This window comes from Bradyrhizobium iriomotense, from assembly GCF_030160715.1.
Classification (GTDB): domain Bacteria; phylum Pseudomonadota; class Alphaproteobacteria; order Rhizobiales; family Xanthobacteraceae; genus Bradyrhizobium; species Bradyrhizobium iriomotense.
In genome coordinates, this window is the sequence record NZ_BSOW01000004.1 from 1 (window position 1) to 57,671 (window position 57,671).

The 57,671-nt window shown below is 61.7% G+C and carries 51 protein-coding genes and 2 pseudogenes (1 of these 53 running past the window's edge); 31 read left to right on the plus strand and 22 right to left on the minus strand.

The annotated features are described in order from the left end of the window. Window positions 1-206, plus strand: a 206-nt coding sequence (locus tag QQL28_RS06545; RefSeq protein ID WP_284262526.1) for a transposase, incomplete at its 5' end; no start/stop codon positions are given. A 12-nt stretch (window positions 207-218) separates the two neighbouring features. Here QQL28_RS06545 and QQL28_RS06550 read toward each other — a convergent pair. From QQL28_RS06550 to QQL28_RS06570, 5 genes are read right to left on the minus strand one after another with little or no spacing between them, the layout of a single operon-like run. Beyond that, on the minus strand, window positions 219-1,307 hold the full coding sequence (locus QQL28_RS06550; protein WP_284262529.1) for an aromatic ring-hydroxylating dioxygenase subunit alpha: 1,089 nt from the start codon (window positions 1,305-1,307) through the stop codon (window positions 219-221). Between the two features lie 18 nt (window positions 1,308-1,325). Then, window positions 1,326-2,684 carry an amidohydrolase family protein gene (locus QQL28_RS06555; protein ID WP_284262535.1) on the minus strand — a complete coding sequence of 453 codons (1,359 nt, stop codon included), beginning with the start codon at window positions 2,682-2,684 and terminating at the stop codon, window positions 1,326-1,328. Beyond that, entirely contained in the window at window positions 2,681-3,481 is an 801-nt protein-coding gene (locus tag QQL28_RS06560; RefSeq protein ID WP_284262538.1) for an ABC transporter permease, read from the minus strand. Before QQL28_RS06560 ends, QQL28_RS06555 begins: the two co-directional genes overlap by 4 nt. Further along, window positions 3,478-4,326 carry an ABC transporter ATP-binding protein gene (locus tag QQL28_RS06565; RefSeq protein ID WP_284262540.1) on the minus strand — a complete coding sequence of 283 codons (849 nt, stop codon included), beginning with the start codon at window positions 4,324-4,326 and terminating at the stop codon, window positions 3,478-3,480. Before QQL28_RS06565 ends, QQL28_RS06560 begins: the two co-directional genes overlap by 4 nt. A gap of 56 nt (window positions 4,327-4,382) precedes the next feature. Next, window positions 4,383-5,369 carry an ABC transporter substrate-binding protein gene (locus tag QQL28_RS06570; RefSeq protein ID WP_284262541.1) on the minus strand — a complete coding sequence of 329 codons (987 nt, stop codon included), beginning with the start codon at window positions 5,367-5,369 and terminating at the stop codon, window positions 4,383-4,385. 268 nt (window positions 5,370-5,637) lie between these two features. On the opposite strand from QQL28_RS06570, the gene QQL28_RS06575 reads away from it, so the two are divergent. Then, a complete protein-coding gene (locus QQL28_RS06575; protein WP_284262543.1) occupies window positions 5,638-6,432 on the plus strand; it encodes a creatininase family protein in 795 nt (264 codons plus the stop codon). Here QQL28_RS06575 and QQL28_RS06580 read toward each other — a convergent pair whose 3' ends face one another. The 4 genes from QQL28_RS06580 to QQL28_RS06595 are packed head-to-tail and all read right to left on the minus strand — an operon-like array spanning window position 6,433 to window position 10,019. Further along, window positions 6,433-7,278, minus strand: coding sequence for an alpha/beta hydrolase (locus QQL28_RS06580; protein WP_284262545.1), 846 nt, complete (start codon window positions 7,276-7,278; stop codon window positions 6,433-6,435). Window positions 7,279-7,291: 13 nt separating this feature from the next. Further along, a complete protein-coding gene (locus QQL28_RS06585; RefSeq protein WP_284262547.1) occupies window positions 7,292-8,674 on the minus strand; it encodes an FAD-binding oxidoreductase in 1,383 nt (460 codons plus the stop codon). Beyond that, window positions 8,671-9,498: a cysteine hydrolase family protein gene (locus tag QQL28_RS06590; protein ID WP_284262549.1), complete on the minus strand. Its 828-nt coding sequence runs from the start codon at window positions 9,496-9,498 to the stop codon at window positions 8,671-8,673. Before QQL28_RS06590 ends, QQL28_RS06585 begins: the two co-directional genes overlap by 4 nt. Then, complete coding sequence (locus QQL28_RS06595) at window positions 9,495-10,019, minus strand: cupin domain-containing protein (RefSeq protein WP_284262551.1); 525 nt, start codon at window positions 10,017-10,019, stop codon at window positions 9,495-9,497. The genes QQL28_RS06590 and QQL28_RS06595 overlap by 4 nt, the downstream gene beginning before the upstream one ends. A gap of 109 nt (window positions 10,020-10,128) precedes the next feature. Between QQL28_RS06595 and QQL28_RS06600 the strand changes: the two genes are divergently transcribed. Next, window positions 10,129-11,013, plus strand: a complete 885-nt coding sequence (locus tag QQL28_RS06600; protein ID WP_284262553.1) for a LysR family transcriptional regulator — start codon at window positions 10,129-10,131, stop codon at window positions 11,011-11,013. Between the two features lie 57 nt (window positions 11,014-11,070). Here the strand turns inward: QQL28_RS06600 and QQL28_RS06605 are convergent, their stop codons facing one another. From QQL28_RS06605 to QQL28_RS06620, 4 genes are read right to left on the minus strand one after another with little or no spacing between them, the layout of a single operon-like run. Further along, window positions 11,071-11,685, minus strand: a complete 615-nt coding sequence (locus tag QQL28_RS06605; protein ID WP_284262555.1) for a HupE/UreJ family protein — start codon at window positions 11,683-11,685, stop codon at window positions 11,071-11,073. Beyond that, the gene (locus QQL28_RS06610) at window positions 11,682-12,287 is read right to left on the minus strand and encodes a HupE/UreJ family protein (protein ID WP_284262557.1); all 606 of its coding nucleotides are present in this window, start codon (window positions 12,285-12,287) and stop codon (window positions 11,682-11,684) included. Before QQL28_RS06610 ends, QQL28_RS06605 begins: the two co-directional genes overlap by 4 nt. Before the next feature lie 16 nt (window positions 12,288-12,303). Further along, the gene (locus QQL28_RS06615; RefSeq protein WP_284262559.1) at window positions 12,304-13,296 is read right to left on the minus strand and encodes a HupE/UreJ family protein; all 993 of its coding nucleotides are present in this window, start codon (window positions 13,294-13,296) and stop codon (window positions 12,304-12,306) included. After that, window positions 13,293-14,120, minus strand: a complete 828-nt coding sequence (locus QQL28_RS06620) for a peptidyl-prolyl cis-trans isomerase (RefSeq protein WP_284262560.1) — start codon at window positions 14,118-14,120, stop codon at window positions 13,293-13,295. Before QQL28_RS06620 ends, QQL28_RS06615 begins: the two co-directional genes overlap by 4 nt. A 382-nt stretch (window positions 14,121-14,502) precedes the next feature. Here QQL28_RS06620 and QQL28_RS06625 point away from each other — a divergent pair, with 382 nt between their 5' ends. The 3 genes from QQL28_RS06625 (at window position 14,503) to QQL28_RS06635 (ending at window position 17,665) form a co-directional block, all read left to right on the plus strand. After that, complete coding sequence (locus QQL28_RS06625) at window positions 14,503-16,506, plus strand: hypothetical protein (protein ID WP_284262562.1); 2,004 nt, start codon at window positions 14,503-14,505, stop codon at window positions 16,504-16,506. A gap of 37 nt (window positions 16,507-16,543) precedes the next feature. Next, entirely contained in the window at window positions 16,544-16,939 is a 396-nt protein-coding gene (locus tag QQL28_RS06630; RefSeq protein ID WP_348522480.1) for a hypothetical protein, read from the plus strand. A gap of 102 nt (window positions 16,940-17,041) precedes the next feature. Next, window positions 17,042-17,665, plus strand: a complete 624-nt coding sequence (locus QQL28_RS06635) for a putative 2OG-Fe(II) oxygenase (RefSeq protein ID WP_284262564.1) — start codon at window positions 17,042-17,044, stop codon at window positions 17,663-17,665. Window positions 17,666-17,686: 21 nt separating this feature from the next. Here the strand turns inward: QQL28_RS06635 and QQL28_RS06640 are convergent, their stop codons facing one another. Both QQL28_RS06640 and QQL28_RS06645 read right to left on the minus strand, forming a co-directional pair. Continuing rightward, window positions 17,687-20,314, minus strand: coding sequence for a spermidine synthase (locus tag QQL28_RS06640; RefSeq protein ID WP_284262565.1), 2,628 nt, complete (start codon window positions 20,312-20,314; stop codon window positions 17,687-17,689). Window positions 20,315-20,462: 148 nt separating this feature from the next. Beyond that, window positions 20,463-22,637: a TonB-dependent receptor gene (locus QQL28_RS06645; RefSeq protein WP_284263535.1), complete on the minus strand. Its 2,175-nt coding sequence runs from the start codon at window positions 22,635-22,637 to the stop codon at window positions 20,463-20,465. 322 nt (window positions 22,638-22,959) lie between these two features. On the opposite strand from QQL28_RS06645, the gene QQL28_RS06650 reads away from it, so the two are divergent. Then, window positions 22,960-23,625, plus strand: a complete 666-nt coding sequence (locus QQL28_RS06650) for a hypothetical protein (RefSeq protein ID WP_284262568.1) — start codon at window positions 22,960-22,962, stop codon at window positions 23,623-23,625. A gap of 388 nt (window positions 23,626-24,013) precedes the next feature. Here QQL28_RS06650 and QQL28_RS06655 read toward each other — a convergent pair whose 3' ends face one another. The 4 genes and pseudogenes from QQL28_RS06655 to QQL28_RS06670 form a co-directional block, all read right to left on the minus strand. Next, window positions 24,014-24,331 (minus strand): 2Fe-2S iron-sulfur cluster-binding protein, encoded by a 318-nt coding sequence (locus tag QQL28_RS06655; protein WP_284262570.1) that lies wholly within the window; start codon window positions 24,329-24,331, stop codon window positions 24,014-24,016. Between the two features lie 3 nt (window positions 24,332-24,334). After that, window positions 24,335-25,624: an NAD(P)/FAD-dependent oxidoreductase gene (locus QQL28_RS06660; protein ID WP_284262572.1), complete on the minus strand. Its 1,290-nt coding sequence runs from the start codon at window positions 25,622-25,624 to the stop codon at window positions 24,335-24,337. Next, on the minus strand, window positions 25,621-26,205 hold the full coding sequence (locus QQL28_RS06665) for a cupin domain-containing protein (protein WP_284262574.1): 585 nt from the start codon (window positions 26,203-26,205) through the stop codon (window positions 25,621-25,623). Before QQL28_RS06665 ends, QQL28_RS06660 begins: the two co-directional genes overlap by 4 nt. Next, a pseudogene (locus tag QQL28_RS06670) lies at window positions 26,183-26,515 on the minus strand (RraA family protein); the annotation flags it as partial. The pseudogene QQL28_RS06670 and the gene QQL28_RS06665, both read right to left, overlap by 23 nt. A 652-nt stretch (window positions 26,516-27,167) precedes the next feature. Between QQL28_RS06670 and QQL28_RS46450 the strand changes: the two are divergent. The 6 genes and pseudogenes from QQL28_RS46450 to QQL28_RS06695 form a co-directional block, all read left to right on the plus strand. Next, window positions 27,168-27,581: pseudogene (locus tag QQL28_RS46450) on the plus strand (hypothetical protein); the annotation flags it as partial. After that, window positions 27,582-30,494: an EAL domain-containing protein gene (locus QQL28_RS06675; protein WP_488798567.1), complete on the plus strand. Its 2,913-nt coding sequence runs from the start codon at window positions 27,582-27,584 to the stop codon at window positions 30,492-30,494. A gap of 330 nt (window positions 30,495-30,824) precedes the next feature. Continuing rightward, window positions 30,825-32,066, plus strand: coding sequence for an FAD-dependent oxidoreductase (locus tag QQL28_RS06680; protein ID WP_284262577.1), 1,242 nt, complete (start codon window positions 30,825-30,827; stop codon window positions 32,064-32,066). 9 nt (window positions 32,067-32,075) lie between these two features. Then, entirely contained in the window at window positions 32,076-32,351 is a 276-nt protein-coding gene (locus tag QQL28_RS06685) for a sarcosine oxidase subunit delta (RefSeq protein ID WP_284262579.1), read from the plus strand. Then, complete coding sequence (locus QQL28_RS06690) at window positions 32,348-35,242, plus strand: 2Fe-2S iron-sulfur cluster-binding protein (protein ID WP_284262581.1); 2,895 nt, start codon at window positions 32,348-32,350, stop codon at window positions 35,240-35,242. Before QQL28_RS06685 ends, QQL28_RS06690 begins: the two co-directional genes overlap by 4 nt. A 1-nt stretch (window position 35,243) precedes the next feature. Then, complete coding sequence (locus tag QQL28_RS06695; protein ID WP_284262584.1) at window positions 35,244-35,891, plus strand: hypothetical protein; 648 nt, start codon at window positions 35,244-35,246, stop codon at window positions 35,889-35,891. 45 nt (window positions 35,892-35,936) lie between these two features. Here the strand turns inward: QQL28_RS06695 and QQL28_RS06700 are convergent, their stop codons facing one another. Beyond that, window positions 35,937-36,833, minus strand: coding sequence for a LysR family transcriptional regulator (locus QQL28_RS06700; RefSeq protein ID WP_284262586.1), 897 nt, complete (start codon window positions 36,831-36,833; stop codon window positions 35,937-35,939). 76 nt (window positions 36,834-36,909) lie between these two features. After that, on the minus strand, window positions 36,910-37,122 hold the full coding sequence (locus QQL28_RS06705; protein WP_284263640.1) for a hypothetical protein: 213 nt from the start codon (window positions 37,120-37,122) through the stop codon (window positions 36,910-36,912). Here QQL28_RS06705 and QQL28_RS06710 point away from each other — a divergent pair. The 16 genes from QQL28_RS06710 to QQL28_RS06785 all read left to right on the plus strand — a co-directional run bounded on the left by QQL28_RS06710 (window position 37,064) and on the right by QQL28_RS06785 (window position 55,381). Further along, window positions 37,064-38,242: a pyridoxal phosphate-dependent aminotransferase gene (locus tag QQL28_RS06710; protein WP_284263541.1), complete on the plus strand. Its 1,179-nt coding sequence runs from the start codon at window positions 37,064-37,066 to the stop codon at window positions 38,240-38,242. The two genes, QQL28_RS06705 and QQL28_RS06710, sit on opposite strands and share 59 nt — an antisense overlap. 66 nt (window positions 38,243-38,308) lie before the next feature. Then, on the plus strand, window positions 38,309-39,082 hold the full coding sequence (locus QQL28_RS06715) for an aspartate dehydrogenase domain-containing protein (RefSeq protein WP_284262588.1): 774 nt from the start codon (window positions 38,309-38,311) through the stop codon (window positions 39,080-39,082). Between the two features lie 88 nt (window positions 39,083-39,170). Then, complete coding sequence (locus QQL28_RS06720) at window positions 39,171-41,243, plus strand: hydantoinase/oxoprolinase family protein (protein ID WP_284262590.1); 2,073 nt, start codon at window positions 39,171-39,173, stop codon at window positions 41,241-41,243. Then, window positions 41,236-42,915: a hydantoinase B/oxoprolinase family protein gene (locus tag QQL28_RS06725; protein ID WP_284262592.1), complete on the plus strand. Its 1,680-nt coding sequence runs from the start codon at window positions 41,236-41,238 to the stop codon at window positions 42,913-42,915. Before QQL28_RS06720 ends, QQL28_RS06725 begins: the two co-directional genes overlap by 8 nt. Window positions 42,916-42,929: 14 nt before the next feature. Beyond that, window positions 42,930-44,084 (plus strand): ABC transporter substrate-binding protein, encoded by a 1,155-nt coding sequence (locus QQL28_RS06730; protein ID WP_284262594.1) that lies wholly within the window; start codon window positions 42,930-42,932, stop codon window positions 44,082-44,084. A gap of 146 nt (window positions 44,085-44,230) precedes the next feature. Next, window positions 44,231-45,304: an ABC transporter ATP-binding protein gene (locus QQL28_RS06735; protein ID WP_284262596.1), complete on the plus strand. Its 1,074-nt coding sequence runs from the start codon at window positions 44,231-44,233 to the stop codon at window positions 45,302-45,304. Continuing rightward, on the plus strand, window positions 45,301-46,164 hold the full coding sequence (locus QQL28_RS06740; RefSeq protein ID WP_284262598.1) for an ABC transporter permease: 864 nt from the start codon (window positions 45,301-45,303) through the stop codon (window positions 46,162-46,164). Before QQL28_RS06735 ends, QQL28_RS06740 begins: the two co-directional genes overlap by 4 nt. Before the next feature lie 61 nt (window positions 46,165-46,225). Beyond that, window positions 46,226-46,969, plus strand: coding sequence for an ABC transporter permease (locus tag QQL28_RS06745; protein ID WP_284262600.1), 744 nt, complete (start codon window positions 46,226-46,228; stop codon window positions 46,967-46,969). 68 nt (window positions 46,970-47,037) lie between these two features. Then, window positions 47,038-48,003: a threonine ammonia-lyase gene (locus QQL28_RS06750; RefSeq protein WP_284262602.1), complete on the plus strand. Its 966-nt coding sequence runs from the start codon at window positions 47,038-47,040 to the stop codon at window positions 48,001-48,003. Between the two features lie 138 nt (window positions 48,004-48,141). Beyond that, window positions 48,142-49,032: a bifunctional methylenetetrahydrofolate dehydrogenase/methenyltetrahydrofolate cyclohydrolase FolD gene (folD, locus tag QQL28_RS06755; protein ID WP_284262604.1), complete on the plus strand. Its 891-nt coding sequence runs from the start codon at window positions 48,142-48,144 to the stop codon at window positions 49,030-49,032. Window positions 49,033-49,090: 58 nt separating this feature from the next. Continuing rightward, on the plus strand, window positions 49,091-49,975 hold the full coding sequence (purU, locus tag QQL28_RS06760) for a formyltetrahydrofolate deformylase (RefSeq protein WP_284262607.1): 885 nt from the start codon (window positions 49,091-49,093) through the stop codon (window positions 49,973-49,975). Window positions 49,976-50,492: 517 nt separating this feature from the next. Beyond that, the gene (locus tag QQL28_RS06765) at window positions 50,493-51,560 is read left to right on the plus strand and encodes an ABC transporter substrate-binding protein (RefSeq protein ID WP_284262609.1); all 1,068 of its coding nucleotides are present in this window, start codon (window positions 50,493-50,495) and stop codon (window positions 51,558-51,560) included. 102 nt (window positions 51,561-51,662) lie between these two features. After that, window positions 51,663-52,421, plus strand: coding sequence for an ABC transporter permease (locus tag QQL28_RS06770; protein WP_284262611.1), 759 nt, complete (start codon window positions 51,663-51,665; stop codon window positions 52,419-52,421). Beyond that, window positions 52,418-53,242 carry an ABC transporter permease gene (locus tag QQL28_RS06775; protein ID WP_284262613.1) on the plus strand — a complete coding sequence of 275 codons (825 nt, stop codon included), beginning with the start codon at window positions 52,418-52,420 and terminating at the stop codon, window positions 53,240-53,242. The genes QQL28_RS06770 and QQL28_RS06775 overlap by 4 nt, the downstream gene beginning before the upstream one ends. 71 nt (window positions 53,243-53,313) lie before the next feature. After that, a complete protein-coding gene (locus tag QQL28_RS06780; RefSeq protein ID WP_284262615.1) occupies window positions 53,314-54,408 on the plus strand; it encodes an ABC transporter ATP-binding protein in 1,095 nt (364 codons plus the stop codon). A 73-nt stretch (window positions 54,409-54,481) separates the two neighbouring features. Beyond that, window positions 54,482-55,381 carry a dihydrodipicolinate synthase family protein gene (locus QQL28_RS06785; protein ID WP_284262617.1) on the plus strand — a complete coding sequence of 300 codons (900 nt, stop codon included), beginning with the start codon at window positions 54,482-54,484 and terminating at the stop codon, window positions 55,379-55,381. A gap of 20 nt (window positions 55,382-55,401) precedes the next feature. Here QQL28_RS06785 and QQL28_RS06790 read toward each other — a convergent pair whose 3' ends face one another. Continuing rightward, on the minus strand, window positions 55,402-56,157 hold the full coding sequence (locus QQL28_RS06790; protein WP_284262619.1) for a GntR family transcriptional regulator: 756 nt from the start codon (window positions 56,155-56,157) through the stop codon (window positions 55,402-55,404). 253 nt (window positions 56,158-56,410) lie between these two features. On the opposite strand from QQL28_RS06790, the gene QQL28_RS06795 reads away from it, so the two are divergent. Both QQL28_RS06795 and QQL28_RS06800 read left to right on the plus strand, forming a co-directional pair. Then, entirely contained in the window at window positions 56,411-57,181 is a 771-nt protein-coding gene (locus QQL28_RS06795) for an SDR family NAD(P)-dependent oxidoreductase (protein WP_284262621.1), read from the plus strand. 101 nt (window positions 57,182-57,282) lie between these two features. Then, a protein-coding gene (locus QQL28_RS06800) for an FAD-binding oxidoreductase (RefSeq protein ID WP_284262623.1) crosses the window boundary here: on the plus strand, window positions 57,283-57,671 show its beginning. Its footprint extends 1,033 nt past the window's final position; the window shows 389 of its 1,422 coding nt (coding positions 1-389); the start codon lies at window positions 57,283-57,285; its stop codon lies beyond the right edge, outside the window.

Below are 57,671 nucleotides of genomic sequence, written 5' to 3' on the forward strand. Positions count from 1 at the left end.
CGGTCGGCGCCAAACTCTTCTTCCTGCCAAAATACTCGCCCGACCTGAACCCGATCGAACAGGTCTTTGCCAAGCTCAAGCACCTCGTCCGCAAAGCTGCCGCGCGAACCGTCGACGCGGTCTGCGCCGCAATCGGCCACGCACTCGATGCCTTCACATCCGAGGAATGCGCCAACTACCTCAAAAATTCAGGTTATCGAACTTAATGCCATCACGCTTTAACGAGCATCAGTACGGGCATCTGACGACACCGCCCGATGACTCCACTCCAGGCCACCGTCGTCCATGACCATCGACTTCGGAACCTCTTCCTCGTCATGCTCGTGCAGCAGGTCGAGCAGGCGCTTGCGCATCAACATGCCGGGGCGATCGGATGGCATATGCTTCTCGATTTTTCGGCCCATGTCGACGATCGCGTCCGGGTCGGTCGACTCCAGGATCTCCCGATCTTCTGCGATAATCGCGGCATCCCAACCAATCAGTTCCTGCGCCGAGCAATCGGCCTCGGTGTCGTTGCGGAACAGGAGTTGCACCACCTGGATCTTGCCGTCGCCAATCGGCGTTGCGCAGTTGAAGATGATATGCCGGATGCCCGAGGGATACTCCATGTCGAGCCGGCGGCAGAACGGCATGAACCATTTGTTGCGCATGTGTCGCTTTGTATAGGGCTCCGTTGTGCCAGAGATCTTCGCCGCGATCGGCGGGTTCTTTACGGTGACGATGGTTTCCGCCTCGAAGCCGTAATCGGTCTCGACGATCTCGTATTTCTCCGGTCGCGGCTGGTCGATGTCGCCGAACGTGTTTTTGTGCACGAACGCGAAGTGCGCGTTGTCGAATGAGTTTTCCATCAGCCGCAGCGCCGCTGTGTTCCAGGTGTCGTAGAACTGGAAGATGCGGCGATAGGCGGGATCGCTGTCCTCGGGAATGTTAGGAATGTCACGCAGCGGCTCGTCCAGCGCAACCCAGACATAGCCGTAGCGAGTTTTCGCGCGGAACGCGCGCGCACTGGCGTCGGGGATCGGTTGCTCGAACGGAAATTGCGGGATCATCACCAGCTTGCCGGCGCGATCGTACTCCCAGCCATGATAGCCGCAAACGATGTTTCCGTTGCGGCACCAGCCCTTGGAGAGTCTTGCGGTGCGATGGCAGCAGCGATCCTCCAGCGCCGCGGGTTCGCCCTTGGCATCGAGAAACAGCACGATTGGCTCACCGAGCAGCGTGAACGGCTGCGGCCCGCTCTCGAGTTGTTCGATGCGCATAATCGCGTACCAGAAGCGGCGGAGCACCGGTTGTTGGGTGGCCAGCATGAGGTTTCTCCCGAAAGTTCAGGCGGCGATGCGTGTCACGACGCGTGCCGCGTCGGATCGGAGTCGTGGAAGGTCGAGGCCTGGGATGGCGCCGTCGTCAACGACGGTCCGCCCGCCAATCAGCAGATGGCGCACACGGGCACCACCGCAGGTCACCGGTGCGATCAGGAGATCGTGCATGCCGAAGTGGCGAGGCTGGTCGAGATCAAACACGGCGATGTCCGCCTGCTGGCCGGGCGCAAGCGTGCCGACCTGCGGCAGGCCCAGCACCCGCGCGCCGCCGGCCGTGGCCCAGTGCACGACGTCTTCGGCGGTGACGGCATTCGCGCCCTTCACCGCGCGATGGGTGTGCCAGGCGCTGTGCATCTCGCAGACCATGTCGGCGGCCTCGTTCGACGCCGCACCGTCGACGCCCAGCGACACCGCGCCGCCAAGTGCTGCGAGGGCATCGGCGGGCGCGACACCGGAGCCGAGCCGGCAGTTCGACTGCGGGCAGTGCGCCATGCCGGTGCCGGTCTCGGCGAGGATCTTCACCTCGTCACCATCGAGATGCACCATGTGCGCGTACCAGATATCGGGACCGAGCCAGCCGTGGTCGGCAAGCCAGTGCACAGGGCGTTTGCCATGCACCGACATGCAGAAGTCGACATAGTCCGACGTCTCCGACAGGTGGCTGTGCAGCCGCAGCTTCATGCGCCGCGAGGCGGCGACGACTTCGCGAAGCTCACCCGACTCCAGTGACCAGGTCGGCGTGGTCGGCGCCATCGCAACCTTGGTGAGACCGGCCGGAGAGGGGTCATGAAAACGCTGGGCGCAGGCTTCGACCGAGGCCAGCATGCGCTCGAGCGGTTCAACTGGCGTCGGCGCTCCGACACCGCCGCCGATATGGCTGGTCCTGGTGCCGCCGCCGCGGCAAAGCACCAGGCGCAGCCCGAGGCTGCGGGCGACTTCGAAGATCACCGCCGCGGGATCGAACCGGTAGGTATCGCTAAACAGATAATGGTGATCGGCGACGGTCGTGGTGCCGGACAGCAGAAGCTCGGTAAGGCCGATCCGGGCCGCGACCGCCAGCGCTTCCTCGTCGATCTTCGACCAGTACGCATAGGGTACGGACCGCAACCAGCCGGCGAGCGGCTGATTGATGCCGGACTGCACGCCCTTCAAGACACTCTGGAACAGGTGATGGTGGGTCGAGATCAATCCGGGATAGATCACGCAGCCGGAGGCATCCAGCCTTCGTTCGCCGTTCTCCGGCGTGAGCTCGCCGATCGCCGTGATGACACCGTCGCGGATCCGGATCGATCCCTGGGCGCGCATCGCGTCGCCGGCGAGGCCGGTGAAGATCCCCTCCGCGTGCTCGATCAGCAATGCGCTCATGCTTCGGTCCCAATCTGGCTCTCGTGCCAATTCGACAGCGCGAGATTGGATAGTCCCACCATCGCGCCGAACAGAAACACGCCGGTAATGGTGATCAGGAACAGTGCCGCGAACATCCTGGGAATGTCCAGCTGGAATCCGGCATCGAGAATCTCGTAGGCAAGTCCCGATGAGCGGCCTCCGGTGCCGGCGACGAACTCGGCGACCACTGCGCCGATCAGTGCGAGCCCGGAAGAAATGCGCAGGCCACCGAAGAAGTACGGTAGCGCGCTGGGAATCCGCAGCCGCACTAGGGTTTTCAATCGGCTGGCACGGTTCATTCGGAAATAGCTGGCGAGGCCGGGATCGACGCTGCGCAGGCCCAGCGTGGTATTGGAGATGATGGGGAACAGTGCCACCAGCGTCGCGCACACCGTTAGCGAGAGTTGCGTATTTTTCACCAGAATGATGATCAGCGGTGCGATCGCCACGATCGGCGTCACCTGCAGGAGTACCGCATAGGGAAACAAGCTGACCTCGACGGCGCGGCTCTGAACGAACATGAAGGCGATCAGCGTTCCCAGCACGACGGCAGCGGCGAACGCCTGCAGCGTGATGCGCAAGGTGATCAGAAGTGCGCGCAGCAGCGACGGACCGTTCTTGATCAGGCTGGCGAGGATGTCGCTTGGTTTCGGGAACAGATAGACCGGGATTGAGCCGAGGCGGCAGCCGATTTCCCAGACCGCGAGCAGCGCCACACCGACCGCGAGCGGCGCTGCGATTCGCACGAAAGTCTCCGATTGCAACAGCGGCTTCATGGCGTGGCTCCCGATGCCGGCGGGAACGACGCTTCGGCGAGCCAGGTCGACAGTTCGCGGCAGTAGGCGGCGAACCGGGCGCTGTCGCGGAAATCCTGATTGCGTGGTTGCGGTTCATCGATGGTCATGGTGCGGAAGATGCGGCCGGGGTTGGCGGCGAGCACCACGATCCGGGTCGACAGGAACACGGCCTCGTAGATCGAGTGGGTGACGAATACCGTGGTCAGCTTGCGTTCCCACCACAATTTGACCAGATCATCATCGAGCTTGTTGCGGCTGAATTCGTCCAGCGCGCCGAATGGCTCGTCCATCAACAGCAGGTTCGGATCGGTGGCGAGCGCGCGCGCGATCGACACCCGCATCTTCATTCCGCCGGAGAGCTGGCGCGGATAATGCCGGGCGAAGGCCGAGAGGCCGACCCGGGCGATGGCGTCGCTGACCCGCGGATCGGCCTTGCCGCGTGGCACGCCGGCGAGGTCGAGTGGCAGACGCACATTGGTTTCGACCCGCGCCCAGGGCATTAGGGTCGGCTCCTGGAATACGAAGGCGAGGCTGCGGTCTCCCTGGCCCACCTGTCCGAAATCGCCGCGCCACCACAAAATCCGTCCGTCCGATGGTTGGATCAAATTGGCGATCAGCTTGAGCAGCGTGCTCTTGCCGCAACCGGACGGGCCGATCAAAGTGAGGAATTCGCCCTCGGCGATCGTGAGGTCAATCGGTGCCAGGGCACGGGTACCGTTGGCGAAGACCTTTTCCGCGGATAGCACCTCGACTGCCGGTGGACGATCGTCGGCGCGGCGCGTGGTGTGCGCGTTCACGGGATCGCTGGGCAAGGGAGCATTCATGAGCGACTTCATTGTGGGGTAGTCATCACCGGACTGTCGTGTCTGCGCGCCGTGCGCTAGAACCCAATCTTCAGATCCTTGACAAAACGGTCGGTGAACGCCTTTTGCCATTCGGTGTTTGGATCGAGCAGGTTGGCGGCGACCAGGAAATCGTAGGTCTGCTTCCATCGGGCAGCTGTCATGATGCCGATTCCGCCGGTCGCGGCATCGCCGCCGTCGAGCGCCTTGGTCTGCTTCAGCTTGTCGATCGCGAAAGCGATCTGGGCGTCGGTCATTTTCGGATTGTCGACCTTGATCAGAGCATTGGCCGGCTCCGGATTCTTGAGATAGTCGCGCCAGCCCTCGAGCGAAGCTTTGACGAAGCGCGCCACCACATCCGGGTTCTCGGCGAGCATTTTCTCGGTGGTCACGATCGTCGAGCCGTAGGGCGGATAGCCACCGTCGGCGAACAGGAAGAATTTTGTCTTCACGCCCTGCTGCTGCGTCTGGAACGGTTCGGACGAGAGATAGGCCTGCTGCGATACCGTGGGGTCGGCAAAGAACGGTTGCAGGTTGAAAGTGTAAGCGCGAATCTGGTCGTCGGTGTAGCCGTATCTGGCGCGCAGCCACGGCCAGAACGTGGTCCGCGACGAACTGGCAATCAGGATCGGCTTGCCTTTCAGGGCGGCGAGATCTGCCACGTCGTCGTGGGCCATGATGCCTTGCAGATCGAACTGGAATGAGGACGCCACCGTCACCAGCGGCAGTCCCTTTTCGCGGCCCTTCAGCACCTGGATGTCGTAGCCCATCAGGAAGTCGGTCTCGCCGGCTAGCAGAAGCTGCGATCCGTTCACCTGCGGTCCACCCATCTTGATGGTGACGTCGAGCCCGGCCTTCTCGTAGAGACCGGTCGCCTTGGCCTGGTAGAAGCCGCCATGCTCGGCCTGGGCGAACCAGCTGGTCAGAAATGTCACCTTGTTGGCGGCGGTCGACGGCCCGACGAAGGCAAGACAGGTCGCGACGACGAGTAGGGCACGGGACACGATGGTCATGACGGCGTTCATGGCAACCTCGGTGGGATCTCGATCAGATGGAATTCCGATGGCGGCGGAATCCCGGTGGCAGCGTTCCCGGCACCGCAAAAGATGCACGCACCGTCTGTCATCTGGAAGCATTTTGATTCGAGGCATACGTTGCCTTTTAGGCAACACATAAAAAGGCGGTGGCACGCCTCTGCGCGCACCATTGTCAACGGCTCCGTGATGCCATAGTCGGAAATCCTGGTCGTGCGCGCCGCAACCGCGCGGTGCGGCGTGAAACAAGGAGCCGAACATGGACAAGCCACGCCGCCGGGTCTGGTGGGACGAATACGCCTCACGTGAATTCAAAGCTCTCGACCAAGAAAGCACCATCGCCATCCTGCCGATTGCCGCCATCGAGCAGCACGGTCCACATCTGCCGGTTGGTGTCGACGCGGCGATCAACCGCGGCATGCTCGAGACACTGATAGATCATCTGCCCGATGATCTCGATATCCGGATCCTGCCAGTTCAGCAGGTCGGAAAATCCAACGAGCACCTGCGAATGCCCGGCACCTTGACCTTGCCGGCGGCGACGCTGATCGAGGCCTGGACCGAGCTTGGATTGTCGGTCGCGCGCGCCGGCGTGCGGAAGCTCGTGATCGTCAACTCGCACGGCGGAAATGACGAGGTGATGAGCATCGTCGCGCGCGAACTGCGGGTGCGCGCCGATATGCTGGTGGTCAAGTCTGCCTGGTCGCGGCTCGGCAAGCCGGCCGGCCTCTACAGCGAGCGCGAGCTGAAATTCGGCATTCACGGCGGTGACGTCGAGACCTCGCTGATGCTGCATTTCCGCCCGGAGTTGGTCGACATGGCGCGCGCGCAGGACTTCCGGTCCGTTGCCGAGGACGACGAAGCGGCCTTCGACCATCTCAGACCGACCGGCTTCATTGCCTATGCCTGGATCGCCGATGACCTCAATCCCGACGGCGCGGTCGGCGAAGCGCACAAGGCCACCGCCGACAAGGGCCGTCTCACCGCCGAGCACGCCTCGCGGGAGTTCATCAAGCTCCTGTACGACGTGAAGGCGGCGAAGCTGCCACGCTGATCAATCGCGCTCGAACAGCTGCCGGATCAGGGTGGTGATCCGGCCGGTCGGCGAGCCCAGCGCGAGCATGACCGAGAAGTGGTCGGCGCCGGGAATTTCCTCATAGCTCACCGGCAATCCGTTGACGGCGCGGTGCGCAGCCATGTCGGCGGTCTGCTGGCGCAGCATCGGCAGTTCGGCTGCGCCGACAACTAGCGCCAGCGGTGCCGCAGGGCCGCTTGAGTGCAGCAGCGGCGAGTTGCGCCGCGACGTCGCTTCGTCGAGCTTGAGCTTGACGTTGAGAAAGCTGTGGCGGATCGGTTCGAGATCGAAGATACCGCTGATCGCAATGCCCGCCTTCGCATGCGGATGTGACAGCGCCATCGCCGCCAGATGTCCACCTGCCGACCAGCCGGATACGACGATACGGCCAGGGTCGCCGCCGAGCGTGGGAAGCTGTTCAACCAGGGCATCGAGAGCCCGATGGATCTCGGCAACGATCTCGTCCAAGGTCGCCTCCGGCGCCAGGGTGTAGCCGATCAGCGCGACATTGATGCCGTGAGCCATCGGTCCCTCGGCGAACCAGGTGACGGTTTCCTTCGAGCGCATCTGCCAGTAGCCGCCGTGGATCAGCACCAGCGTCGGGCCGCCATCGGCGGCCTTGAGGAAATCGGTCCGATTGCGGTCGCGTGGACCGTATCTCAGGTCGAGATGCGCGGCATGCTTGGCCCGAACGGCGGCGGAGCGCTGCTCCCAGCTCGCGACAAGCTCGGCGCTGCCTGGGACGGCGGCGCTGTTGTTAAGCCCGAGGTCGCGCTGCTCCTGGCTCATCGATCGCCAGTTCGTTTTGCCGAATACCGTTCCCATCGTGATGTCCTGGTCACCGCTCCGCCACGAAGCTGCGCATCTTGCCGGGATTGAGCAGACCGTGGGGGTCGACTTCATGCTTGAATCCCAGCTGATCCACATCGACGCGTTTGTAGCGGCTGCCGTCCTCGACGGTGTACACGTGCGGATTGGCGATATGGACCTCGTGCGCCTCGTGCAGGCGGATGATCTCGTTCAGCCGCTCCGCGTCGCTGTATCGCACCACCGGCAGTCCACTACAGGTCAGTTGGCCGTTGAAACGGATGAATTCGAGATGCTGAAGCACCTCGTCCGGAAACATCGTGCGCATCTCCTCAACCTTTTGCAGCAGCCGGTCATGGGGGTATAGGCATTGCAGATAGGTCACCGTGCGATCGCTCTTGAGCACCTGGAGGGTGGTATGATTCCAGGTGTATTCGTACAGCGGCACCCTGCCGGGGCGCTCGTCGGTCGGCGTCTCCAGGGTGATGGTGCCGCGATCGCCGAGCAGATCCCTGAAGTCTTCCAGCGAGCGCTCGGCGATCATCGCAATCAGAATACTCTTGCCCTCGGGACAGCAGGATTTCAGCGCGCCAAAATAGGACGGCAGCGGCCACGTAATGGGCGCCAGCAGCTTCTTGACGATGCCGTCGGAAAGCGCCGCGGCCCGGCCAAATTCGACAGCCGCCAGGAAATCGTCGAATGCGACGACCACATCGATCCATGGCTGTGCCGGCGCCAGCGGCATTTCGAGCGCGGTAATGATGCCCGTGGTGCCGTAGGCGCGGTTGATCTTCTGCGCTGCGTCGTCGCGCAGTTCGATGATGCGGGGCTCCGCCTCCATGGTGACGATGCGCGCCGCGAGGATGTTGCCAGGTTCGCGCAAGCCGCCATAGGTGATCGAGCCGATGCCACCGGATCCGCCTGCGACGAAACCGCCAATGGTCGCGGTACGCTTGGTGGAAGGATGCATCCGCAGTTCATAGCCGGAGGGCCGTGTGGCGGCGTCGATCGCATTCATTTTGGCGCCGGCACCGACACGGATCTGTCCGGGTCTGATCCATTCGATCGTGTCGAGCGCGGTGACGTCGAGCAGCACGCCGCCGGCGAGCGGCACCGCCTGGCCGTAATTGCCGGTGCCGCCGGCCCGGACCGTCAGTGGCACGCGGCGGCTTACGCAAGCCGCGGCGATGCGAACGATATCGGCCTCGTCGCGTGGCGCGACGATCACATCGGCCGACTTGTCGCTGAGCTGATCGTTGAGGACCGGGCTGTACCAGAAGAAATCGCGCGAGCGTCGGCGCACGATCGTTGGGTCAGTCACGACCGGGATATCGCCGAGATCGGCGAGCAGCGGTGCGAGTCTGTCCGTCGATGGATGACGGTCGGATGCGTCAAAGGGCGTAAGATCGTTCATGGCGCGTTTACCTCGGCAATCGCGGCCCGCTTGCCGGCGAGGGCAGCGGTAAGGACGGAAGACTCCAGCACGAAGCCGAAGCATTGGTTTACATTGTAGACGGTCGCAGCCATGCAGTAGTCCGGTGACGTGGTGGCTGCGCAGTCGCGCAGCAGCATGCAATCGTAGCCAAGGAAATTGGCGTCCTGCAACGTGCAGAGTACGCATTGGTCGGCGTTGACTCCGGCGAACAAGAGCGTCGTGACATTGAGGTTGCGCAGGATGCTATCGAGCTCTGTGTCCTGGAATCCTGACATGCGATACTTGGCGACATGAATATCGGTGGACTCGACGGTCAGCTCCTCGACAATCGAGGCCGACCAACTGCCGCGTTCCAGCACCCGCGCACCGGTGCCCGGCAGCCGGTCGCCGAGGCCGACGCCTGTGCCGGACGGCTTGTAGACATGCAGCAGAGCCGGGCTGAGGTTGAGCCGATCGGGCCGGTTACCCCAGTTGAGCCAGATCACCGGCACGTCGAGACCGCGCAGCACCGGCAACAGCCGTTGCAGCGGCGCGATCGGTGCGCGTGCCGGCGTTACGTCGACACCGATGTGGGCAAGCCAGCCGTCCGGATGGCAGAAGTCGTTCTGCATGTCGACGACAATGATGGCGGTGCGCGCGAGATCGAAGGTTACGAGCTTGGCGCCGGCATCGATCGTCACCGGCTGCGGCACGACCGGCGGCCGGACAAGGTTTGCCTGGGTCGCCGATACCGACCAGCGGTTGCGCGTGCTGGCGCCGAGCGGCTGGAGATCATCGACCGGTTGGAGGCGGATGTCGGTCATCGTTGATCCGTCAAGTTGCGTCCCTGCAGCACTGCGATGTCGTCGGCCTCGACCTCCACCGGTTCGCCGCTACGGATCAATTCGGCAAAGCCTTCGTTCGGTGTCATCACCGTGAGGCAATACAGCTTGCCGGTCCCGGTGTTCTCGATCACGTGCTCTGAGCCAGGATGCAGCAGCAGCGAGTCGCCCTTGCTGATCGGCAGTGTCTTGCCGTCGCAGCGCGCCACGCCCTCGCCGTGCAGCACATGGAAGAATTCGTGCGCCGCCGCATGTTCGTTGGGTGGCGTCGCGCCGCCCGGCCGGAAGATTTCGATGACGAAGATATTGTCGATCCGGTCGCTCTCATGATCGAACAGCATCACGAAATAGTTGGTGTCTGTTGGCGAGATGCGGAAGGCCTTGGACTGAGCGAGGTTTTCGACGCTGAACGCCATGAAGAGACTCCTGATTGCGGCCGGTTCGACGCTGCGGGCGTACGCGTGACAGGCCACGGTGGATTCAGCACGCCGGAAGGCTTGCATAAAAGCGCTTTATTTCGCAAACAATGTTGCCTTTTTGGCAACGTCACAGCATCCTCCTGAGCGTGGCTTTTTTCCAAGCAGGAGCAAGGGGATGCTGCATAGTCGCCTATTGACCTATGTGGACGAGGTGGCGCGCACCGGATCGATCCGCAAGGCTGCGAGCCATCTTAACGTCGCGGCCTCTGCCATCAGTCGCCAGATTCTTGCGCTTGAGACCGAGCTCGGCACGCCAATTTTCCAACGGCTGCCGCGCAAGCTGATTCTGACTGCGGCGGGCGAGGTGCTGGTGGGCCACATTCGTCAGACGCTGAAGGAATTAACCCGTGCCCAAGGCAAGATCGAAGAACTGAAAGGATTGCGCCGGGGCGAGATTACGGTGGCGATGATGAGTGGTCTCGCCTCGAACCTCGTGCCCGGCACCGTCAAGCAGTTTCGTGTTTCCAATCCCCGGGTGCGGCTCTGCCTGACGCTGCTGACCACGGGCGAGGACATTCAATCCGCGGTCGCCAGCGGCGAGGCCGACCTCGGGATCGGCTTCGACTTTGTCCGCGGAAGTCACCTGAAGGTGTTGGCCCGCGCGGCCGGCAAGCTCGGCGCCGTCATGGCGCCGAGCCATCCCTTGGCCAAGCGTAACCAGATCCGGCTCGGCGACTGCATCGACTATCCGCTCGTGATTGCCGATGGGTCGACTGTGATCCGGCCTTACCTCGATTCGGCATTCGCGAAAGCTTCGCTGGAACCGTTGCCGATCATCGAAACCAACGCTATCGAGATCATGCGCCACGCCGCTATTCTCGATAATGGCATAACCTTTCTTACGCCGTTCGACATCGAGTTCGAGCGACGCGTTGGTCGCCTGGTCTATGTGCCGGTGCGCGAATTGGCGCACGAGACGCAGACGCTCATGCTGATCGGCCATGAGCGCGGGACGAGCGCGATCGCCAGCGTGCTCGCGGAAATGCTGAAGGCGATGATGCGTGAAGCCGCGACATGAGCGACCGGGGGCGTCACCCGCAGTCATGACGGATCGGCACAGGGCCTTCGCGGCCCCTCATGATGCGAGTACAAGGCTCGCCATCATCAGACCGATAGCCGCGACCCAGCCGCCAAGTGCACGAAGGGCGATGGCTCGCCAAGATGTTGCGCTGTCCGAATTCGGTCGTTTGAATACCGCGGTCAGCGCCATCGTCAGCGTGATGGCTCCGTAGCCCACGCAAGCTAATCCTGCTGCAAATAGCAGCCGGTCGGTTTCGGGTCGGAGGTCGGCGGCGTTCGCTGCGCCCCGTATCATAGCCACTGCGAAGGCAAGCGCGCACAGTAGAAGCGTGGGGACTTGCGCTGCTGCCGCGAGCAGCATGCCTATCGCGAGCATCATTGCCGCGCCCGCAAGCTGTGTGGAAGCCGCGCCCAAAGCGCTTCCAAAAGGCAACCAGACCAGCAATCCAAGGGGAAAAACCAGGATGAGCCAGCGCCCCTTGGCTCCGAGCGTACCGGCCAGCATGCCGGTCGCAGTCCAGAGAACGACATCCTGAAGATCAGTGAGGGGGTGCATTGCACCCATGTAGAAATCGCCGAGGCGAGCCGCGACGATATGTGCCTCGGCGGCATTCGCGCCGGCAAGCAGCATCGCTGTGGCCATCAATGCCCGTGGGGATTTCAGCTTCATGCGAAAGCTCCGATGCCCTGGGCGAGGAAATAGCAGCCAATTCCCGCAATGCCGGCCCCAAGTCCCTGAATGATGCGCTCGCCGGCGGGCCAGCGCGTCAACGTGCCAATCGTAATGCCGAACAGATGCAAGAGGCCGGTGGCGGTGACGAAGCCAACTCCATAGGCCAGTGCATTCACCGCACGTGGGAGCTCGGCTCCATGCGCATGGCCGTGAAAGATCGCGAAGATCGCAACGATGAAGGCGGCAGCGGGAAAGGGTGGGCGTAGCCGGGCCGCAACGGCGCCCCCCAGGATCACGGCCGAGACGGCAATCATCACCTCCGGCATCGGAAGCGGAACATGCAGCACGCCCAGAACCCCGCCGACCGCCATGACGAGCGGGAAGGTGATCGGCAGGATCCAGATTGCGGGGGCGCCGAGTTGCGCGCCCCAGATCCCGACGGCCACCATTGCGATCAGATGATCGATGCCCGTGATAGGATGGAGCAGGCCGCTGACGAGGCCTCCCGCCACGCCAGCCTGCTCGTGCGCGAGAGCCGGTTGCGTCAGTGCGAACGAAACGATGGCGGTCGTGAGAGCTCGGGGGACGCGCAAAGACATTGTGTGCGACTCCCGTTCAGATCGCGGCGAACATGCGCGCCAGACGGCCGAAGAACCAGAACATCGACACCGACCCGATGAGATAGGCCGGGAGGGCCTCGCTCCAGCGCGGCACGAAGGCATCAAGCCGTCTGTGCGCCCAGATCAATGCGAGCACGAGCAGCACGAAAGCAAGCTGTCCGATCTCGACGCCGATGTTGAAGAACAGCAGCGCTGCAGGAAGGAGTCGACGTTCGAGCCCGAGTCCCGCCAAGGCGCTTGCGAAGCCGATGCCATGAACCAGACCGAAGGTGAACGCCACGACCCAGGGATAGCGGGCGGTGAGTCCGATCTCGCCGCGCTGCTGCTTGACGATTTCCACCCCGACGAACGCGATGCTCAATGCGATGCAGGCGTTAAGCGGTCGTTCGGGCACGCCGATCAGGCCGAAGGCTGCCGCGGCAAGCGAGGCACTGTGCCCGATCGTGAAGGCCGTGATCGTCTTCACCAGACGCCAGCCACCGCCGACGATCCAGATCAGGCCCAGCACGAACAGCAGATGATCGGCGCCGAGCAGAATGTGGTCGATCCCGTAGTTCACATAAGTCTTGGCCAGTTCGATCCACGCCTCGAGCGTCGGGGCGTCGGTGCCAAGGACGGTCACAACGGGATTGGCCGTCGAGATCGTGTAGCTGCGCGGCTCGCCCTCGATCGGGATGAGCCTGATCAGGACGACCGACATGTTGGAGCCGAGATTGGAGATGGTGATAGGACCGACCAACCCCTGCTGACCGCAGTTCATCTCGGGCAGGCGGAGAAAACAGTGCGACGGCACCCGCAGATCGACCCGCGCTGCGCCGATCGAGGGCTCGATACTCCAGCGGCCGACAAATGCGCCGGGCCGGACCTCGCGGAATTCCAGCACGCCCATCGCCGCTTCATGCGCACTGAGCGCCGCAGGCCGGATGAGCGCGGCGAGGCCCAGGGTCAGCGTCAGCAGCGCCAATCGCAGATATTGGATCGCCCTCACTGCTCGTACCGCACTTGGTAGGACGCCTTGAGCCGCTTGACCGCTTCCCAGGCCAACTTGCGGGTCTCTTCCGTATGCCAGATCCTGGCGGCCTCATCTCGAACCTTGTCGAGGCTGGCAAGATTGCCCGGCCGCCGGGAATCCAGCCGAGCGACGTGCCAGCCGTCCTTCGACTGCAGCAGCCTCCATTCCCCCTCTGGCATCCTCAACAGTCCATCACGGAAATCTTCGCCGAAGGATGCGGCGAGACTCGCGACCGGGCGGGCGAGGATGGCACGCGTGAGATTCTGGAGCTCCTCGGATTCGCGTTGTTGGACGATGTCCTCGAGCTGACGCTGTGCCGTGGCCTGATCCGTCGGCGGGGTGATGTAAAACGAAACGCGCTCCGGCTCGTCGAAGCGGGCGTGATTTTGCGCAAACCAGGCCTGCAACTGCTCGTCCGAGGGGCGCGGGACGCGGACCTGGTCGAAGATCAGCAATTGCATCTTGTAGGCAATCCGATCGCGGATCGTCTCGTCGCCGCGGTCCACGCCAAGCGTCTTGCCTTCGCGGTAGAGGATCTCGCTCGCGACCCAGCTGTCGATCATCTTCTGGAGCTGATCAACGGAAGGGGCGCGTTCCTTGTCCTCATCGAAATTGTCAATGAAGGACCGGCGCATCGCCTTGGTCACCGTAATGACCTTTTCGTCCTTGGCGGGCGGATGCAGCAAGGCGTCGATGCCGAAGATTATCGCTCCGAGCAAGGTGAAGTGCAGCAAGGGCTCGCGCGAGAGCCGCGCGAGCACGGAGACAAGGGAGCGCGAAGGCTCCGTTGCGCCACGCACGACACCGGCGTCCGGGTCCGAACGTTCGGTGTGTGATGTCGGAAGGGACTGCAGTTCAGCTGGTGTCGCTGGCATTGACATGCGGTTGTCACAAATTCTCTTCACGCGCCGCAGCGCTTTATGCGGCAGAGCATTTCATCTGTCATCTTCAATCGCTCACGCGGCGAGAAAAAATGCAATGGGCAAACGCAAGAGACAAGATGCCGCACGCACAGTGCGCACCGGCAGCGGCCGAACACAAATCCTTCACGAAGCTGTATCGGAACACTGGTCACTATCTCGACGTGCAGGGAGCGGCTTAGGCGGCTTGGGCCAAACGGCTTTCAATTCGCGGCATCTCTGCTTCATTTTCGCGATATGTGACCTGAACGAGGGGCGATAGATGTTTCCATCCGGCAAGACCATCCTGTTGACTGCGGCATCGGCATCCATGGCGCTGACTCAGAGCGCTGTCGCCGAAGAGTGGGGGCGCGGCGAGCGTCGCGGCAATCCATACGTTGCCGGTGACATGCACAATCATAACACCTGCACGGATGGTTCGGTTGCCGCCGGCTACACGATCGACCGCGCGGTCGGGCGGGGCACCGCGTCCGCGGGTGGCAACAATTTCGATTTGGACTGGTTTACGCTCGGCAACCACGGCGGTTCCGGCAATCGCGACTGCCGCTTCAGCGACACCAGCGCCAATATTCCGGGACAAACCACGACGACCTGGAGCCAGACGCTCGGCCAGACCATCGACGGGATCACGATCAGCAGCCTGAAGGGCACCCCGAACGGTACCGGCACCGGCGCGCAGATGTGGCGCTGGCAGTCGATCCGCGAGATCGAGTATCCGACCATCGTCGATCGTTCGGCGAAGTACGACAAGGTGCTGATCGAGGGTCTCGAGTGGATCGCGCCTGGCCATGAACACGTCGACGTCGCCGTTATCACCGGGCAGCACCCGCGGAAGGCGGCCGGCAACGCGGACAAGATGGCGGAATTCGAGTACCGCTTCGACCGTGCCGACACCGATGCAATCGGTCCCGTCATCGACGCCGGTGGCAATCAGCTGTGGCCCGGCAAGGACAACGTCAACAACACGGGCACGGCGGGTCACCAAAAGGCGCTCACAGGCGTCAAGTGGTTGCAGACGAACTATCCGCTGCAATCCTACATCATCCCGACTCATACCGAACGCCAGGGGCCGTTCAGTGCGACCGCCAACAAGGGCTACAACATCGAGCATTTCCGTGACTTCAACAACGCGGGCCCGACGGTTGCGTTCGGCATCGAATCGCCCGGTCACTTCGCCGAAGGCGGAGCCAGTGGCGGCTCCGGCTCGTACACCACCAACGCGGTCGGCGGCGGCACCTACGGCATGAGCGGCATTTACACCGCGAAGGTCGGCGGCCTCTGGGACGGACTGCTTGGCGAAGGCCGCAACTTCTTCATGTATGTGAGCTCGGACTGGCACAGCCGCGGTGCCGGCGGTGCGCGCGACTCCTTCACGACGGCCGACTTCATTCCCGGCGAGTACACCAAGCTGTATGTTCCGAATGCGGGTCGCTTCTCGTCGCAGCACGTCATCGACGGCATGCGTTCGGGTAACTCGTACTCGGTCAACGCGGACCTGATCGGTCCGGATATGGTGTTCCGCGCCAAGACGCGCGGCGACGACTGGAAGACCATGGGTGAGACGCTGGTCGTGAGGCCCGGCGAAAAGATCACGGTCGAGATGGAGCTGACCGTTCCGAACGAGAATAACAGCCCCTACAGCTTCAACAACCCGCTGCTAGTGCCGGTGGGAATCAAGCAGCCGCTCAACAAGCCGATACTCGACCACGTCGATCTGATCACTGGCCAGATCACGGGCGTGGTTGCGCCTGACGCGCCCAACTACGCGGTGGCGAATGCTGCGGGCACGGCCGGCGCGGCGATCGTGTATAATCCTTCGGCGAGCATCGCCCGGCAGATCCCCGCGACGCAGATGCAGCGCGAGCATCGGGGAGACCATGATGGCAAGCGGCTGCGGTTCACGACGACCTTCACCGCAGGCACCAAGCCGTTCTACATCCGTGCGCGCGGAACCAACATTCCGAATGGCACTCCGAACGTCAGCGATACCGCTGGCAATCCGCTGCTCGATGCCAACAACGCGCAGGTCAGCTGTATCGATCCGGCGTGCCCGGCGCATCTGGAGACGGTGAATGGCGCCAAGAAGGTGACCCACGACGTTCAGGCCTACTCGAACGTCTGGTTCTACGCCAACCCGATCTTCGTCCGGCCGGAAGGCTCGCCGAAGCTCCTGGTCGAGACCAACGCCGAGCTGGCGCGCCGGCTCGGACAGCGGGCCGACAACGACCACGATCACGACGACGATCATCATCACGACCATCACTGACGTGATGTGAGGCCATCCGGCGGGGCGCAACGATTCGGTGCGTCCCGCCGCACTCGTGTTGAAGCGGCCCGGTCCTGCCCTCACGACTGACATGTATCTGGTTCGTATCGCCTTCTGCGCACTGGGCCTCCTCGCTGGCCTCGGATGCGGTGTGGCCGCATCCGGTGCTGCCGTGCCCGCGTCGGACGAGCCGACCCGGGAAGATTGCAATGCTGCGGTCGCGGAGGCGCGAGCATTGGCTGCGGCTTTGCCGTCCGACCATCTCTCGCGCTACTTCGCCGAGCGGCACTTGCATCAGGCCTTGGTTGAAGCCGGTAACGGCGAGTTCGACGAATGCCTCGACATGGCCGCGCGTGCCTCTGACGAGGTGCGCGAACGGCGCCACGAGCTGAGGCCGGGCGAGAAGCTAAAGGTGCTCCGGACCGACGAGTAACAGGATCCGAGCATTTTGGAGATCCTGCACACTGTCATCGCAGCGTCATCTTTGCCCGGGCATTGTCTGTCCGTGTTTTCAAGAACAGGTAGACGTTGCGACATGGATCAGATCGAGCCGCTTTTCCCGATTCCCCTGCTACGCTCGCCTGGACTGCTCCCGCCATCGCTGAACGAAGCTGCCGTGGCGGCGATCAGGAACACCCGGGTCGAGGGCAATCTGCGCTCGGGCCAGCTCTTCCACACCGAGGTTGCCGACCCTCGCGATAACGAGCTGTTTCGCCAGATCGCCGAGCTTGCGGTTCCGAAGCTGGTCGATTTCGGCGTCCTTCTGTTCGGCGAGGAGCTGCGCTGGACCGTCAAGGAGATGTGGACCAACATGCTCGAGACCGGCGGCAACCAGACACTGCATTCGCACGCCAACAGCTTCGTCTCGGGCATCATTTATCTGACGCCCTCGCACCCGGCCTGCAACACCGTCTTCGTGCGGCCGCCAGGCGGTTTTGACTTCTCCTTCCGGCATCACACGCGAAGCGCCGCCATCGGGCCCTTCAATGCGGGCAAGTACGCCCTGCCGGAGGCCGAGCCCGGCGATCTCGTGCTTTTTCCGAGCTACCTCTACCACGAGGTGCCGAAGAATCAGGGCGGGCGGAGAATTACAATTGCTTTCAACGCAATTCCCGATCATCTCGACTGCTGGGGCTATCGCATCAACTTCGCGCCCTGAGAGTGACGGATCGATCGCTCTCTATCGCTCTCCGAATTCGCTCAGCAGGAGCTCCCGTGCCTCCGGGCGCGATGGCGCAGCTTGATCGATCTGACGCAGCAGGCGCGCGGCCGCCGCCCGGTCTGAGCCGGTCAGCGATCTCGCCATGCCCATCAGCGGTCCGTAGGCTGGATCGAATTCGGAGCTCAGGCGAAGCGCGTCGATCAGGCCCGGCGAAGCCGCTTCGATCAAGGCCACTCCGCGCGGATCGCCTGGCAGAGACGCGCCGGCTTCGAGAAAGCGGTTGCGCGCGCGCCAGTAGGCGTCGAGACGCGCGCGCAACGCATCGCGCTCGGTTTCGGCAACCAGGAGTTCATTCGGATCCGGTTGGATGTCCTTCGTGACGGCAAGCAGCAGTGACCAGGGTGCTGCGCTGAGCGCACGGACATTCCGCCGCGCATCGAAGGTCACGAACGGATAATCATCAGTGTTGCGCGGACCTTTGCCGGCGAATGCGGAGAGCGCGCGTGGGCCTGCGAGATACTGGCCGAGCAGATCGATTGGTGCCTCGAACCCCAGCGGCCGTACGAGCCGCGCGGTCGCGGGATCGCGCAGCCGCGCAGCGAGAACCTCGGTATCGAGATGGCCGCCATCCCGCGTTCCAATGAGTGCGAGCATCGGTGTGCGGACACTGTAGTGATTGAGCCAGGCCGAGCCGTCGGGATAGACGTCGAGAAAGCCACGGACGATCGCGCGCAGGGAGGGAAGATCGAGCTGGTACAGCGGCAGCCATTGGCAAAAAATTCCTCCGGGCGCCAGGCGACGTTTCACGGCCTCGAAATGCTCCACGGTATAGAGCGCGCCGCTGCCGTCGAGTGCGGGATGAAACAGATCGGCGACGATCACGTCATGCTGGCCCGTATCCGCGGCGACGTAGCGGCGGGCATCCGCCACGGTCACCCGCGGCGCCGAAGCCGGCGGCGGATTGACGAACCAGGGCAGCAACTCCACCACTTCGCGGGAGAGTTCGACACCGAGCACGCTGACGCCTGGCATCTGCGCCGCGCCGACCATGGTGGCACCGGTGCCGATTCCGAGGAACAAGGCGTGGCGCGGGACCTCGTGAAGCAACAGCGGCAACATCGCCTGCCGGTAGTCGGATCGCGTCGAACTCGTTCCACCCATGCGGAAGTGGCCGTTGACCTCGAGGTAGCGCGCACCTGCGGCGTCATCGACGACGCTCGCCGTCGCCATCGGTCCTTCACGGACCGCAAGCAGCGTTCCACCTGCCGGCACGTGCGTCAACGATGGCGCCGGATTGAGCCAGAGGACGAGCGCGGAGATCGCCGGTGTGGCGGACCACAGGAGCGTCGATCGGTCGGGCGGCAGCAGCAGCAGATAGCCCAGCGCAACGGCAAGCAGTGCCGTCCATGCACCAAGGGCGGGAATCAGGAATTGCGCCGCCACCAACGGCGCGATGCAGGCGCCAAGGCTGTTGATGCCGATCGCCGATCCGACGGAGCGGCACTGATCGCTCACTCGTTGCGCCAGCAGGCCGAACAATGCGCCCATTGCGGTCGCGGGCACCAGGAACAGTGCGATCGCCACCACCAGTTCGCCGAATACATCCGCAAAGGCTGCGGTCTCGACCAGGCGACCGGCATAGGGCGCAAGTGCCGCGGTCGCGATGCAGGCGAACGCCGTTGCGGCGAGCAGGCCGCTGAGATTTCTATCCTGCGCATCTCGCCCGGTCCGCTGCCAGAGCAGGCTCCCCGCTGCGGTGCCGAGCAGATATGCAGCCAACAGTCCAGCGAACGTGTAGACGGTGTCCTCCATCACCTGCGCGGCGAGCCGGACTACGAGGACTTCGAAGGCGATTCCCAGCAGTCCCGTGGCGAACAAGGTGATCGTGAGCCGCAAGTCGCGAATTCGTTCCGGCGGTCGTTCTTCGGCATCAGCTTCTTTCGCCACCGATCCGAGCGCGATTGCGCCGAGGGCGCAGAACGCGTTGACACCAGCGAGGCAGAGCAGCGTTCCCGAAAATCCGAGCGCCGGGATCAGTAGGAATGTTGAGGCGAGCGTGCCGGCCAGGGCCCCGGCCGTATTCGCCCCATATACGCCTGCCGTGACACGAGCCTCGCCACGCGTGTCCCGCATCATCCGCTCCAGGGCGGTCAAGGTCCCGCCCATGGCCATCGTTGCCGGCAGCAGCACGAGGGTCGGCAGCGCCAGGCTGCCGGCCCAGAGCAGGGCAGCAGACGGTTCGGTGCCGAGCAGGGGGGACAGAGACCGACCGGCCGCGGGCAGAAGCCAGACGCTGATCAGGCCCCAAACGGCGATGACGGCTTCAAGGATCGCATAGACGCGCCATGGCGATTTCGAGCGGCGGATCGGCCGATCGAGCGCGAACGCGCCCAGTGCCAGACCGCCGAAGAACCCGGCAATGACTCCGAGCATCGCCATCATCTCGGTGCCCAGCGCAAGGCTCAACTGGCGCGTCCACACGATCTCGTAGCCCAGACCCGCAAAGCCCGACGCGGTCACGATCGGCACGAGGGCCCAGGCGCGGCTTGCAGCCTGACGAGCGCGCACCGGTGCGGCCTCGTCCTGAACCGCGCCCGCGAACTGGCCTGCCGAAGCGATCGCGGTGGTGTCCGGCTCAGATTGCATTCCCCTCACTCCTGTTTCGGACACGACCGGCTGCGCGCGATACATATTGCATCGGTCGAACGGGCGTTCTCGGCCGATCAGAGCATCCGCTCTATGTCAGATTTCTTCAGTATTTGTGACGGCCAGTCAGCGCCCGTTGTCGCTGCGATCAAAATCGTGCCGCCACCGTCAGCCGCACCGCGAGGGGTTCGGCCGGATGGACGTGGCGATCAGCGACGCCGTCGATGGGCTCTCCCGGCAGGCGCGACAGATAAAAATATTCGATCTGGTTGGTCTGGGCGTTGAAGAGGTTGAGCACGTCGAGTTGCAGCCGCAGGCCATTGTCGAATCTGTAGCCGGCGCGCGCATTGAAGATGAGCGACGACCGCGAACGGACGCTGTCGTCCTCGATCAGGGGACGCGGACCAAAATAGCGGGCCTTGAGCGTGCCGAACCAGCCAGTGTCGCCACCGAGGGTGACTGCACCGCTTGCCACCCACGCCGGTGCGCCGGGGATGCGGGCCCCGGCGGGGTCGAAATCGGTGAAGCGCGCGCGGGTATGGGCCACGTCGAGATCGACCGTCATCCAGGGCAAGGGCTTGTACTGGTTCGTCCACTCCACACCGACGCGGCGGCTGGGCCGGCTCGGCTCGGTGGTGCCGGCGTCCCCGACGAACAACAGCTCCGAGTCGAAGTCGAGCACGAATAGTGCGAGCGAACTGGTGAGACCCTCGATCGCCCTGGTGCGGATACCGAGTTCGGCGCCGCGCGAGCGCACGAGCAGCGGCACGCGATCGAGCGGCGTCACCTTGTCGTTGGGATCGACGGTGATGGTCGCGCCGCGGATATCGTTGCTGTGCAGGCCGTAGCCGGCATTGCCGTAGAACTCGGTCTTGTACCAGGGACCGAGCACGAGACCGGTCTTCGGGCTCGCCATCGAGGCCTGCGCGTTGCCCGAATTCTGCGGCGCATCGCTGAACACATGTCCGGCGAAAAAATCCTCGCGGATGCCGATCGTGGTGCGCAGCCAGTCGGTCCAGCGCATGGTCGTGTCGGTCCAGAGGCCGACATTGCCCTCCTGCACGCGGTCATCGCGTACGGTCGAGAGCCACGTGCGCTGCTCCGTCTTGAACAGGCCGACATGGATATCGTCGTAGCGGCTCTGCACGCCAACGCGGGTTTGTGCCTCGACGCCGGCAAAGCGCCAATCGAATGTATGCCGCGCATCGATGCCACCGAAACTGCGGCGGTCGAGCTGGCTGAACTGGTCGCCGTTGAGGGGGGTGTCGAGAAAGTAGGTGAAATCGTTGAAGAGCCGCAGGTCGGAGCGCACGACATAGGTGCTGATATTGGTCTGGCCGTAGTCGCCCGACTGCGCCCAATTGCCGGACAGACTGAATCGGCTGGACCTGCCGCCATCGGTCGGATCGAGCGTGCCGAAGCGATTGATCAGGCCCTGGTCGATCGCGCGTTGGGCGACCTGGTCGGTCGAATTCCAGCCATTGGAGTAGGCCATCGCCGCCAGCGTCAGGCCGTCGGTCACGGTGCCCTGGCTGTAGCGCAGGACGCCGTTCAGCTTGCGGACATCGTCCGGCACGTCCCAGGGTCCGTCATATTTGGCCGCCTCGACCGCCGCCAGCAGGGTGCCATCGTCAACGCGGCTCGATCCCGCCGCCAGTGCGCGTCGATAGCCGAAACTGCCGAAGCTTATCTCCGCGATGTTGTGCTGCAGCTTGTTGACGTAGTCGATCGCCACAGCGCCGGCGGAGGCGAAGTCGCCCTGGTCGGCGAAATACGGTCCCTTGCGGACATTGACCGACTGGATCAGCTCGGGGATCAGGAAATTGATGTCGGCGTAGCCTTGCCCATGCCCATGCGTCGGCATGTTGACGGGCATGCCGTCAACGCTGATTGCGAGATCGGTGCCGTGGTCGAGATTGAAGCCGCGCAGAAAGTACTGGTTGGCTTTGCCTTCGCCGGAGTGCTGCGTGACGATCAGGCCTGGCACAACTTCCAGTGCCTCGCCGGGCCGCGAGAACGGAATTGCGTTCACCTCGCGGCCGCTGATGCGAATGGCGCTCGCGGCGGTGGGCTGCAAGGCAGGCGCGCCGATTGGCGCCGCATTGGCCACGACGCCGCTCTCGGTCGGGCTCTCCGTGCGAGCGGCGGCCCGATTGCGCAGAGCCCCGCCTTTCGGCGGTCGTTTGCGGGTGAGCCGCTTGGGATGCTGATCCTCCGGCGCCGCAACGGCGACCGGCGGAAGCTCGGCGGGCGCGACCAGGCTACGCTCTTGGGCCGCGATCGGAAGCGTGCACAGGGCGGATGATGCGGCGGCGGAAAACATCCGCAACAAGGCCCCACGCACCACCACGTCTCCGCACGATAACCTGTTCAACAAAGCCACACTTATAGCAGACGAGTATGACGATGCAGCAACAATGTCATACTGGCGTTCGGCGGCCGTGGGGAGTCGTGGAATGCCGGATCGCGATAGGTCGTGGAAACATTAGGGAGGTGACCGCCACTTCGCACAGGTGTCACATGGGCAGCCGATAAGCCTTGCTCGCACCGGTGCCCCGTGCCTGACAAGCCCGCTTTGTCTTGCTTGCGCAGGGCGCCAGTTTGAGAATTTGCGGGTTGCTACCAACTGGCCAATGACGAGGGACATGAGAGAGCATAAGGCGACGCGGCGGATATCGCTGTGGCTCGCGGTGTGGGTGCCTTTGCTCGGTGTTTCCGCCTCGGCTCCGGCGCGGCCGGCGGAATTCGCAGATATCGACGCACCAGGCTTCATCGAGCCAGCCTCCAGCCGCCCACTTTTAGAGTCTCCCGTAACGGCGGCACCGGCGGTCGATCCTGCGGCGCCAACGCCGTCTCACATCAAGCGGGAGGAAATGAGTGGCAATCCGCTCTGGGCCATCCCGCTTGCAGCACTGTCGACGACGGGCGAACGGCCGATCTTTTCGGCCTCGCGGCGGCGGCCGCCGCCACCCGTGGTTTCGGTAGCTGCGTCGAAAGCGCCGCCGATGCCACCGAGCCCGCCGCCGGTCGAGCTGCGGCTCGCATTGGTTGGGACGATTGTCGGCATCGATCAGAGTGTCGGGATTTTTGTCGACGAGACGAACAAGGCCACGCTGCGTCTGAAGCTCGATGAAGATTATCTAGGCTGGAGGCTTCGTTCTGTGAATCGCACCGAGGTGACGATGGTGCGCGGTGAACTGACCGAGACGCTGACATTCTCGAAAGCAGGCAGAGGCTCGCCCGCGATGAGGCCGGCGGTTGCGGAAAGTGGGGTGGGGCGTGGCAGCTCGCACACGCCTCAGTATGATTGAGTGAGCCAATCCAATTGATGGTTGGCGTCGAGGATCGGCTGCACGGCGGGACCGTCGGGTGAGGAGGCGACTGGATGCCGATGAGGGGTCTCAGTAAAGTCCGAGACAAAATCTATGATGGCGCCACTACGAAACGTGGCGTGTCGCGATCCGAGCGACCGCAAGGGATGCTTCACCGCCTCAGCGTCCAGCCGTATTCCTGATGGGGAATCGTGATGGCCTACCACTCGATCTGCCGATTTCCAGGCAACTCCAGCCTGTCACTTCAATTCACACTCGATCGCTCCAAGGCGAAAAGAAGTTTGATATATCAATCTCTTGGGTGATTAGTTGTGAGCGCGCTCCGCGCGGAGCTGCCGCGGGGCGCGGCAGAGAACGCGCATCGTGTTCAAGTTTCCGGCGCGATCTCCGCGGACATCATGCCCATCTCGGCCTTCACGACGATCTGACACGACAGGCGAGAATTCGTCCGCCGATGGTCCGATGAATCGAGCAGGTCGTTTTCTTCATCAGAAATTGGCGGCAGAAGATCGGGTCTTTCGACCTCCAGATACACGTGGCAAGTCGCACAGGAGCGGCAGCCGCCGCAAAGGGCAGCGAGTTCGCCAACGCCGGCGTTGCGGATGTTTTCCATGATGGTGATGCCGGCGGCCGCTTCGATCCGTCGGCGCGATCCGCTCGGCGTGATGACCAGTAGGTTCGTCATGTTTCAGGAAACTCCCTGACGCGCGGTGGCGTCCTGCTCGATGAATTGACCGTCTACGGCGGGAGGAATGAGAGCCTTCAGCGGCGTCTCCGTATCCGCGAGACGATCGGCACTGACGGTGGCTCGCGTTGCAACCAACCTCTTTCCGGCAACAAAGTCTTTGGCGTTGTTGACGCAGTCGATTGCCTGGAAGCGGCCTCCACGCAAATAGATTACCGAAAACTTCCTGGCGGCCTGGTCGCCGCGGATGACGACTTCGTCATATCCTGCCGAAAGGCCGGCCGTCTGAAGCCTGAGGTCGTATTGATCCGACCAGAACCAGGGCGTCGCGGAGTAACGCTCGGGCCTTCCGACGATCGCCTTTGCCACGCAATTGGCCTGATCGGAGGCGTTCTGCACCGATTCAAGTCGAATTCGTGTGCCTTCCTGAGCAAAGGTATTTGTATGTCGGGCGCAATCGCCAACCGCGTATATGTTCGGGAGGCTTGTCCGGCAAAACTCATCCACCTCGACGCCGTCTCGGCATCGAGCACCGGCTGCGGCGAGTGGCTCGAGGTTGGGTAGGATTCCGATGCCGACGATCACCATCTCGGCTGGCAGGACCTCGCCCTCATCGAGAAGAACGCCTGCCACGCGGCCCGATTTTCCGATCAGCTCGCGAACCCTGGCATTGAGCCGGAGATCGACCCCATGCGCGCGATGCTCGCGCTCGTAGAACCGGGACAGCTCGTCGCCGGCAACCCGCGCCAGCACTCGGTCCATTGCCTCCAGTAAAGTGACACGTTTCCCGAGCTTGGTGAGAACTGCGGCTGCCTCGAGGCCGATGTAGCCGCCGCCTATCACGCAGATGTCGCGCGCCTGCGCAAGCTCGGTAGCAATGGCGTCGACGTCGGCCCGTGATCGAATCTGATGTACGCCGGCAAGATCGCCGCCCGGACAGGGCAGGGATCGTGGTCGACCTCCTGCGGCCCAGATCAGATTGACATAGCTATAGCAGGAGCCGTCAGCGCAGGTGACGGTCTGGGATCGGGGATCGATCGTTTCCACGCGACGACCAGGCAACATGGCGATCGCATTGTCGGTCCAAAACTCCGCCGGGCGGAGCAGAAGACGGTCAAAACTCTTGGTGCCGCCGAGATAGTCCTTGGAAAGCGGTGGACGTTCATAGGGCAACTCGGGCTCGTCACCGATGATGGCAATTGATCCGACATGACCATGCTGGCGCAGGAAGATCGCCGTGTGCGCGCCGGCATGGCCGGCTCCGACAATGAGCGCCTCGAAAGGGAGGCTCATCGCAATGTGCCCTGGTCGTCCCGTACGGCGCCGATTAGCACGAAGGCCAACGTGGCGGAATTTTCGCCTTTGTTGCGCCAGGCGTGGCGGGTGCCGCACTGGATGGCGACGTCGCCTTGTCGCAGATGCACTTCGGCGCCATCGTCGAGTTCGAGCCAGATCTCGCCCTCGAGCACGATGTCATAGTCGATTGTATCGGTCGTATGCATGCCCGGGTTGTGGGCTTCGAAGCATTCAGCGAGCCCAGGAATGTGCTCAGCCAATTCGGGCCCCGCGCCTTCGGGGTTGAAATCCGGTGATGTGAACACCGAGTCCGGCGGAAATCGGACGATCATCAACCGCGTTGCACCGGGAGCAGGTGGAATGGTGACGCGGGGAGGAGCAGGCTCGGCTTGATCAAGCGGCAGCGAGGGTATCGGCGCCGTGGCCCAGATCACGGAACTCATGTGCCCAGGAATCGAGGCGTAGCAGTGTGCGTTCGGCGGCGCGTCGTCGGACAGAAACACCGACTTGCCGTTCCTGATTCCCGTCACGACGCGGCGCGGCATCGCTCGAAGCTCAGAGTTCGTTCGCGTCGACATATCGCAGTCCTTTCTCCTTCAAGCGTGCGCGCATGTTGTTGATGTCCAGCCCGAGCTCTCCGGCGGCATAGCGGCGGCGCAACGCCTCCTCCTTCTCCTCGCGCGCACGCGCCTTGGCGAGCACGCCGGCGGCCTCCAAGCGGGCGACGATGCAGACCCCATCATCATCGGCGAGGACGACGTCGCCAGGACTGACCCGCGCGCCGGCGCACACGATCGGCACCTGCACATTGGCGAGGGTCTCTTTGACCGTCCCCTGAGCCGAGACGGCTTTCGACCAGACCGGGAACTTCATTTCCGCGAGGCTGCGTCTTGTTGCGATATCCGGTCCATGCGATTCGATCTCTGCATCATAATTCCACCACGCGGACGGTCGGTTCAACGCGGAGGCCAGTTCGGGCCGAGTGGAATTCTATCCATTTTGCGCAAAATCTATCCGGATAGCGTGGCGTCGTGGGCTCTCGATCGGAGAGTCGCCACAAACGGGGCATTGTCGCGCTCAAGCTTTATTTCACATCATTTCCCGGCGAGCTTGGGCGGATTTCGCGCTTGTTCAGATTGATGGGCCTGACGACTGGGGACGGGTAGTTACCTCGCGCTGAGCATGGTCGTGATCTGCTTTCCGCGAGGGCTAACCAGAATACTATACTTGCCGAGGCACTCGGCGTGACCGGGCATCGCGGGGAGAGGCGTTAAACGTCGCCTGCACGTGCAGTGTCAGGCCTTTCGTGTCGACGAGTCCGTTTTACGAAGCATTTATCCGAATCGCGAAGCCGGCGCGGGCGCAGGTAACCTTGGATTCAGCGCCACTCCGCTAGGCTGGTGAGGGTGGCCGGGAGCGGCCGGGGACAACGCTTGCGGACTTGGCGGTAGTCGAGATCATGAAGACGTCGGGATCGACCGGCCTGGACGCGGCCCAGCTGGCGTCTTCGCGATGCGAGAAGTCTGCGCCCGACGCCACGATGTGGCATCTGCCGACGACGGAGGCGCCGCCGCTCGCAGACGAGGTGATCACCCCCGCCCAGATTTCCGTAGAACCACGGAGGTCCTCCGACCGTCTGCCGCTTGAACACGCCTTACTCGAACACGCGCCGTGCGGGGTCGTGCTCGTCGATGGCGAATGCCGTCATTTTCTGCACTTCAACGAACGCGCAAGCGCCGATCTCGGCTATTCCCGCGAGGAGTTCGCGCGGCTTCGGCCCGCCGATCTAATCGGGTGCCAGGCAACAGATGCCGACGCGCGTCTTTCGACGGATGCAGTGGACCGTGTTTGGCGCGCGCCCGGCGGAAAGCCCGTGTTGCTGCGTCATAAAAGCGGCGCTTTGCAGCCCACCGACATCACATGCAAAGCGATTGCCTGGCAAGGGCGTGATTGCGTGTTAGCGTTTCTGACGAGCGCGACGGAGCGATCGGCATTGCAGGAGCAGCTTGCCATCCAGGAGAAATACTATCGGGCTCTTCTTGCTAGCATTCCGTCGCCGGCTTGGCTGATCGACGTGAATGGTCGCTTCATGGCGGTGAATTCCATCTATGCCTGGGATCTCAGGGGGGTAAGCCCGGACGAGCTGATCGGAAAGCGGTTGCACGACGTTTGGCCCGGGCGGATTGCGCAAGGGCTTTGGGAGACCAACTATCGGGTGATAGCGTCGCGGCAGCCGCAGCAGTTCGAAAGGCGCTTGGTCATAGCAGGCCGCGAGCGGATCGTATCGGCATCACTGTCTCCCATCTTTTGGAAGGGCGAGGTGATCGGGGTTGCGGGCGTCGCCCACGACATCACCGATCTCAGGAACACGATCGACGAGCTGAACGAACGAGAGACGCAGCTCCGCACCTTGACCGAGAACTCTCCGGACTGTGTCATCCGCCTGGATCAGGGCGAACGGTTCACCTACGTCAATCCTGCCTTCGCGCAGATGTTGAGGCTCCCTCAGGAGGCCATCCTCGGCCGGGCTTACAGCAGCGTCCTGCCGACGGACGCGGCTTCGCGGGCTCTGCTTGATCTCATTCGGAAAGTGATCGTAAGCGGGGTATCCGGCGAGGTCGAAGTTCAGCTCCGCGTACGGCGCGAGGGAGCGGGCATCGACGTTCGCACCCACCATGTCCTCGTCGTGGCGGAGCGCGATCGCGGCGGCGCCATCCGTGGCGCCCTTGCGATCGGTCGGGATATTACCGAACGGCGCCGGATGGAGGAGCAACTCGCCGTGCGCGAGCAGGAATTCCGGACGCTCGCCGAGAACTCACCGGACAATGTGATCCGCTTCGACCGCGAGGGGCGCCTGATCTACATCAATTCGCACTATTCGCGCATGATGGATGTGCGCCCCGAGGCGGTCTATGGGAAGCTGCTGACCGAGATCTATCCATCGGGCGGAGCGGATCTCGAAGGGTTCATGAATGTCATCGAGGCGGTGGCGCTCACAGGCGAGTCGACCGCGCTCGAATTGCAGGTGCCGGTGCCGGGCGTTGGCTTTCGCACGCACCACATCTCCATAGTCGCGGAACGCGACCGGCAGGGGATCGTCCAGGGCGTCTTGGCGATCGGGCGCGATATCACGGAACGGCGCGGCATGGAGGAGCAACTCGCGCAGCGGGAGCAGGAATTCCGCGCGCTGGCAGAGAATTCACCAGATGCGATCGTGCGGTTCGACGCCGATCTGAGGCGGCTTTACATCAATCCGGCGGGGCGGGAGTTCACAGGTCCCAGCCGGAACTACGGCGTGGGGCTCACGCCTGACCAGGGCTCTCCGATCCTTGATTTGGTGCGATACAAGGCTCTGCTGCGGGAGGTCTTCGATACCGGTGAGCAGCGTGAAGGCGAGTTTCAGGTCCGCAAGCTCAACGGAATAGGCACCGTGAATACGCATTTCGTGCCGGAATTCGGCGAGGGCGGACAGGTGAAGACCGTGCTCGCCGTCTCGCGCGACATTACGGCCTCGGTCTCGCAGCGCGAGCGCATCCAGCGGCTCGCCTATTCCGATTCCTTGACCGGGCTTGCCAATCGCGCGCTGTTCTATGAGCGCGCCCGGGGCGAGCCCGGCCCGGAATCAGTCCGATGTCGCGGCGTCGGATTGATGCTGCTGGACATAGATCACTTCAAGGATGTGAACGACACGCTCGGCCATAGCAAGGGCGACGAGCTGCTTAAGGAGATCGCAGCACGATTGAGCACCTGCATTCGCGAGAAGGATACCTTGGCGCGCCTTGGTGGCGACGAGTTCGTGATCCTGATCCAGAACATGCGGGACGACGCCGAATTGCGCGAAATCGCCGAGCGCATCCAGCGCGCGATGGCGCCCGCGATACGTCTCGGGGATACCGAACTGTTCGTGTCTTGCAGCATCGGCATAACCACCGTGATGGACGGCGAAAGGAGCATTGACGAGCTGATGGGCTCGGCGGCCGAGGCGCTCTACGAGGCGAAGCGGAACGGTCGCAACAAGGCTCAGTTCTACCGGCCCGAGTTCTCCCAGAAGACGCAGGAAAAGGTCGTGCTCGGTCAGGCGCTTCGCCAGGCGATTGATCACCGCGAGTTTAGCCTGGTGTTTCAGCCGAAATGCCGGCTCGGCAACGGTCATCTCGTGGGCGTCGAGGCGCTGTTGCGTTGGCGCCATCCGACTCTCGGGTTGCTGCTGCCGGACCGGTTCATCCGCGTCGCCGAGCATTCCGGGCAGATCGTCGAGATCGGCCGCTGGGTGCTGGAGAGCGCCTGCAAGGCGATCGTGCGGTTCAACAAGAACCGCGCGCATCCGATCACGGTGGCGGTAAACATATCGCCGAAACAGATCACGACAGGCGCGCTGACAGGCCACATCAGGCAGGCGCTCGAGGCGAGCGGATGCCGGCCGGCGTGGCTGGAAATCGAGATCACCGAAGGGATCCTGCTCCAGGACAGCAAGAGCGTTCAGGAGACACTCTCGACGATTTCGAGCATGGGCGTTTCCATCGCCGTCGACGACTTCGGCACCGGCCATTCGGCGCTGGCCTATATAGATCGTTTCCCGATCAACGTCGTGAAGATCGATCGCTCCTTCACGATGAGCATCGATCGCGACCGCCGCAAGGCCGCCCTGGTCCGGGCGTTCGTCTCGCTAGCCGATGCGCTGGATCTGAGCGTGGTGGCGGAGGGTGTCGAGAATTCGGAGCAGGTGCGCCTGCTCCGCAGATTCGGTTGCGAGATCGGTCAGGGATACTTCTACAGCAAGCCGATGTCCGCGCCTGCGCTCGCGCGGCGATATGGTCTTCTGCGCGGCCGGGCAGTTCGACCAAGGCGAACAGCGCCACCTGAGTAGTACTCTTGCCGGCGAGCCAACAAGGCCAAGGCTCGCGTCCGCGGCGACAAATTCATATCGCGAATGCGAGACGACGGCCGGCCGGCGCTCTGCTGCTCCAGACGCCGCCGTCCCAGGGCTGGATTCCGCAAACTACTGCCGGGCAGTGCGCCCAGTGCCACCGCGATCCTCAATCGGCAACGAGCGCGGCGCGGCCGCCTTCGCCCGGCCCGCACCTGCAAAAAATATTTGAGGTCATTGATCCAGATAACGTTGCTTGCCGAGCCCAGCGACGGAGGCGAGCATGGGATGAAAACAAATCTTGATGTTCAATGAAGGCAGCCCAGTAACATGCCTCTCACGCTGCTCAAATATGGGCTGAAGCGCGACCACGTCCCACATCGCGAGATCCCTGCGACGCCGGATCTCAAGCGCAACTATGATGTCGTCATCGTCGGAGGCGGCGGGCACGGGCTGGCAGCTGCGCATTATCTCTCCAAATATCACGGCATCAGCAAGGTCGCCGTTCTGGAGAAGGGCTACCTCGCCGGCGGAAACACGGCGCGCAACACCACCACAATCCGTTCAAATTACATCACAAATCAATCGATACGGTTCTACAAGGAAGCCGTCTCTCTTTACGAGAACATGTCGCATGAGTTGAATTTCAACGTCATGTTCTCGCAGCGCGGCCAGCTGACGCTGGCGCACTCCGAGGCGACCCTTCGATCCTTCCATCTGCGCGCCGAGATGGGCAAGCACCATGGCACGCGGATCTCGGTCGTTGATCCGGCTCAGGTGAAGGAAATCTGCCCGCATCTCAACATGGACGAGGGTGGGCAGCACGAGGTCGTCGGCGGGCTCTGGCACGAGGACGGCGGCACCGCGCGGCACGACGCGGTCGCATGGGGTTATGCAGCGCAGGCCGCCAGGCGCGGCGTGGAAATCCATCAGCGGACCGAGGTGCTTGGCTTCGACAAGGTCGGCGACAGGGTCTCGTCCATCCGGACGAGCCGTGGAACGGTGAGCGTCGGGCACGTGATCCAGGCGGCCGGCGGTGCCAACCAGCACGTCGCGAAAATGGCCGGCATCGATATGCCCATTCGATCCTTTCCGTTGCAGGCGATGGTGACGCAGCCCCTGAAGCCGTTCCTCGATACGCTGGTGTCGTCGGCCAATCTTCATACCTATCTCGTTCAATCCTCCCGCGGCGAGATCGTTATCGGCGGCGGCTCGGATCCGTATCAATTGATTTCGACGCGCTCGACGCTGGATATCAAGGAGCAACTTGCTCACGGCGCACTGCAGCTGTTTCCGTTCCTGCATAATGTGAAACTGCTGAGGCAGTGGGCCGGCATCACCGACATGACGCCGGACTACACGCCGATCATGGGCGCCAGTCCGCTCAGAAACTATTGGCTCGATTGCGGCTGGGGGACGTGGGGATTCAAAGCGACACCTGTCGCGGGGAAATACATGGCTGACACTATCGCAAACGAACGGGTGGCCGACATCCTGCTTCCCTTCAGCCTGGATCGTTTCGAGAAGCTGGCTCTCATCAATGAAATGGGTGCTACGGCGGCAAGCCACTAGGAATCCCAGATGAAGATCATGAATTGCCCTTTGAACGGGCCGCGAAACATCAGCGAATTCACGTGTTTTGGGCCGGTTCACGACGCGTTCGACGCGCAATCCATCAGCGATTCCGGCTGGTCCCATTATCTCTTCTATCATGAGAACAAGGCCGGAATCATTCGCGAGTGGTGGCGGCATACGCCGTCCAATTATTTCTTTATCGCCGAGCGGCACACCGTCACCGACGAAATTGTCGCGACCTACAGCCCGAGCGAGCTCCCGCGCACCGAAAGCAAGTCATGATTCCGCGTCTACCCGTGCCATACGGGACCCGCATCAATCGAAGCGAGACTCTAACCTTCAGGTTCGAAGGCAAGACATTTCGCGGGCTCGCCGGCGATAGCCTGGCAAGCGCGCTCGTCGCGTCCGGCCAGTGGCTTATTTCCCGCTCGTTCAAATATCACAGGCCGAGAAGCGTCCTGACCATGGCGGGACAGGATGCGAATACGCTTGTCCAGGTGGCTGGGGAGCCAAACGTCCTGGCAGATGTCCATCCGCTTCGCGAGGGCCTCGAGGCGACGGCTCAGAATGTGAACGGCTCGCTCGACAACGACCGTGACGCGCTGCTCGATCGGCTCGGACGGTTCATGCCGGTCGGCTTCTACTACCGGACCTTCTTTGGCCCGGGCAAAAACAGCTGGCTGCGGCTCTGGGAACCACTCATCAGAAGGAAGGCCGGCCTTGGCAAGGTCGACGTCGCAGCGCCTCGCGCCCGTTACGAGAAGCAGAACCGCTTCTACGAGGTCCTGGTCGTCGGCGGCGGGCCCGCCGGCATGTCGGCGGCGATCGAAGCCGCCGCTGCAGGAGCGCGCGTCCTGCTGGTCGACGAGAATCCCGAGCTCGGCGGCTCCCTGACCTATGCGCGTTTCGATGACAAGCCGGAGGCAATTGCGCAGTCGCTTCGCGATTTGAGGCGGCAGGTCGAAGCGCATGCCGGCATCGATGTTTTGACGAGCGCCATCGCGAACGGCTGGTATGCCGACAATTGGGTTCCGGTCATCAGCGGGAATCGACTGCTCAAGGTGCGTGCGAAAGAGGTGATCCTTTGCACGGGGTCGCTCGACCAGCCGATTCCATTTCGCAACAACGATCTTCCCGGAATTTTGTTGGGGTCGGCCGCGCAGCGACTGATGCGGCATTATGCCGTGAAGCCGGGCCGGCGCGCGGTCGTTTTTGCTGGCAACCGAGACGGTTACCGGGTCGCGCTCGATCTCATCGCGGCTGGCGTCGAGGTTGCGGCGGTCGTCGATCCCCGCAGCACGCAGCAGCACGCCTCACTTGCCGAAGACCTCGCGGCGAAGGGCGTGCGGATTATTATGAACGCGACGGTGGTGGAAGCTGCGGGCACGGCGGGCAACAAGCATCTGAAGGCCGCGAGGATTGCGAGTGCGGGCAGCGGAACATCAGAGTGGATCGATTGCGATCTTCTGTCGGTTTCCTGCGCATATACGCCAACCTATCAGCTCGCGCTGCAGGCCGGGGCGAAGCTGAGCTATGACGATGGGGCAGCACAGTTCGCCCTCTCCAGTATCCCAGCGCATCTGACGCTGGCAGGATCCGTCGCTGGCAATTTTTCCCTTCCTTCGGTTCTCGCCGCGGGGCGCAAGGCAGGAGCCCTTGCCGCGAAAACGCTAGGCCTCCCCGGGCGCGACATCGACATGCCCAAGGACGACGAGCGAGGCGTCAGCAGCTTCGAGCTTCCCCTTGTCGGGCATCCGAAGGGGCGCGATTTCGTCGATTTCGATGAAGATCTGCAGATCAAAGACATCGTGGACGCTGTCCGAACCGGCTACAGCGAGCTCGAGCTGGTCAAGCGCTTCTCGACCGTCGGCATGGGGCCGTCGCAAGGCCGTCATTCGGCCTTGGCAACCGCCCGCATCGTGGCGCATGCCACAGAGCGCAAGGTTGCCGATATCGGCGTCACCACGTCGCGCCCACCTTTCGGACCCGAAAAACTCGGACTCCTCGCCGGGATTCAGCAGAGCCGCTATCGTCACACGTCAGTCCATCATCGCCACATCGACGCAGGTGCAAAGATGACGCCGGTGGGGGCCTGGTGGCGCCCGCTGTATTACGGCGATGAGAAGGCTCGCGATGCCGCGATCGTCGACGAGGTGAACCTCGTCAGGCAGCGCGTAGGCATGCTTGACGTCTCCACGCTCGGGAAGATCGAGCTGCGCGGACCGGACGCAGGCGTGCTTCTCGACCGCTTCTGTACGATGAACTACGCCAAGCAGCCGATCGGCAGGGTGCGATATTGTCTGACGCTGAACGAGATGGGCTCGGTCATTGACGATGGCGTGGCCTTCAGGATCGCGCAGGATCATTACTACGTCACGGCGACCACGGGCGGGGTGGATCGCATTTACGCCGACATGTGCTGGCACAACGTTCAGTGGGGACTCGACGTCGATATCCACAATGTAACCGGCGGCTTCGCGGCCTTTAACCTCACCGGGCCGCTCGCGCGGCAGGTTCTGCAGGCGACAGGAGGCATGGACGTCTCCTCCGAAGCGCTCCCCTTCCTGGGTGGTCGTGTCGGCCGGGTCGCGAATTGCCCGGTCCGGATCATGCGCATCGGCTATTCCGGCGAGCTCAGCTTTGAGCTGCATACGCCTCAATCCTATGGCGAGGCCTTGTGGGATGCTCTCATCGATGCGGGCAAGCCACTTGGACTACGTCCGTACGGCCTGGAAGCGTCGCGCATTCTGCGGCTGGAAAAGGGGCACATCATCATCGGCCAGGATACCGATGCCGTCAGCACGGCAGACGAGCTGGGAATGGAATGGGCCCTGGCGATGAAAAAGCCCTTCTTCATCGGCAAGAGATCGATCGAGCTGCTTCGCCGACTTCCTGCCAAGCGTCGACTGGTCGGCTTCGAACTCCCGGCATCGCTGCAAGACAAGCCGGACGAAGCTTGTCTGATCTTGCAAGGCGACGCGGCCGTCGGCCACGTCACGTCGACGTGCCTGTCACCTACTCTGGGAAAGTGGATTGGTCTGGCCTTCGTGCCGGCTGACCTCGCCGAGCAAGCCAAGGCCGTGACGATCAAGACCCGAAAGGGAACGCAGTTGCAGGCCCGAATCGTGTCTCCGCACTTCTTCGACCCCGAAAACAAGCGTCAGGACGTCTGATATGGCTTTTCTCGCGGCAGCCCGGCGCACGCCGTTCGGCGACGTGTATGCCGAATTCTCGGAAGGCGAAACGCGCTCCATCGATGAAGCTTCCCGCCAAGCAACAGTCTTGTTTGAGAGGAAAGGTGGCGGGCCAATCGATCTGCGGGATCTGACCCGGTATGGTCGTTTCGGGGTCAAGGGCAGAGGCGCCAGCGATTGGCTGCGATCCAAAGGGATTGCGTTCCCTGAGCGGATCAACACCCTGGCCCCGATCGCATCGCGGACGCTGGACATCGTTCGCCTTGGCGCGGAGGACTATTTGTTCCTGCCCCAATCCGTGGAGCAGTCGGCTTCCCTGAGCGCCTTGCGGACAGAATGGGAAGCTGACGGCCTTCCGCGCAAGGGCTTCAATGCCTGGCGGGAGGAGGTTTGGGCCTGGTTCCACATTAGTGGGACTGACGTGGCCGAGCTTCTCGCCAAGACCTGTCCGGTCGATCTGAATGCCGATCGCTTGCCGGTTCGGAGCGTTGTGCAGTCGCGGGTGGCGCAGATGGACTGCATACTGGCTCGCACGGACCGGGCCGGCAACCACGGCTTTGACTTGTTCTTTGATGTCGCCTCGGCAAGTTTCATGATGCGGAGCTTGCGAGAGCTCGGGATTGGATAGTTCGGACCTGCAACGAAACTGTGCGATCAAATGTCGCGGCCGCGCCTACGTTGAGGACGCTTCCTTCTCAAATTCGTGCTTGAGCCAACCAAAAACCTTGTGCGCTGGATGCCACAGAGGTTTGTCGGGAGAGCCTGTTAGCGCGAGGCACAGCGTGGTCTTCACCGTAGCCTTGCTCCAGCTAACGAGGCGGCCGGATTCGAGATAGGGCTGGCAATAGGACGAATAGGCAACGACGAAGCCCAGGTTCTGCGCGGCTGCCTCAAGGGCGGTCGCCGAATTGTCCACTTTCATGGCGGGGATATCGCCATCCAGATTGATGCCAAGGTCTGTCGCCCAGCGCTCCCAAACACTGTGCCGCCCCTGGGTGAATATTTTTCTCGACGCGTTCATAACATTCTGCAGCGTCGTGGTGGAAAGCTGCTCGATCAATGCGGGCGCGCACACGAGCTCAAGGTTTTCGGTCGGCAAGTGAGGTGTGTGCGGATCCAGATCGGAGACGTCGTGAACCTCTACCACGATGTCGGCCAATTCGGCGTTGGGATCGGTCCAGATCGCACTATTGAGACGGATCGAGACATTCGGGTTGTCGCTCAGGAAGCTGCCAAACCGGTTAGCCAGCCACAAGTTTAGAAACGAAATCGGGGCCGAGACGGTCACGGTGCGAGGCACATTCTTGCCGCGCAAGCCCTCAGTTGCCGCTGCCGCAAGATTGAGGGCTTCGGCAACACCGGGAAGGTAGGCTTCGCCCACTTCGGACAATTGCAGTCCATTTCGCCGGCGCACGAAAAGCTGCCGCGAAAGATAGGCCTCCAAGCCGCGCACACGCTGACTTATCGCGGCCTGCGTGCAATTCAACTCCTTGGCAGCCTCTGTGAAGCTCAGATGCCGCGCTGCCGCCTCAAACGCCTCAAGCCCGCTCAGGGGAGGCAAATTTCTCATAAACGACCGCCAAATGAAAACAGGGTCACTGGACCAGTTTTTATTTCTTGGACCTCCGGCCCGCAAGCCCTACCGATTATGACGTGGGGATGATCTTGGCGGCAAAGGCGCTGCATTGGTCGCAATCAGCACTTTGCGGATAAGACGGCAGAGGATGGCGGGCGTTGACGATGAATTCGATCCAGAGAAGGTTCGCCGAGCTCGCCACCGAAAACGCCCCCGGCCAGGAGGTGCGGCTCCAGTCGACGTCCTCGGAAAGCGCCTTCCTCGGGGGGGTGATCGAGGGCAAGCCGGTCGACTTCTCTCATGGCGATGTGGATGCGTTCCTCCCGGCCCCCGGGGCGCTCGATGCGTTCCTGGAAGGTTATCGCCGGGGCGGCTCCCAAGCCTACACCGAATATCTCGGCGACGCTGCAGTTCGCGATATCGTTGCGGACAGGCTCGGGGCCTTTACCGGTGCCCCGCCGTCGGCCGCCGAGGACCTGATCGTGACACCGGGAACGCAGGGCGCCCTGTTTCTGGCCATGGGGGCTACCGTGACCTCGGGGACCAAGGTTGCCGTGGTCGAGCCCGACTATTTCGCCAATCGGAAACTGGTGCGGTTCTTCGATGGCGTGCTGGTACCGGTCGAGCTGGACTATCTGGGATCGACGGGGCGGGCGGGCCTGAACCTGGATCAGCTCGAGGCGGCCTTCAGGGACGGCGCCCAGGTTCTCGTCCTCTCGAACCCGAACAATCCAACCGGCGTCATCTACTCGGAAGCCGAGATCGACGCGATTGCCCGGTTGGCCGACAAGTTCGGTGCGACGGTTATCGTCGACCAACTCTACTCGCGCCTGCTCTACGAAGGACACGCATATACCCATCTCCGGGCCCGGTCGGCAGCTCGGGAAAATCTCATCACGATCATGGGGCCTTCGAAGACGGAGTCGCTCAGCGGCTTTCGACTTGGCGTGGCCTTCGGGGCGAGCGCGATCGTCGAGCGCATGGCCAAGCTGCAAGCCATCGTTTCATTGCGCGCTGCAGGTTACAGTCAGGCTGTTCTCAATATCTGGCTCGCCGAGCCAGACGGTTGGATGCGTGACCGCATTCGGCAGCACCAGGCGATCCGCAACGATCTGGTCGGCATCCTCAGTGGCGTCGACGGACTTGCGCTGCGGACCCCCGAGGCTGGAAGCTACTTGTTTCCAAGGCTGCCGGAGCTGACGATTTCGTCGATCGATTTCGTGCGAGCCTTGCGGCAGCAGGCCGGCGTGACCGTGACTCCAGGCGTCGAGTTCGGGCCCCGCAGCTTCGAAAGCATCCGGTTCAATTACTCCCAGAATCATGAAGCGGCTGTCGCAGCGGTTGAGAGGACCGCTGCGCTGATCGACCGATATCGCGTTCAACGTGTCGCGCGGAGGGCGTGATCGCGTCGAACTCATGCGCTTGCCCATGCGTGCACTTCGCTTTGTCCCTGGCGGGAAGTTATCTCGATGAAGTATCGTAGGATCGGCATTGTCGGCGCGGGCCTCATCGGAAAGGCCATCTACGACGAAGTACTTCGATGCCAAGCAGAAGTGGCGTATGTTCTGGCGTCCCGCGCGGGTAGTTCTCCTAAGCGGATTCCCGAGGGGCTGGATCCCGGGCTCTGTACATCCGATCTCGAAGAAGCGTTGGCTCGACCGGTCGATATCGTGTTCGAGGCCGCTCATGCGGACGTGCTGGCGACGATCGCGCCGCGTGTCCTGGCGTCTTCCGATCTCTGCGGGTTCAGCTGCTCCGCTCTTGCCCGACCCGATGTCGAGCGCGGCATCACCGAGAGCTGCCGCGCGAACGGTACGCGGTTCATTTTGCCCCACGGAGCGATCCTGGGTCTCGATGGCCTCGTCGACGGACGCGACTGCATCGAAGACGTGACGATCACCACCACCAAGAGCGCCGCCGGCCTCGGCCTACAGGAAGGCGCTGATGGCGTCGTCTTCGAGGGGACCGCAAGAGAGGCCTGTCGGAAATTTCCGAGAAACGTGAACGTGCATGCCGCGATCGCAATTGCGGGCATCGGTTTTGACCGAACCAAGAGCGTCGTCGTGGTAAAGCCTGGAACCGACGAAATGCAGCATCGCGTTCAAGTTTCGGGGCAGGGGTTCGCCTGGTATTTCTCTGTCGCATCGCGCTCGCTTGGCGGCGTTACGGGGGCTTACACTCCGAGATCGGCTGCCGGATCGGTGCGGCGCATTCTGGCGTCCGAGGGGATCGTCAATGGTTAGCGGCAATCCAAAGATTGCCGATTGGCGGAAAGCTGCGTTCTGATGCCCAAGAACTCAAATCAAAGTGGGGCGAATAGGTAGGCCGATAATGCTTCAAAAAAACAGCTCGGGCGAAGACTGGGTCGTCGGCGTAGACGTCGGTGGTACATTTACCGACTTTTCGGCCCGGAACCTCGCGACCGGTCGAGTCCTCATTCACAAAAGGCCCTCCACACCGGATGATCCCTCGCGCGCAGTTCTTCATGGGCTGCGAGAGCTGACCGACAAGCATCGTATCGACCCAAAGGCGATTTCGCGTTTCGCGCACGGCACGACCGTCGCGACCAACGCACTGCTTCAGCGCAAAGGCGCGAAAGTGGCTCTGGTCACGACCAAGGGCTTTCGTGACCTCGTCGAGATTGGCCGTCAGGTTCGGCCGCATATTTATGACCTTCAACTCGATGCGCCACAGCCGCTGGCTTCGCGCGCGCTTCGCTTCGAGCTCGATGAGCGCATCGGCCCGGCGGGCGAGGTTGTTCGCGAGCTGTCCGACGCTTCCATCGATACCCTGATCGAGGAATTGCGAAAGCAGCCGCAGATCGAGGGGGTTGCGGTTTGCCTGATCTTCTCGTTCCTGAACCCCGCTCATGAAAAGCGCGTCGCTGCGTCGCTGCGTGCGGCATTCCCCAATATTTTCGTTTCCGTGTCCAGCGAGGTTCAGCCGGAGTTTCGCGAGTTCGAGCGCTTCTCCACCACCCTGATCAACGCGTTTCTTCAGCCCGAAGTCGGCCGCTACATGAATCGCCTGAAAGCCGAGGTGGCGACGGTCGCGCCAAACGCGGAGTTCGGCATTTTCCAGTCAAGCGGCGGGCTGATGTCGGTCGACAGGGCTGCGTATTTCCCGGTGCGGACAGCGCTGTCCGGGCCTGCCGCAGGAGCGGTTGGTGCGGCCGGTGCAGGCGCCATGTCCGACATTCTCGATATCATCACCCTGGATATCGGAGGCACCAGCACCGATGTCTGCCTCATCCAGTCCGGCAGGACGGCCATCGCGAGCACCCGAGACATTTCGGGCTTCCGAATCCGGTTGCCGATGGTGGATATTCACACCGTTGGGGCGGGTGGCGGATCCATCGCAAGGTTGGGCGAGGATGGCCTCCTGAAGGTAGGACCTGAGAGCGCTGGTGCGGTGCCGGGACCGGCCTGTTATCGCCGCGGGGGTACGCTTCCCACCGTCTCCGACGCCAACGTCATTCTCGGACGATTGCCTGTCACGCTCACCGGCGGAGACATGACAATCGATCGCGACGCTGCCGTCAAGGCGGTTGGGCCGATCGCATCCGAACTCGGCCTCAGTGTAGAAAAGGCAGCGTTGGGCATCGTCGGCATCGTCACGTCCAACATGGTTCGCGCCATTCGAGCGGTCACGATTGAAAGGGGATACGATCCGCGCAAATTCGTTCTCATGCCGTTCGGTGGCGCCGGTGGGCTGCACGCGGCCGACGTAGCGCGTTCACTAGGGATCAAGCGCATCATTGTCCCGCGCGCGCCAGGAATCTTGTGCGCCGAAGGCCTGATCTTGTCGGATCTGCAGGAAGACTTCGTTGCAAGCTGCCGGACCCGTGTCACTGGAGACATGGCAGCCGCCGCTGCCGTCGTCGCGGACCTTGTCCAACAGGGAGAAGGCTGGGTTGCCCAGGAAGGCGAGGGCGCTCTCGAAACTCGTCTCGTTCTGTCGCTCGACATGCGGTACGTCGGCCAGAACTACGAGCTTGGGGTTGAAGTTGCGAACGGCTCTGGACGTCCGGTTTTGCTGGGATCGGAGGAGCTGCGGGCGGCATTCTTCGCGGAATATCTGCGGGCCTACGGTCATTACGACGAGCAAGCGCCAATCGAGATCGTGAACGTCCGGCTTCGGACCATTGTCAAGCTTCCCCAGCGGCAGTCGGCAACCGAAACACCGGTCAAGCGGCTTGAGCCGCGCGATACCAAAGGTGCCTGGTTCGACGAAGCGGGACCCGTTTCGACGCCGATGTTCGACCGCTCGGGCCTTCCGGCGGGCACAACCATCAAGGGCCCGGCCATCATCACGCAGCTCGACTCGACCACCGTGGTCCCGCCCTGGGCTCAAATCACGGTCGATGCGGCCCTCAACATGATGATGGAAATCAACAATGTCTGAGATCGCGATTGATCCGATTTCCCTCGAGATTGCCTGGAACGGCCTGAAGTCGATTGCCGACGAATGCTTCATCAGCATCATGCGGAGCGCGTTTTCCACCAATGTGAAGGAGCGCCACGATCACTCGACAGCCATTGCCGACGCGCAGGGGCGGCTGGTGGTGCAGGCGGAAATGGCGCTGCCCATCCATCTCGCGTCGATGCGCGGTCTGATGAAGTTCATCCTGAACCGGTATGGCAACGACATCCACCCCGGCGACGTCTTCATCGCCAACGATCCGCACGTTGCCGGCGGCACGCATCTTCCCGACATCAACATGGCGATGCCGGTCTTCGAAGGCACCCGCCTGATCGGATTCGTGGCCAATATCATTCACCATGCCGATGTCGGCGGAGCGGCGGTCGGTTCGATGTCTGGTGGCCTCGACGAGATCTACAAGGAAGGACTGCGGATTCCGATCATCCGGCTCTACTCCAAGGGCGTGCTCAATGAAGACCTGCTGACGCTTCTGCTTCTCAACATGCGTCTGGAGGAGGAGCGCCGCGGCGACCTCAACGCACAGATCGCGGCCTGCAAACTGGGCGTGTCCAGGCTCGGGGATATGCTGCGAGAACATGGTGGCGACAGGATTTCCGCCATCTTCTCCGAGGTGATTACGCGCACCGAAATGCGGATGCGCAAGGCGATCGCCTCGCTGCCGGACGGCGTTTACTCCTTCACCGACTTCATGGACGATGACGGCGCGGGCACCGAGAACATCAAGATCGCGCTCAGGATCGAAAAGGCCGGCGATCGGATTCTTTTTGATTTCGAGGGCAGCGACCCGCAGGTGCGCGGCAATTTCAATATGGTCTTCAACGCGACCCAGTCTGCGGTGTGCTTCGCACTCAAGGCCTTGCTGGATCCGAACGTGCCGAACAATCAGGGCATCTTCGATGCGATCGAAATCAAGGCGCCGCCCGCTTCGTTCGTGAATTGCGTCGCACCGGCAGCGGTCGCGTTGCGCGCCAATTCCTGTCAACGGGTCGTCGACTGCGTGTTCGGCGCGCTCGCCGAGCAGATCCCGGACCGCGTTGTCGCCGGCACGAACGGCGCAAATACCAGTGCCGTGTTCGCCGGCACGGATCCGCGGACGGGGCAGCTCTACGTCTATCTCGAGACGCTCGGCGGCGGCATGGGTGCGCGCGCAACCTTCGACGGCAAGGACGGCGTCCAGGTCAACATCACCAACACGTCGAACCTTCCCGTTGAAGCGATCGAGCTCGAATATCCTCTCCGTGTCGAAGAATATTCCCTGATTGAGGATACCGGAGGGGCAGGTCGTTTCCGCGGAGGGCTCGGAATCCGCCGCACCATCCGGCCGATCGGTCACGTCTGCGAGTTCAACGGCGTCGGAGAGCGGTTCGTTCACAAGCCTTGGGGATTGTTCGGTGGCGAAGACGGCGCCACCGGCCGCTTCTACGTTCGCTCCGATGACGGGCAGGTCACCGGGCTTGCTGCCAAGGCTTGTTGCATTCGCCTGGAGCCGAATGATGTCGCGGTGCTCGAGACCGCGGGAGCCGGTGGCTACGGTCCCCCGGCCGAGCGGCGTGCCGAGGCGATCCGCGAAGATCTGGCGTCAGGCAAATTCTCTGATGAATACGTGAAGCAACATTATCCCAGCGGAGCCTGAGCTCCGCAGAATCTTTGTCCGGGCTAACGGCCGGACGGGTACCGAAAAATGACTCCGAAGATGAGCGCGCAGCAAGACAATTGTTCAACGTGAGACAGGAGAGACCGATGCAGAATTTCACGCGACGCAAAGTTCTGGCGCTGGGCGCCATGGGTGTGGCGATGCCGTGGGTTACCAAGGCAAGTGCCCAGGAGCGGAAGATCACTGTCGCTGCGTATAGCGACATCTTCGAAGATATCTACAAGAAAGCCGTCATCGAACCGTTCATGAAGGCAAACCCCGGAATCCGCGTGGACTACATGGGAATGCCGACATCGGCCCAGAATCTCGGGATGTTGCGCGCCCAGAAAGCCGCGCCTCAAATCGATGTTTGCATCATGGACGTCGTGGTCGCCAAGGCCGGCGGCGACGAAGGCATCTACAAGCCGGTAACCGCGGAACAGCTTCCGGTCATGAAGCAGTTGGTTCCCGCAGCGATTATCGAAGGCGTACCCGGTCCGGCCGTGACGTTCGATACAATCGTCATGATGTATGCCCTTAGCAAGTTCCCGACACCGCCGACGTCGTGGAAAGAGCTTTGGAACAAGCAGCATGCAGGTCGCATTGCGATCGATGCTCCTCCCAATTTGCTCGGAGTCGGACTGACGCTCATCGCCAACAAGCTGGCGGGAGGCGGGGACTATCGCCAGTCGATAGACAAGGGGATCCAGCTGCTGGGCGAGATGGCTCCGCTGGTCCAGACCTGGGATCCGAAACCAAATCCCTATGCAGCGGTTGCGAATGGGGTTGTCGATCTCGGCATCGGATATAATGCGCGCGCGCAAACGATCTCGAAGCAGAATGCCGATCGCATGGCAGTCGCAATGCCTGAAGAGGGATCGATCGCGCAAATCAACACGATCAACCTCGTCAACGGGTCCAAGCAGCCTGAGGCGGCTCTTCAGTTCATGTCATATGCCCTGAGCGCGGAAGCGCAGGCGACCTTCACCGAGGCGCTGTACTACGTGCCAACCAACAAGGGTGCTGCAATTTCCGAGGAGGCGCGGAAAAAGACGGCCGCAACACCCGAGCGCATGGCACGAATGATCGATGTCGATTGGATCGAAGTCGCCAAATTCAGGGACAAGATCACCGAGCAGTGGCGTCGGAACGTCATTAGCCGCAGCTAGGCCATGCCCCGGAAAGGTGTGGGCGGTCTTTCATGCCCAAAAGGCACTAAGGCGCGATGACGATCCATTAGAAGTTCATCGCGCCTTTTAGGTTTCCCGAAGATCGGCATCCAGCGCAGGAGCGTCACGCAAGTGGCGGGCAAAAATTGTATCTAGAGGTCGAATCTTTAGAGAAGCGGTACGGCCACTTTGCGCCGTCGGTGTCCGATCTATCGTTCTCGCTTGGACAGGGCGAACTGCTCGGTCTTCTCGGCCCGTCGGGTTGTGGCAAAACCACGACCCTTCGGATGATCAGCGGTCTAGTCCAGGCGACGTCGGGCAAGATCAAGGTCGGCGGTCAGGACGTCACCCGGCTGCCGACCTACCGACGCAATATGGGGGTGATGTTCCAGTCCTACGCTCTTTTCCCGCATATGACGATCGCGGAGAACGTGGCGTTCGGGCTGCAGATGCGCAAGGCGAGACACGCGGACATCGCAAAGCGGGTGGAATCGGCGCTTGCGATGGTTCACCTCAGCGGCGTCGCGGAACGCAAGCCTCGAGAGCTTTCAGGCGGGCAGCAACAACGCGTCGCTCTTGCGCGCGCGCTGGTGATCGAACCCGATATTCTGCTGCTGGATGAGCCGCTCTCCAATCTCGACGCAAAATTGCGCGACAACATGCGCGGTGAAATTCGGGACATCCAGCAACGCCTGCGGATGACTACCGTTTTCGTCACGCACGATCAAACGGAAGCCATGGCAATTTGCGACCGGATCATCGTGATGAACCGCGGCAAATTGGAGCAGATCGGCACTCCTCACGACATCTACGAGAACCCCGCAACGCCGATGGTGGCCGAGTTCGTCGGGCGGATCAATCGACTGGAGGGGCAATGGCGGAGCGACGGCGCCATCGCCGTGGGTGACTCCTTGCTTCAGGTGAAGGATGGTGGTGGCACAGGTCGTGTCCTGATTATGATCCGCCCTCACCGGATCGATCTGGGAGCGTGGGGCACGGCGAGCGCGGGTTCGGCCGAGGAGAACACCATTGCCGGCACGATCCGACATGTCACCTACGTCGGGGATACGTTTCAGTATGAGGTGGCAACAACGGGCGGTCTCCTGCAGGTCGAAAAAGCGACGAGCTCGATGGCGGATCCGTTCCAGCCCGGCGATGCCGTCACGCTGCGATGGAAAACGCGGGACACTCTGACGTTCTCCACGGAGATCGCAGGATGACCGTTTCGACCGTCGATGCGGATGCAAGAAGCGGCGGTGGACGGCTGCTCCTCACCCTTCTTCTGCCAATAATTTTCGTGAACGTCATCGCCTTTATCGCGCCGGTCGCAAATCTCGTGGCGATGTCGTTCCGCGAAGCGACGGCGACGGGCTCGATGAAGGAAGGCATGGATCTGGCGACCTGGAGCTCGTTGGTCGGTGACGCCTACTACTGGTCGATGTTGTGGCGAACGATCTGGATCGGCGCGCTCATCACGCTGGTCACGCTGGTGCTTTCCTATCCGCTGGCGCTGTTCGTCAGCCGCGCCGAGAAAGCCAAGGCGCTTCTCATCGTGTTATGTATTTCGCCGCTGTTGATCTCGGCCGTCGTGCGCACCTACGGTTGGATGGTCATACTCGGCGATCAGGGCTTCCTGCCGGCACTATTGCGTTCATTCAACGTGACGCCGCCGCGCCTGATCAACAGTCAGCTTGGGGTCGTCATCGGCATGACGGAAATCCTCATGCCTTACATGATACTGTCCCTGCTTTCCGGATTTGGAAAGCTGGATACGACCCTGGAGCAGGCTGCCGAGACCCTTGGAGCAGGACCTCTCACGGTCTTTCGGCGGATTGTCCTGCCGCTCAGCATGCCCGGCGTTCTGCTCGGATGCCTCCTTTGCTTTGTGCTTGCAGTGAGCAGCTTCATTACGCCCAAGATGCTTGGAGGCGGTCGGGTCGCGCTGCTCGCAACCGAGATCTACGACCAGGCAATCGTTACGCTGAACTGGCCGGTTGCGGCCTGCCTGTCGGTACTCATATTGATCGTGTTCGGAACGGCCTTGCTGTTCTACGGCCAACTCTCAAAAATCGTAGAGTGAAGGGAGGCTGGTCATGCCAAAGATCTCGCGAGGCTTTCACGCGCTGTGCATCGCTTCGATAATGACGTTCCTGCTTGCTCCAGTCATCCTGGTATTCCCCATCTCATTTTCCGCCGACGCCTACGTGGCCTGGCCACCATCTGCGTGGAGCACGAGATGGTATGTTGCGCTTCTTCACAATGAGGAGATGGTAACAGCCTTTCGAAACAGCTTGATCATTGCCGCGTGCGTAACCGCGATAACGCTCATTGTCGCGATGCCTGCCGCTGTCGCACTGACACGCTGGAATTTTCTCGGCCGCGACGCTCTGACGTCCCTGTTCACGGCGCCGCTTTTGCTGCCGAGCATCGTCTTGGGTCTCGCCATCCTTGTCATATTCGCCGGCTACGGCCTAGTCGGGAGCTGGCCCGGGGTCATCATCGGGCACCTGGTCATCACCCTGCCTTACGCCCTAAGGGTGCTCATCACCGGGCTCAGCACCATGCCTGCCTTCGTCGAGGACGCGGCCGGGACGCTCGGAGCGGACCCTTGGCGGGTCTTCCGCCGGATCACGCTTCCGCTCATGACGCCTGCACTGGTCGCGTCGGCGGCGCTCGCTTTCATCGTTTCGTTCGACGAAGTCGTGATTTCGCTGTTCATCGCCGGAACGCAGCTGAAGTTGCTTCCGGTCTCGCTCTATCACTACGTGGAGAGCTGGACTGATCCGCTCGTTGCCGCGGTCTCCGCGCTCCTGGTGCTGGGCACGCTTGGTATCGTGCTGATCGTGGAGCGGGCGATCGGGTTCGGCAAGGCCGTCTCGAAGTAATCATTGGAACGCTGAACCGGTACGTGCGCGCTCAATCGGTCGATCCTTAAGGCCATGGATATTCCGCAATGATAACGATCGATGATATTTCGCAGGCGCGATCGCGGTTGCATGGAAAGCAAGTCGTCACGCCTCTGCTTGAATACGATCATGTCAACGATCGTATCGGCGGTCGTGTCCTGTTTAAGGCCGAGAATCTGCAGAGGACGGGATCATTCAAGTTCAGAGGGGCCTTCAACAAGATCGCCTCTCTTGGAGACGGTCAGCGAAAGAAAGGCGTGGTGGCATTTTCATCGGGAAACCATGCCCAGGGCGTTGCCGCCGCAGCCAGAGCGTTTGGTACCGCGGCGACGGTAGTGATGCCGGAAGACGCACCGGCTCTAAAGCGAGAGAATACGCGAAGGCTCGGCGCAGATGTCGTGCTCTATGATCGCCACAGCGGTGATCGAGCGGCAATAGCGAAGGAGATTGCCACAAGAACTGGAGCCATTCTGATTCCTCCCTATGACGATGAGATGATCATCTCAGGGCAGGGCACAATCGGAATGGAGATAGCCGATCAACTCGAATCCATGAGTGCGCGAGCCGATCTATTGCTTTGCCCGGTCGGAGGAGGCGGACTTGTGGCCGGCATTTCGACCGCCCTGAAGGCGCTACGGCCGGAGATCGAAGTCTATTGCGTCGAGCCGGAAGGTTTCGACGATACGCGAGTTTCGTTGGAGCGAGGCGAGCGTACCGGCAACCGCGTCGGCGCGAACTCGATTTGCGACGCAATCGTCACTCAAATCCCGGGAGAGATTACCTTTCCCATCAACCGTCGCAATCTCGCCGGCGGTTTCGCGGTTTCCGACGATGACGTCGCGGAATCCGTTCGACTGTTGTTCAAGACGGCGAAGCTGGTTGTCGAGCCTGGCGGCGCGGTGGGGCTTGCCGCGCTATTAGCCGGGCGGATCGATCTGCGGGGCAGAACGGCCGTGGTCGTGCTTTCCGGAGGAAACGTCGATCTAGAGTTCTTCAAGGAAAGAATTGCGTAAGCTAATGCGCCCCCGAGGGCTGCCGCCATGCCGGCTTATCGAGACAAGCCTCGCGGCGCGCCCTCCGTTTCGAGTGAACACGATGAACTATATGCGGCAGCCTGAGCAGAATCCCTTCCAGGCAATCGGAGCGGCAGAATGAAACGTGGAATTATCGACGGAAAGGCCACGGCAGCCGAGCTTCGCCGGCGGGCGGCAGCGGCCGCAGCGCGACTTCGCGAGGATCATGGAATCACCTGTGGCCTGGCGGTCGTGCTCGTCGGTGAAGATCCCGCATCGCAGGTCTATGTCCGCAACAAGAGCACTCAGACCCGCGAAGTCGGAATGAACTCGTTCGAGCACCGACTGTCCGCGGATGCTTCCGAGGATGAGCTTCTGGAGCTGGTCGCGAAGCTCAATCGGGATCCGGCCGTCGACGGCATATTGGTCCAACTGCCGCTTCCGCCGCATATGAATGCAGATCGCGTCATCAATGCGATTGCGCCACACAAGGACGTCGACGGCTTCCACATTTCGAATGTCGGGCTTCTGGGGACCGGTCAGAGGGCCTTGGTGCCGTGCACGCCCCTCGGTTGCATGATGATGCTGAGGGAGATTCATGGCGACCTTTCCGGCCTTGAGGCGGTCGTCGTGGGACGGTCAAACATTGTCGGGAAGCCGCTGGCACAGCTTCTGATGATGGCGAATTGCACGGTTACAGTGGCCCACAGCCGGACACGCGACCTCGCATCGGTATGTCGGCGCGCCGACATCCTCATCGCCGCGGTCGGACGTGCCGAGATGATCCGGGGGGATTGGATCAAGCCAGGCGCCTCCGTGATCGACGTTGGCATCAACCGTGTCGAGCGCGACGGCAAGTTTCGACTGGTCGGCGACGTCAATTTCGGTGAGGCGGCTGCCGTTGCCGGCGCGATTACGCCAGTTCCGGGCGGCGTGGGGCCTATGACGATCGCCTGTCTTCTCGTCAACACCCTGACTGCAGCTCATCGCGTCAGAAATCTACCTGAGCCTGCCGGTTTGACGGTTTGAAAAGGCCAAGTCCGTTTCATCATCCGGCAGGCAACTGCCAATCCAGTCGAGATCGCCTATGACCAATGTTCTTCTCACCGTTACGTGCCCGGCAAGACGTGGCATCGTTGCCGCGATTGCGACGTTCCTCGCGAAGAGCGGCTGCAACATAACGGACAGCTCGCAATTTGACGACGCGCAGACTGATCGCTTCTTCATGCGGGTAAGCTTCCGCTCTGAGGAAGGTACGAAGCTTTCAGCCTTGCGCGAGGGTTTCGCTAGCGTCGCGGAGCAGTTCGACATGCAGTGGGCGATACACGACGCATCCAGGCGAATGAAAGTCGTGATCATGGTGTCGTGCTTTGGCCACTGCCTGAACGATCTGCTGTACCGATGGCGGATCGGTGCGCTCCCGATCGATATCGTTGCGGTGATTTCAAATCACCTCGACTACCAGAAGCTCGTCGTGAATCACGACGTTCCCTTCCACTACATCCGCGTCACAAAGGAAAACAAGCCCGACGCCGAAGCTCAGCAGATGCGCATTGTCGAGGAGACCGGGGCCGAGCTCATCGTCCTGGCGCGCTACATGCAAATTCTCTCCGACGAAATGTGCAGGAAGATGTCCGGGCGGATCATCAACATCCACCATTCGTTCCTGCCCTCGTTTAAAGGTGCCAATCCCTATCGGCAGGCGTTCGAGCGCGGCGTGAAGCTGATCGGGGCGACGTCGCATTACGTAACGGCTGACCTCGACGAGGGCCCGATCATCGAGCAAGACACTATTCGCGTGACACATGCGCAGAGCCCGGAAGACTACGTGAGCCTCGGAAGAGATGTGGAGAGCCAGGTTCTCGCTCGCGCGGTCCATGCACACATACATCGTCGGGTGCTGGTCAACGACGATAAGACAGTCGTCTTTCCTGCGTCGCCCGGATCATATGGGGCAGAACGAAGTGGCTGAGTGCGACTGACCAAGCGCGCCTTTTGCCTGCCCAGTCTCGTCCCATGGCTCGAGCCTTCGATATGCCAGCAACAACGAACGATCAGGAGGTTTGTCGCCACGCCGCGCAGCCGGTCCGTTGAATCGGATGGAATGTCGAGGTGAATAGACATCATGCTTGAAAAAGAGCGTTGACTCGCATTTCGGTATACGTATCGTATTCTGAAACCAGCAAGCGGGGATTTTCGGGTCCTGGAGGCGTGTCCGTGGCGACGACCGACGACCTGCTCGTTACGGCGATCTGGGCGCTGGTGCTGAGTGTCACCCGCGGGCATGACGAGACTGATCGCGACCCATGAAATGGATGTCGTCGTGTATGTGGAAGCTGGCGAGATCATCAAAGAGGGGCCGTGGAAACAATTGCGTTCTTCCTCGATCAGAGCCCCGCAAGCGAATCCTGGTTGGACCTGACCGGAGCAAGAAATGAGGTGCACGCCTCCGCTTCTGTAGCGAGTGCAACCAATGGGAGGGGAATACAATGATACGCTCTAGGAATCGTTCTGTAACGGATCGCCGAAGTTTCCTCAAAGTCACGACTGGCGCTGCTGCCGCACTCTTGGCTGCTCCGAACATCAACACCAGCCGGGCGGCGAGCTCTGAGCTTGTTCTGGTGACGTGGGGTGGCAACTATCGCCAAGGCATCGAGGATGGCCTCGTCAAGCCCTTTACCAAGGAAACCGGCATCCGCGTCACGGTCCTCGATACGCCCGATATGGCCAAGGTCAAGGCGCAGATCACGACCAATAATGTTCAGTGGGACGTGTTCGATGCACCCGGTTCGATGGGTGCCAGTGGCGCCTTCCATGGCTATTGGGAAGAACTGCCGTCAGGTCTTTTCGACGATAACGACCTGTTGCTTCCGAAGCAGAAGTATCTGGTTCCGTTCTATACCTTCGCTGGCGGCATCGCGTATGATCCGGCGCGGTACCCGGAAGGAAAGCATCCGAAGACCTTTGCAAATTACTTCAACGTCGGTGCTTTCCCTGGGCGCCGAACCCTGCGTTCGCGCGCGATGGAAACTCTCGAGCTCGCTCTCTTAGGCGATGGCGTCGCGCCAGCGGACCTCTATCCGCTCGATGTCGAGCGCGCCTTCCGCGTGCTTGAGAAGATTAGGCCGAGCGTGGCGAAATGGGTTGAGGCGACGCCGCAGACGGTCACCTTGCTGCAGACGGGCGAAACCGACTTCAGCTACACCTACGCCAATCGAATCCAGGCAAGCAACCGTGATCAATCGACGAATCTCGGTTTCTCATTCGACCAGACGCTCAATGGCGTCGAATATCTCGCGGTTTTGAAAAATGCTCCCAACCGGGAGAATGCCCTCAAGTTCCTGTCTTTCGCGATGAAGCCGGAGTATCAGGCCTCGTGCATGGAAGCGAAGGGTGGAGCGCCGATCAGCCGCAAGGCCTACCCGCTTCTGTCGAAGGACTCGTTGAAGTGGCTTCCGAACATGGAGTCCAAGAACAACGCGTTCATCAACGATGAGTGGTGGGCGGGAAACTTGGAGCCGCTCGAGCGTCGCTTCAAGGAGTGGTTGCTCAGCTGATGGGCATCCGGCGGCAGTAGAGGAATCGTTGTGGTCACAAGCGCAACCAGGGGTGCCGGACCGTTTGTTGCTCCAGCGGCAATTCTGTCGCTTCTGGTTGCGTTGGTTCCGATCGCCTTCATTCTCTACTTCAGCACGATGGAAGGAACATCCGTCGAGCCGTTCAGGACTATCCTGAAAAGCAGTCTTTTTCATAGAGCAATGACCACGACCGTGGTGGTGGCCTTCTGGGCTAGTATCATCAGCCTGGTGCTCGGCTATATCGTTGCTCTTCATCTTGCCCGACAAACGGCCCGACGACGAGCGGCGTTGATGGTGCTGGTGCTCTTGCCGTTCTGGACCAGCATTCTGGTCAAGAGCTACGCCTTCACCATCATCCTGGGCAGGGAAGGGATCATCAATTCCTTCCTGTCCTGGCTGACCGGCGCGCAGGTCGCGCTGCCCCTGATATTCAACCGATTCGGCGTGATGGTCGGCATGACGAACTATCTGACGCCCCTCATCGTGTTTCCCGTTCTGGCGAGTCTGCTCGCCATCGATCCTGCCCTCTATCGTGCGGCCGAGGTGATGGGCGCCAAGCCAATTCGAATCTTCCTCACGATTACATTGCCCTTGAGCGCGCCTGGCGTACTCGCAGGCGTCCTGAGCGTCGCGGTCATGGCGCTCGGCTTCTTCATTGTCCCGGCGCTGCTCGGCGGTCGGCAGGATCTGATGCTGGCAAACCTCGTAGACTTCTACACCAGAGAGGTCCTCGACTGGAACATTGCATCGGCGGTGGGCGTCACGCTGTTCGCGCTCGTAGGTATCTTCGCAATTCCGGCGACGCTGATCCGGCGCACCAAAGGGCGGATTGCGTCGTGACGTCCGGAAAATCTCACATCATAAAAGATTGGCGCAAACGCTGTCTCCAGATCCTCGGCACCGGCCTTGCTTTCGGCGTTTATCTGTTTTTGCTGGCGCCGAGCCTCATCGTGACGCCAGTTTCATTCGGGTCGAAATACGAGCTGAAGTTTCCGCCAGCTAGCTACTCGCTTGATCTCTACAGGATCTTCTTCTCGACAGAGGCTTGGACGCAGCCGCTGTTGCTCAGCTTGCGTGTGGCGCTCAGCACTACTGTCATCGCGACGTTCATCGCTGTGCCCGCGGCCTATGGATTGGTGAGGTTCAATTTCCTAGGCAAGAAGTTTCTTCTGGCTCTCATCATGAGCCCGCTGGTGATCCCATCCGTGGTCTTCGCTTTGGGAATCTATCTCTATTTTTCGACGTTGAGGCTGGGTGGAACAACTTTGGGACTCATCGTCGCGCATACGATGTTCGTCATTCCATATGCGCTGGTGATCATCAGTGCGGGCGTTCAGAAGCTGGATCCGAATCTCGAATTCGGAGCCATGTTGATGGGCGCGGGCCGACTCCGAATGCTCATGACCGTGGTTCTGCCTCAACTCTACCCGTCGATCGCTGCGGGTGCGTTGTTCGCGTTCCTCATCTCGTTCGACGAGGTCGTGATTTCCTGGTTCCTCGCCGGTCCGAACACGACGACGCTGTCGGTCAAGATGTTCAGTGCGATTCAATGGGAGATATCGCCGGTCATCGCAGCGGTTTCAACGATCCTGACGGCTGTCTCGTTGGTTGTTTGCCTGATCAACGTAGCACTTCAAAAGGGTGGAGAGCAATCGAGCTAGGACGGCCGTCGGCCAGTTGGCGGCGTCGTGTTCCCGGAAGAATTCGCCCGATATCGACGGGGAAGAATGGAATGCGTGAAATTGAGCTGACTTCGATTGAGCTGAAAGACGTTTCGAAGAGCTTCGGGTCTGTTTTTGCGCTGCGCTCGACTTCGCTGTCGGTGCGGAAAGGCGAGTTTCTGACTCTGCTTGGTCCATCCGGTTCGGGCAAGAGCACCCTTCTGAATCTGATTTCGGGAGGATACCCCGCGAGTTCGGGCCGGATATTGCTGAATGGGAAAGACATAACCAATGCGCCGCCCCGTCAGCGGGGGATCGGAATGGTCTTTCAGAACTACGCGTTGATGCCGCACATGACCGCGTTCGACAACATCGCCTATCCGCTCCGAGTACGGGGATATTCGAAAGACGATATCCGGACCAAGGTGACTGATGCGCTGGCGCGCGTGGGGCTGACGGGCTTCGAGAATCGCAAACCCAAGCAACTGTCCGGCGGCCAGCAACAGCGCGTCGGAATTGCGCGCTGTATCGTCTACTCGCCGGCGATCATCATGATGGACGAGCCGCTAGGCGCCCTGGATAAGAATCTTCGCGAGCAGATGCAAGACGAGATCAAGATCCTGCATCGCGAGATCGGAACGACCTTCATATACGTCACACATGATCAGGAAGAAGCTCTGAACATGTCGGACAGGATCTGCCTCATGAACAATGGTGGCATCGTCCAGCTTGGTACGCCGGATGAATTGTACTTTCAGCCGATCAGTCGGTTTGCCGCGCAATTCATCGGAGAATCGAACCTCTTGGCGGGAAGTGTCGACGACGCCGGCGACCTGCGCATCGCGACCGGCTATTCGCTCAAGGTCCCGGATCATCGCGGTCTGGTTCGCGGACAACGATACGAGATCATGCTTCGACCGGAACGCATTCACGTCGCTCGAGACGGGCAGGGCGAGGTGACGCCCGCGACCGCAACAGCACGGGGTACAGTAGTTGGCGTCTCCTTTATCGGCAGCATGACGACGTTGGCCGTCGAGCTGCCCGATGGGACCTTGCTCAAGGTGAAATCAACCTCGCTCCCGGCGCAAAATCGGTACAAGGTCGGCGAGAGCATTGGATTGCGTTGGGATCCTGAAGATCTGGTCGTGCTGCGTAGCGAGGATTGAGACCGGCTGGGGCATGGAGCTGCCAATCGCGTGCGCGTCTACACGCAGTTTTAGTATGGTTCGGAGAACTGAAATGAACATCAAGGGCCTATCCGGAATCGTGACCGCTACGCCGACGCCGATCAAGAACGGGTGCATCGACGCCGAGTCGGTCCGGGACCTTGCGCGATACTTGATTGATCATGGATCATCCGCGATCGCACCTATCGGCGGAACGGGCGAGTACGTTTCCCTGAGTGACCGCCAGAAGCTCGATATGGTGCGCGCAACTATCGAGGCCGTCGACGGTGCGGTCCCGACGATTGCAGGCTTGATCGCACCGGGATTAGGCGAGGCTCTGGAGAGCGGCAAGCGCCTGCTCGACGCTGGCGCGCACGGGCTTCTGGTTACGACGCCCTTCTACGTCCGTCCGACGCAAGAGGGAATCATCGACTACTTCAAGGCTCTCTCCGACAACCTCGACGCGGACCTGGTTCTCTATGAGTTTCCCTATCGCACCGGTGTTTCGCTCACCGCTGAGACCGTAAACGAGCTGGCGCAGACGACGCGCATTGTGGCGATGAAGGCTTGCAATGCGGATACCGGCCTGCAGATGCGCGTTCTGGAGGCCGCCGGCGAAAAGATCTCGATCCTGTCGGGTGACGAAGATGTCTACCCCTTGCACGTCGCTGCCGGTGCCCGCGGCGGTCTGATTGCGTCATCCTGCATTCTCCCGAACGTGTGGAACAGGATCGACGCCTTCGCGAAGACAGGCAAGCTTGGCGACGCGCTGAAATTGCATTCGAAGATTCGCGCGTTCCTCAAGCTTCTATTCTCGGAACACAATCCTGGACCGCTCAAGGCGGCCCTGCGATTGGTGGACCGGCCGTGCGGCGAGCCATTGCTGCCCCTTCGCAAGGCGAGCGAAGCGACCGAAGCTCAATTGGCTAGGTTGCTTCCCGAGATGCTGGCACTCGAAGCGTCCATGAAATAGCCGCCCCAGTCGCGCCGGCTCTAGGCTGCAGCCGCTTTCGGGTGAAGCACCAGATTGGCTGTCGAAGTCGGCAACGAGAACATGAGATGCTTGATGCGGTTGCAGGCAAGTTCGTGGTGCTTGACCGCGAGGTTGTCGGCTTCCTCGATGTTGCGCTTCTGAATAGCTTTCACCATGAGCCCATGCTGGCGCGATGTCTCGGTCACATGGGCGAAAAGCTCCGCATCTGATTTCTCGGAGACTGCTCCCGTATTCGCGCCATTTTTTGCCGCTCCGGCAAAGCAGGCAAGAGACAGGCGCGAGGAGGCCGTCAAGGTCTTGCGGTAGAAATCAAAAAAGTACGGATTGTGCGCTGCGTGCGCAATTGCCAGGTGGAAATTGACGTTCGCATCCTGACGATGCATGGCGTCGCCGCTGTACTTATGCTTTTCGAACGCCTCGTGCATCGCTTTGATGTCGTTCAGGTCGTCCGGCGTGCGATGCTCCGCGGCGAGTCTTATGATCATGCGGCTCGACACGAGAAGAGCCTCGTAAAGTCGCGGGATATCATCGAAATTCAGCGGGGCGACCCGCGCAAAACGGCCATCTCGGATGGCGAGCCCCTCCGAGATCAGCTGAATGATCGCCTCTCGCACGGGCGTGCGGGAAACGGACAGCATCGAGGCCAATGCATTCTCATCGATCACAGAGCCGGGACTGATCTCAAGCCGGAGGATGCGCTCTCGCAGAATGTTCAGCGCCTTCAAACCATCCCTCTGAGGCGTTTTCTTCGGCATTCCTCGTCTCCGTCGCGCAAAGGCTGCTTCTTTTGAAGCCTATAGCATTCGTCGCGAGCGCGAAGAAGATCGGCAGATGGGCCGTCCGCGCTTTTGCAGGCCCGCGTTGGCATCTTTCCGCCGCTGAGGCATCGCAAGCCATCGGTGAAGTTTCTTTGACATCTCGTACCGTTCAGAATACACATGGGATACTGAAAATAGAAGCGCCGCGGTGATGCTTCGCCGCGCGCACTTAGGTGGGATGCACCTTCGAATGCGTATTGAAGGCAAGGTCGCCATCGTCACGGGCGGTGCCCAGGGCATCGGAAGAGCGATCGTCGAACGCTACGTGGCTGCCGGCGCCAAGGTCGTCGTAGCGGATACTCAAGTCACGAAGGGGACATCCGTAGCGGCGCCGTACGGCGAAGACAGCTGCATTTTCGTCGAATGCGACGTCGGCGACAAGCGATCGGTCGAAGGCCTTGTGAGCCGCACGATCGAGCGGTTCGGAACCGTCGACATCGCCGTGTGCAATGCCGGCATCAGCCATTCGGCGGAATTTCTCGATCTCGACGAAGAGCAGTTCGATCGGGTTCTGCGCGTGAATTTGAAGGGACCGTTCCTTCTCGGTCAGGCGGCCGCGCGACACATGGCTAACAACGGTGGCGGCGTGATCATCAATATGAGCTCGATCAACGCTATCGTGGCTAGCCCGCATATCGTGCCTTACGTTGTGTCGAAGGGGGGACTGAACCAATTGACTCGGGTCATGGCGCTCGGCCTGGCACGTTATGGAATCCGCGTGAATGCAATCGGCCCTGGAAGCATCGATACCGAGCAACTCGCGAACATCATCGGAAACGACGAGGAAGCGCATCGCAAGATCATGGCGCGGACACCGATCGGGCGCTTGGGGCAGCCGGCCGAGATCGCCGAGATCGCGCTCTTTTTGGCTTCGCCGAGCGCCAGCTACATCACCGGTCAAACCATCTACGCCGATGGCGGTCGGCTTCCCTTGGCTTATACCGTTCCGGTAGCGAACTGAGGAAGGCAAGCCGACGGTCAAGTGCGACCCGGCTTCTATCAGCGCAGGTCGCTTTTCCATTTTCTTAATCTCCCAGTCGGCTTCAATCGGACTTATGAATCATGGATATCAATAGCGACGTGGTCGCTGCCATCGAGGCCCGGCTCGGTAGCAAATACGTGAAGAAGGGTGTCGACGCAGAGAAGTATCTGGAGGATTTTTGGGGCCGTGCGCGTGGAAGCACCTTGTGTGTCGTGCTGCCGGGCAACACGGAAGAAGTATCCGCCGTTCTCTTCATCTGCCAAGCGAGTGGGGTCGCGGTCTTTCCACAAGGTGGAAACACCAGCACCTGCCTCGGCGCGGTTCCGGACGGCACCGGCCGTTCCATCGTCTTGTCGCTAAGTCGCATGAACCGGATTATCTCCGCCGATCCGCTGGACGGATCGATTACGGCCGAGGCGGGATGTGTGCTGGCCGATATTCAGCAGGCGGCAGCCAGTGTTGGCCGTTT

Bases quoted from the DNA above. Each gene is read 5' to 3' on its own strand.
- QQL28_RS06700 (WP_284262586.1), bottom strand. From the start codon at position 36,833: ATGAGAAATTTGCCTCCCCTGAGCGGGCTTGAGGCGTTTGAGGCGGCA.
- QQL28_RS06790 (WP_284262619.1), bottom strand. From the start codon at position 56,157: ATGCCGAAGAAAACGCCTCAGAGGGATGGTTTGAAGGCGCTGAACATT.
- QQL28_RS06690 (WP_284262581.1), top strand. From the start codon at position 32,348: ATGATTCCGCGTCTACCCGTGCCATACGGGACCCGCATCAATCGAAGC.
- QQL28_RS06625 (WP_284262562.1), top strand. From the start codon at position 14,503: ATGTTTCCATCCGGCAAGACCATCCTGTTGACTGCGGCATCGGCATCC.
- QQL28_RS06695 (WP_284262584.1), top strand. From the start codon at position 35,244: ATGGCTTTTCTCGCGGCAGCCCGGCGCACGCCGTTCGGCGACGTGTAT.
- QQL28_RS06660 (WP_284262572.1), bottom strand. From the start codon at position 25,624: ATGAGCCTCCCTTTCGAGGCGCTCATTGTCGGAGCCGGCCATGCCGGC.
- QQL28_RS06605 (WP_284262555.1), bottom strand. From the start codon at position 11,685: ATGAAGCTGAAATCCCCACGGGCATTGATGGCCACAGCGATGCTGCTT.
- QQL28_RS06565 (WP_284262540.1), bottom strand. From the start codon at position 4,326: ATGAATGCTCCCTTGCCCAGCGATCCCGTGAACGCGCACACCACGCGC.
- QQL28_RS06635 (WP_284262564.1), top strand. From the start codon at position 17,042: ATGGATCAGATCGAGCCGCTTTTCCCGATTCCCCTGCTACGCTCGCCT.
- QQL28_RS06595 (WP_284262551.1), bottom strand. From the start codon at position 10,019: ATGCAAGCCTTCCGGCGTGCTGAATCCACCGTGGCCTGTCACGCGTAC.
- QQL28_RS06610 (WP_284262557.1), bottom strand. From the start codon at position 12,287: ATGTCTTTGCGCGTCCCCCGAGCTCTCACGACCGCCATCGTTTCGTTC.
- QQL28_RS06780 (WP_284262615.1), top strand. From the start codon at position 53,314: ATGCGTGAAATTGAGCTGACTTCGATTGAGCTGAAAGACGTTTCGAAG.
- QQL28_RS06720 (WP_284262590.1), top strand. From the start codon at position 39,171: ATGCTTCAAAAAAACAGCTCGGGCGAAGACTGGGTCGTCGGCGTAGAC.
- QQL28_RS06740 (WP_284262598.1), top strand. From the start codon at position 45,301: ATGACCGTTTCGACCGTCGATGCGGATGCAAGAAGCGGCGGTGGACGG.
- QQL28_RS06750 (WP_284262602.1), top strand. From the start codon at position 47,038: ATGATAACGATCGATGATATTTCGCAGGCGCGATCGCGGTTGCATGGA.
- QQL28_RS06715 (WP_284262588.1), top strand. From the start codon at position 38,309: ATGAAGTATCGTAGGATCGGCATTGTCGGCGCGGGCCTCATCGGAAAG.
- QQL28_RS06685 (WP_284262579.1), top strand. From the start codon at position 32,076: ATGAAGATCATGAATTGCCCTTTGAACGGGCCGCGAAACATCAGCGAA.
- QQL28_RS06650 (WP_284262568.1), top strand. From the start codon at position 22,960: ATGAGAGAGCATAAGGCGACGCGGCGGATATCGCTGTGGCTCGCGGTG.
- QQL28_RS06555 (WP_284262535.1), bottom strand. From the start codon at position 2,684: ATGAGCGCATTGCTGATCGAGCACGCGGAGGGGATCTTCACCGGCCTC.
- QQL28_RS06575 (WP_284262543.1), top strand. From the start codon at position 5,638: ATGGACAAGCCACGCCGCCGGGTCTGGTGGGACGAATACGCCTCACGT.
- QQL28_RS06725 (WP_284262592.1), top strand. From the start codon at position 41,236: ATGTCTGAGATCGCGATTGATCCGATTTCCCTCGAGATTGCCTGGAAC.
- QQL28_RS06590 (WP_284262549.1), bottom strand. From the start codon at position 9,498: ATGACCGACATCCGCCTCCAACCGGTCGATGATCTCCAGCCGCTCGGC.
- QQL28_RS06745 (WP_284262600.1), top strand. From the start codon at position 46,226: ATGACGTTCCTGCTTGCTCCAGTCATCCTGGTATTCCCCATCTCATTT.
- QQL28_RS06655 (WP_284262570.1), bottom strand. From the start codon at position 24,331: ATGACGAACCTACTGGTCATCACGCCGAGCGGATCGCGCCGACGGATC.
- purU (WP_284262607.1), top strand. From the start codon at position 49,091: ATGACCAATGTTCTTCTCACCGTTACGTGCCCGGCAAGACGTGGCATC.
- QQL28_RS06640 (WP_284262565.1), bottom strand. From the start codon at position 20,314: ATGCAATCTGAGCCGGACACCACCGCGATCGCTTCGGCAGGCCAGTTC.
- QQL28_RS06580 (WP_284262545.1), bottom strand. From the start codon at position 7,278: ATGGGAACGGTATTCGGCAAAACGAACTGGCGATCGATGAGCCAGGAG.
- QQL28_RS06680 (WP_284262577.1), top strand. From the start codon at position 30,825: ATGCCTCTCACGCTGCTCAAATATGGGCTGAAGCGCGACCACGTCCCA.
- QQL28_RS06585 (WP_284262547.1), bottom strand. From the start codon at position 8,674: ATGAACGATCTTACGCCCTTTGACGCATCCGACCGTCATCCATCGACG.
- QQL28_RS06645 (WP_284263535.1), bottom strand. From the start codon at position 22,637: ATGTTTTCCGCCGCCGCATCATCCGCCCTGTGCACGCTTCCGATCGCG.
- QQL28_RS06665 (WP_284262574.1), bottom strand. From the start codon at position 26,205: ATGTCGACGCGAACGAACTCTGAGCTTCGAGCGATGCCGCGCCGCGTC.
- folD (WP_284262604.1), top strand. From the start codon at position 48,142: ATGAAACGTGGAATTATCGACGGAAAGGCCACGGCAGCCGAGCTTCGC.
- QQL28_RS06550 (WP_284262529.1), bottom strand. From the start codon at position 1,307: ATGCTGGCCACCCAACAACCGGTGCTCCGCCGCTTCTGGTACGCGATT.
- QQL28_RS06560 (WP_284262538.1), bottom strand. From the start codon at position 3,481: ATGAAGCCGCTGTTGCAATCGGAGACTTTCGTGCGAATCGCAGCGCCG.
- QQL28_RS06765 (WP_284262609.1), top strand. From the start codon at position 50,493: ATGATACGCTCTAGGAATCGTTCTGTAACGGATCGCCGAAGTTTCCTC.
- QQL28_RS06570 (WP_284262541.1), bottom strand. From the start codon at position 5,369: ATGAACGCCGTCATGACCATCGTGTCCCGTGCCCTACTCGTCGTCGCG.
- QQL28_RS06785 (WP_284262617.1), top strand. From the start codon at position 54,482: ATGAACATCAAGGGCCTATCCGGAATCGTGACCGCTACGCCGACGCCG.
- QQL28_RS06795 (WP_284262621.1), top strand. From the start codon at position 56,411: ATGCGTATTGAAGGCAAGGTCGCCATCGTCACGGGCGGTGCCCAGGGC.